The organism is Bacteroides caecigallinarum (assembly GCF_021531075.1).
Taxonomy (GTDB): Bacteria; Bacteroidota; Bacteroidia; order Bacteroidales; family Bacteroidaceae; genus Phocaeicola; species Phocaeicola caecigallinarum_B.
The window spans coordinates 1-56,972 of record NZ_JADYTJ010000007.1 but is presented as its reverse complement, the minus strand read 5'-3'; the positions used below and the strand labels follow the sequence as shown (position 1 = coordinate 56,972).

The window sequence follows — 56,972 nt, the reverse complement described above, 5'->3', positions numbered from 1 at the left end:
TGCATTACTTCGTCAAGATCACGACATGCAGCTGCTGCACCACAATCACGCCATTCTTGAATAATTTCAAGCTGTTCCGGAGTAAGATTATTAAGGTTTGTCATTTTGTACCCCCTTTCTGGATATCAGTATCATCATACTTCTTTACCAGCAATGCCGCTGTTCCGAACCAAAGCGCACAAATAAGAGTCATGAGAGGATTGACAAAATTGAATGTCAGAAGAACAACAAGGGAAAGCATAAGCTGCATATCGAGCAGCATCTTTCTGTTGGTGATAGACTCGCCTTTATCGGCAAATAATTCTGTGAATAACTTGTTTTCACGATTCAGCCACATCTCTAATGTGCTGAAACCTGCCTGTTGTGCAGGTGCGATTGTTTGTTTCTTCATTTTGGAAGTCATTTAAAATGAAACAATAAAATTAATTAATACGGGAAAGGGTACAAAAAAAGGTCCCGCTTTCCCGTTGACTTCCACCTGATACAGGCAGTGGGTGCATTAACACTCCACACGGGGGTCGGAACCTATAAGTTATATAGCATAAGCTAAGGACATAAAAAATGCCCGCAGCAAAACTAATTGGCGAGCCGTCGTCGCCTGTATCAAATGGAAGTCGATACAAATATATGGATTTATTTTGGATTGGCAAAAGAAAAGCCTTATTTTTGTAGAAAATGAGGCAAAAACAATGACAAGCATCGAAAAGGAAATAGAACAGTTGAAAGAGAATACGGCTAAAATCAACCTCGAAATAGTTAGGATGAAAATGTGGAGAACAATTTACCTATTATCCCTTTTATTGGGTCTGATAGCAGGATTCCTGTTATAAAGGCAAGCACGGTCAATATCAAATTAGCAATATTAAGATAATTGGAATACAAAGTTGTCCTGCTGACCTTATCCTTAGTTTCTTCTCTTTTCCTTTCCTGATTCATGAAATCACTAAATCCATTGACAGATATTTTCAAACCTTCGTAAGTAAGCTTTACATCAACACCAGCACTCCAATCGGCAATGAATTTAAAATCATCTCTCATCATCTGGAAGACATACAAGAAGTCTGAATAGTCATAGCCACTATCCATAATATACTCGCTCAAATCATCGTACGATGAATAACCCCTATCTTTAAGATAGTCCAATATAAGGTTACCAATCTCTATCTGTTTAATATTCATATAAAAAAAAGTCATCCCCCCATACCGTGCGCCGACCGGAACCACCCGGAACCCGATTGAATACGGGTTACACGATATGAGGGGATGAAACAAAAGGTTTATATTCGGCTATTCAAAATTATGGATTTGTTTTGGGATAGCAAAAGAAAAGGAAGAAAAAAAATACAACATAGTAAATTTATTATGTAAAAAACTTGCACATAACAAAATTACTATGTATCTTTGTAGTGTTCAATAAAAATAAAGGCAATGGAGAAAAAAGATGAAGTATTATTACTTTCTCAAAAGCTGACAGAAGCAAAGCTTAATCTGAAGATGATGAAATGGGCTTTTGAGAACACCGAAAACATGAGTGAAGAAAAAGCAAACGCTTTCCTCGATGAAAAATTAAGGCTTGACCGCCTGATAGAGGCACTCGAAAAGAGATTGAAAGAACTTGAAGAGTAAAACAGTTCCCCTCCCTGAAGAGTGGAGGGGAATTAAAAAAACATATAATTATGAAGACAATCAACGAAGAACTGAACGAATTAAAAGCCATCATGAAAAGCGATTCTCCCGACAAAGAAGAGAAATACAAGGAAAAATACATGTATATATGCCGGAACTATACGAGCGAACAAGATAAAGAAGCAATATCCGACTATCTGTTGAACGGCCTGAAAGACATCTCAACCGAACTGGATGAAATAGAACATGCCATCACAATTCGTGAAAAGTTGAAGGAAATGAAAGAGATAGTACCTATTTCATATATAGCACGCAATTACTTTGGCAAAAGCGCGTCATGGCTGCAGCAACGTATATACGGCTACAAGGTACGCGGACGTGTATATACGTTAAGCGAACAAGACAAACAGATATTCGACAACGCCATTCGTGATATTTGCAAGAAATTAGGCTCTTTGTCCATTGCATGACAAATGTTTTTATTGACACACCAATCCCCATGGTTGAGCCGCCATGGGGATTTTTTATACAAAAAAGTGCTGCCGACCTTCACAGGCAGGCAACACCGGGTAAAGAAAATCAAAGTCTAATCTTCTTACGGATAAAAAAAACTAATACCCCAATAAAAACCAATATGGCAGAAAAAGTTACAAGACCATAATCCGGTGGCTTTGATTCTCTTTCATTATATGAGAAAGCACTTCTGTTGGCATAGGAAGAGTCATTTATTTGAGTAGATTGCGTTTGTGTGTTGATATTAGAACTGTCTCTGACTTCCTTAGAAGTCTGTGATAGTTCTGTTTCGCGCGTCAATGCCGATGACACATTACCTGAAGAATCACGAACAAGACTATAATCACGAACGATGACGGTAAAGGCATTTTCTTTGTAATGTATCAATGAAGCCAGCGCTGAAGAATTATCTTCAATACGCGTAAAAGTATTGGAAGATGTTTCTTCGTTTATCTTAATTTTACTTTGTTGATTAGTTGTCCTGCAGGACTGAATAGTCAGTCCCAGGACAACAAGGGAGACAAAACCAACGCAGAATGAGAAAAGTATATTTTCAGATTTCATAACTAACAATTTAAAGCAGCTTTAGCCTGTTTAAGAAAATTCAAACGATCATCAAGACCGTTATAACCGCCATTGATGATTTTGGTAATCTTGCGTGCATCATCCTGATCAGCGTAACGGTTAAGATTATTCTTATCCCAGAACCATCCGGCAAGCATTGTGGCCAAGTCAGGTTGCTCAACCCGTTCAGGGTGCTCAAGCAGACCGTATCTGCCACCGGTAAATTCATCAAAAGCTTTATAATTAGCTTTTCCGGTTAGCTGTATCAGCCCCCTACCTTTGTACTTTACACCATCACCAGGAGAAGTATTGCCAAGATCTTTACGACCTTCATAAACTTCACCAGAAGCAATTTCGCGTACATAGCGCAACGAACCGCTTTCATGACCTAACTGAGCCAGAAAATGAGCCTGACGAATAGGAGTATCAATAGCGAACTGTTTCATTGTGTCGTTAAGATGACTAATATACTTGTCAATATTAGCATCAGTAGCAAACGGCATAATGCGTTTAAGGATTTGTTTGTCCATTTGAGTTATTATTTATAGTATTTTTATGTTTTTTGTATTTATAGGTGTAATCAATACCGAATAGACCGCCTGCAAATGTGCATACTTCACCGTATGCAATAAGAACAGAATTATGAATTTCGCCTACCGGCGGAACCCAAAAACCCATAATTAATAATACCATTCCACTCATAGAAAGAATGAATGCTGTCCACAGCTGAATTGTTAGTTTTCTATTAACAGTCATTGTCGTGTTTATTAGTGGGCGGCAGTACCTCACGGCAGTACCGCCCGGGATTTATTACAAGAGAATATCAATACCACAAAAGTAGTATAGTAAGAATAACGAAAAAAGGACATCAACGGCTGGCATTACGCTCTAAAGCTTCAACCCTCTTAATGCCGTCACGAACGGACCGAACATCTACAGTCAGCTTTTTAGCGGCAATAGCTGACAGATTCTCGTTAGATTTACGAAGCAGCTGTATAATAACATTCAGCATAGAATGTACATCACCTGAAGAGTAATTACTCTGACTGCCTGATACAGAAGAATCGGAAGTGTAGCCTCCGGAATAACGACCAGATTTCGTGCGAACCTGTTCCAGGATCTGAGTAGTATTGATCATTCCGATAGTTCCATTCTTCTGAGCAACATCAAACACATCAAGGAACTGTTTAACGTGAGGGTTGGCCACACCTTCATGATTGGTCACGAACTCATTCTTATGTACTGGAATGACACCGGCTACATCTTTGGAATTACCTTTTTTAGTGTAGCCTTCAACGTAATCCTGGGAGTAACCACCGGTATAGAGACCTTTGGCTTCGTCATGCTGCTGTTTCGCGATAGCGATTTGTGCTGTACCGGCAATAACAGCAGCTGCTGCAGCTGCAGCACCAAGTGCCGGACCGACAAATGGAATACCAGCCATAGCCTTATAAGCTTCCATGGCCGCAACAGCTGTAGATGCAGTAACCTGAAGGACTTGCATCGCAAACATCTTGTCGGCATATTTGCGCTTCACTTCCATTACTGCAGCTTCTTTTTCTTCCTCGAGCTTGGTTGTGTCCTTACCTGCTTTCTCTGCAGCTTTAATCTGTTTGTCATACTTACGTTCAATACTCGAGATTTCAGAATTCTGCATTGCAGACATAAGGTCAGATACAGAACTCATTAGGTTCATGTATGTGCCTAAAAACGCTTCCTGTCTCTGTTTACGCTTATCATCAGCTTCTTTCTCAAGTCTTTCCTGTTCATTCAGTCTTTCAGTCTCAATCTCGAGCAGTCTGTCCTGATATTCCATTTCGGAAATAAGACCTGCATTTCGGAATGACTCAAGCATAGCCTGTTGGCCATCGAGAGATTTTTTGTATTTTTCTACTGCATAATTATCTTCTTCAGGCGTTTCTTCCTCTATAATACCAGGTGTATATATAGGATTGTCATCTGATTTAGCAGATCCTTTTTCAGCTATAGATTTCAGATTAAGTCTGTTACTCTCTTCAATCATAGCCTGCAAGATCTCTTTATCTACTTCTGCAGTATTACGTTTACCTTCTTGTAAAAGTTCTCGTTTCTTCGCCAAGTACTTGACTGTAATCTGGTAAAGCTGTTCCTGATACTTCTCTTCCTCAAGCAGACCAACAGCATGTTGAGTCTGCAGATCCTTTATCTGCGATTCATAATCGGTTTTATTTTTATCTATTTTACCATCAAGCTCACTACCTAGATTTGGATCTGTGAAGATATCTTTCTCTTTTTGTTCTGGTATCGAATCAATAATCTTCTGAAGTTCATCTTTACGTTTAACCAGATAATCTAACTGTTTCATCTGTTTTTTATATTCAGCTTCAACGGCACCCATTAGAACACCTCGAGTAGTATCATTAATATCTTTACGGGCATTAACCCTAGCTTTTTCTTTTTCGTAATATTCTTTATATGCAATTTCTTCTTTTGCTAGTTTATCCTCTATTATCTGCAATTCTGATTCTGCATCAGATCTTAAAGTCTGAAGTTGTCTTTTATTAAGTTTTTCTCTATTTTTTGAAAGCGATTTTATCTCTTCAAATTTTTTGGAAGCCGAAACATTCTCATTTAAAGAATCGTTCAATTTATTTTGAGCTGCAGTAGCTTCATCTGTCTTATCTCTGAGAAAACCGAAATAAGTAATAACCGCTGTCAAGCCAGAAATGACAAGTCCCCATGGACTAGCTTTAAAGGTCTTGTTTAAAGCTGCAGTAACTACTGTAGCCGCTTTCGTTATAGCATGATATGCCTTTGTAACGACTGTAGCAGTTTTAGTTATGGCAATATACGTTGTTATTGCAGCAACTAAAGCAATAATAACATTCTTATATTCAAGAAATATGTCAACTAAAAATTTCAAACCTTTAACTGTAAGCGAACCTGTAGAAATCATATATTTCATAACAGGGAGTAATTTACCACCAATTTCTACACGCAACTGGGCAAATTTTTCTCTCATCTTTTCAAGTTCTGCTTGTACAGTATTATTTTGAACAAAATACTCATTTTCGACCGAAGTCGCTTCCATGTACGCTTTGTTAGCCCCCTCCTGCTCTTTACGAACTTTCTCAACATTACCAGCAAGAGCAGCTATAACACCTGCTGCTTCAGCACCGGAAAGTTTCATTTCTTTCAGTACCGGAGCCATCTGGTCCATGCCTCCAAGGCGACCGAGAGCTTCAAGAAATGTAAGAACAGCTTCGTTAGCGTCTTCTTCCATCATCTTTGTGAATGCACCGACCTCTATACCTGCCAACTTCGCATATTGTGCCGGTTCCTGATACAGTTTAAGGATTAATCCCTGAAGGGCTGTAGAAGCCATTTCGGAGCGTAGCATATTCTGATCAAGAGCAGAAGCGTAACCCATGATATCCGTAACAGCCAGTTTTGCCTGTTTACCGACACCACCCATACGAGCTGTGAACTCAACCAGGTATGGCTCAGATGCTGCCGAATTCTGGGCAACAGAATTGACAGCAGAACCAACAGCAAGCATATTCTCCTTAAGAGAACGGTCACCCTCACCGAACATACCAGCAAGTTTACCAATTTGCGTAATGGCATCTTTACCGAGATCTTCTCCCAGAGCAACATTAATCATGTTTGCAGCTTCGACGAATTCAAGCACACCCTCTTTAGTTGAGATACCCAGTTTACCCGCGTCACCTGCCAATTCATTAAGCCTGGTGCGAGGTGTACGGGTATCCATGTTCTTAAACTCTTCGTTAAGTTCATTTACAGCTTCTTTAGATAGACCTGTGTATTTGATAACCTGAGACTGCGCTTCTTCCATCTCTGCATAATCATCAACACATTTTCGCATTGTCAGAGTCAAACCGGTAAGAGACGCAACAGCTGTAGCAGCCATGGTACCGTATCGGTTGAAACCGTCTGCAAGTTTAGCAATCGAAAAACGTGTTTCGTTAGCCTGTCCTGAAAGTTCCTTCATTCTGGCCCTTGTAATTTGCAAATCCGCCTGAAGCTCTTTCCATTCTGCAGTATCAGGGACGGTTTTATCCAATTGCCTTTTTAAGCTTTTGGCAGACTTACGAAGTTCATCGTAAGTCATGGCATTCAGACCAGCTTCTTTACGTAAATCATTGTATGATTTATTCAATTCATCCAAACGAGCTTTAGCCTTCTTATACTCTTCAGTATTTTTTTTATCTGTAGCTTCCAGATCTTTAAGTTCCTTCTCCAGTTTCCTGACTTCAGCACTAGTTTCTGCTAATTTTTGTTTTGCATCAGAATTGTCTATTTTAATAGCCATTCTGAAATCTTTTATACCGATACTCATATTATCACAATATTAATTATCCAACCATCTACCATTATCCAGCCATACACCACCATCACGGAATTTGCCATCAGAGAGTATCCATCTTTGATAAGTCTCTGTATCAGATATCTTAATCGGATAGAATTTACCCGTCCAGGCCCCTGCCCTACCATGTTTATCAATCTTATATTCTATGTACTCGCACACATACCTCTTGTTGTTAATAACGAACACAGAATTAACATCAAACACATTATTGTCATAACTAGTAAATTCAACAGGATTCTTATAGTCAATATCATACGCATTATTGTATAATTTCCCATTCATATAGTCAAGTGCAAGTATGTCATTAATACCATTATACAAAACTTCACCATGAGAATAATGAATATAGCAATCATTCATTACAAGAGGGAAATTATTTAATGTAAGCGGTCCGAGAGCAGCCTTATTTAGACCTGCAAAATATCCAACATAAATATTAGGTTTAGAAGGCTGGGTATCTGTAGCATTTTCAATAAGTTCCAAAACACTGGCTCCCTCAATTTCTTCTTTTATAGTATCACCACCAATAGCAGGGAAAAACAAGGAGAATTTACTTTTATCCTGCATGGGATATTCTATTTCATGTGATAACTCAACAGGTCTTATAGTCATCTCTATAGTCTCTGTACTATCTCGCTTAAGCGGTTTAAACTGGTCAACAAATTCATATATAGGCTTGTCACCATCCATCCCTTTATATATAAGACTACGAGCATAAGCTGTAAAACTGAAAATAGTATCAGTTCTACGGTTCTCCTCATATGAAAAGAACATATCAGCCGGCATTCCAATAACACCATAATGTTGTGCACGACCATGAACGGCATCAGGAATACATCTTAACTTACCGTATGTTGTAGAAGATTCTGAATATCGAAGAGAAGCTTCATCATACCTCTCAACATCTTCGTCATCACATTCAACTTTATATTCATCAAGGACAAGACTTACATAGGCAACAGGAGCATTAAGATAATATTGATTATTAAACACCAGTTTAACATCTTTCGTTTTTTTGTTTATCACAAACCTGGCATTAAAAAGTTGCTCTACTGCGTCAAGAAACTCTTTGACAGTCCATTGAGGAAAAATTTGTGACCAATCATGGGTTTTTTGAACATGAAGTAAACACAATAATTTCCAATCAGTATCTTCTATAGCATTATAAGAAAGATTATATCCCAATGCTGTCATCAAGGCTTTTATATAGGCACACAAATAAGGCATAGGTGCCCAATTATTTTCATCTTCATTAACTGGTGAACAGAAGAAAACCGGAGTATCATTATCACTGTACCTAATAATCAACTCCCAATCATTAATAAAAAGATTATTAGTGCTATCATACACATTCGGAATACAATAGTCTATATCCGGATACTCATAAGTTATATGCAGATAACTAGGACCCCACCCATCTGCAGCTACTACTCCAGGATTAGTAACTGGCATATTATCCAGTTCGGAAATTAATTTATCAGATCCGACTAAATAGTTAAGCTGAGAGTTACCAGACACAAGCTGTATCTGTACAGTTGTGTCTGACCAACCAGTAATAATCTCAGTACCGTCAATATAAACCCTATTGTCTGCTATCAGAACAGCCTTACGGTCAGTCGCTACAGTATCAGCCTTATTAAGTCGGTTAAGAAAACCATACAGTTGAGCAACCACAGGAATATTGAGAGATAATTCAATATCGTATGTATATTCACCATTCTTTGTAAAGAACGGATTCTCATGCTTGACTGATATCTCAAATTCAGCCGGCAATGGAACTGACACACCATCAATATATAATTCAGTCATTGTTCTTGAAAGTTACGCCCATTGACAGGCCATTAACACCACCGAATATCTGATATTCCCATTCTATCTTATAGCTTTCTTCAGGAATAATGCCCATACACTCGGAATAATAATCTCTGATAACATCACGCAGATTAAGCATGATATCCTGCAGCTCTGCATAAGTAGTAATCTCAGTCTCATCATCCAGCTGACCAGGAGTCAGACGTTTTACGACAAAGAAAAACGCTTGCTGATTATCTGTGTAATTATCTTCGGTACCGGAACTCTGAGCGTCAGGAAAGCTGGCACACAGAGTTATACCGAATTTATTCTGTAATTTCTTGACCATGTGTTCTTCTCGCACGGCCATGACAACCGTATCAATCTGACTATCACTAATAGCATTCACCTTATGCTGCAGCTCGATACATAGCTCACGGAACTGTAATATATTTATCATATAACACCACTGTTTTCAGGATCCGCAAGTCTGAAACTGAATTCAACAGCTTTCAGTATATTCTTGCGGTAATCACGTTCATAATTCTGTTGAGTAATCACGATATCGTACCAGGAACCATCAACGAGTATGGAAGCTTCCTGACAGTTAAGGAAGTCATGCCATAGCCTGTAGTCCGACTGCAGGAAAACAACACCGGAATTGACAGTATAAACATCATTACGATTGATAACGAACTTTCGTTCTATGCCGTACATATAAGCAGTCTCACTGTTATCCTCGCCTTTCATTTTCATAAAACCGGTAGCACAAACAATCTCCGTACAATCGAATACATTCTTGAAACGAAAAATAAATTTCTCAGCATATGAAGTAGCATCAATATGAAACTTCATGCTGCCAACTGAATATGTACTGAATAAAGCACCATCGAACATACTTTTAATTGTATCTACGCTTGTATCAAACGTTAAAACCCTATCACAAGTATTCTCAGTGTACAAAGTTTTAGTCTGAAGGCCATCTGAAGTATGACATTGTACAATAACAGATTGTCCAACTTTCAGAAAAAAACTGGTAAAATCAGGAACACCGCGTCGTACAACCTTTTCATTTATACAAGACAGAAGTATTTGATCGTTAACAATTTTATTGTTCTTAACCCTCGAAAACAGCACAAAGCAATCAGAATCTTTCACACCATTAATATAGAAACTGAAAGTTTTCGCTACGGTATCTATATAAGTAAATGCATCTTGACTTGGCCATATACCCCATAATGCTTTCCTACAAAATAATCCTAATTGACGGATGCGAATCTTAAATTCAGCATCAGGAGAATAATCTTCAGACAAAATAGTCTGATTATCAATTTTAACTTCGAAAGATATAGTTGCGTCTGCATCCATTATATAGTCCGGCATATCGGAAGCAAATTCTATTGCTCCGGGTCTCTGTGTAACTATCATAGGCGAAGGAATTTATTATTACGGTCATTTTGAGGAAGCATAGGATATTCTTCAGAAGATCCATCGCGATATACCTTCATACGGTCTAGCCAGATGTAAGCGTCACATTCCAGGATTGAAGAAAGGTTCCTGACATCATCCATAGCAGCAGGTTCAGAAGCAGACATGCCGTTTTCGGCATTGTATCTGCGAACCACACCGACAGGAATCAACTGAAGCGGCAATCTGCGCAAAGCCGTTGACATTGTAAACAAGGCAAGAGCCTTACGAGCTGCAAACATCACATTATCTCGAGCATCAGAAGAAATGAAATCATCCCAACCGCCGCCGTAAGCAGGTTGGATGATGCTTAACTGTATTTCGCGGATGAAATTGACAAGAAGGACATACAAGCGTTCTGATTTGTCAATAGGGAAATACTGGTCAAACATCGCACCTGAAGAAATCAGAAGAGATTTAGAAAGGTTATAAAACTCTGTCTGTTGCCATTCTTCATTTCCGGATTCATTAAGGAAGCGTATCAACCGTTCGACAGACTTGTAATACAGCTCGAGATGAACTGCGTCATCACGGTCAAGCTGCCATTCCCATGGTATCTTGTCAGTACCGTCTGAAGATACTTTGGTTTTACGGCCACTATCCTCATGGCTGACATCGTTACGTCTGAAATAATTCAGACATGCCATTATAGCGACAGGACGCTGAACCAGTTCAACAAGCCTTATTTCATCAGCTGCTGCAGAACCGGAGTGATAATAACCTTCAGCCTTATCATAAACAGCACGGCCAACAACAGAGATTATATCATCAGTAGCATTAGCGATATCCATCTCAATCGCTGAAAAATCATTGCCGGCATAATAGTTACCTGTCAGGCGACGAAGTTCCAACGCCCCCTGACCATTGTCATTGAATATCATTTTTCTTTGTATGTTTAAGCAGGCTGTCAGCCTTTTGTTTATCATCCAATAATTTCAAAAGCACACGCATCAGCTGTGTGTTATCGACATCTTCTATGGTACCGAACACACCGCTTTCGGCTACAGAAAAAAGAATAGAATTCATGCCTAAAGACTGTTCCGGTGTATAATCATTTCCGGACGAACCGAATACCGGAGCAAAACAAATCTCGCAACCGTCAAGAATGAAAGTTCCTGTAAACAAAAACTTGCAGAAGGAAGCGAACCAGGCATATATACCCCAACGGACATATTCAGGGATTTTCTCAATATCCGGTAAAGACGATTGAATAGCATCTTGAGAAAAACGCAACCTTTTGCCGTATTCGTCAGTTTTTCGATATAAAACAGCACACAGAGAATTAAGATACATGATATCCTGCGTAGTGGTATATTCGTTCATCATTATAACAGCATAACGGAACTCACCGAAAGTAAGGTCAGCACCATGCGATGCAGGACCAATCAGCCCGTACCATTCCGGCAAGAGATTAACAGTCGAATCATAATTCAACGAGATAGAGTCATTCTCAACAACCCACTGCCAGTCAAGAGTCTGTGCCAAACGATATATCAGCACCATTGCATCTTTACGATTCAAGCTGCGTATGCCACGTCTCTTGACGACAAAAGCACACCACATACGCTTTACATCGTCAATCGTAACACCCTGTAGTCTGATAAGCTTAGACCTCAATTTTAGCAAATACACCCACTCGTGCGGAGTAACCTCTTCCCAACAATCCGGGAATTCAATCTGTTTACTTTTCATAATCACACCTGGTTAGTTGTACGATCGGAAGCAGTAACATTATCTTCCTTATTTATCACTTTGCGGTAAATACCGATATTGACATCTTTTTTGTCCGGGAAATTAATATGAATAGCATCATTAATCGCCTCGAGGCAAATATCCTCTGCAATCTGAGTATCGGCACCATAGAACAATTTAAGCGCATAAAGCATCTGCGAACCACTATCACCCTTACCGTCGATGATGATATTGGCCAGTGAAGGATTCAGACCGAACCCAGACGTAGTACTCGAGTCTGCAATACGTGATATCTTGTATAGAGCCTCGATGTATTTGTCAATGTTCATTTCGATAGGCTCAATTTTAAACTCGTAAGGCTTGCCTGAAGCCGGATCAATGTAATCGGTAGTCATGAAGAATTTACCGACATTACCCTTACCTGCCATGATATCTGCAATCTGACGGGCCAGCTCATCCTTAAGCTGCTCCAGTGCCGCATTAACCTGGCGGTCTGTAGCTTCAGGATGATCCGCCAGATAATTCTCTTTCTTTTTCTCCCAATACTCTTGAGGAACATGGACAACGTATGCCGCAGCAATCATGTTCTTGTTCAGATATTCGATAATTTCCGGAAGGGAATTAGCGTCTCTCATCCATGGTATTGAGCCAAAGAAACTTGAAACAGCGTACATATTACGCCCAAAGCTGCGTAATGAGTGGTATTTAACAGCCACCTCATTACGAGCCGGACTATATTTGTCAAAAACCGGATATTTAGTATATTTCTGTGAACCGTACCAGTCGAAATCACCGTTAAGTATATGAGTTACGTCACGCAGATAGTGAGAATCATTCTCCGGCCAACAGATCCTACAGTCTTTAGAAGGAAGAACCTCGAGACTGTGAACCCATGGACGGCCAACCCTGACAGAACGTGCATTGGTATATTTCACGAATACACCGTTAAGATGATTGTATTCTGTGAAAGCCTCACGTATAAAGCGCTTATAATCCCAGCTATCAAGCCACTCCTGGATATCAGGTTCAACAGTCCACTGCTGCACACGTTCGTTATTCTCTACGGCCACACGATATAGCATAGGGCCCTGACCGTAAAGCAGACCTGTCTTACGAGCCAGAATACCCGGACCGAGGTTATTCTTCTCCAGTAAGTTCCGGATCTCTGAAGGAAGGTTGTTATCCGCCCCCCAGGGAACAACACGAACACCTGCCACTGTAGTAGGCGAAGAATCCCAGTCTGCAACAGCAGAACTGAAAAGGTGGGATATCGAGTCACTGAACGAATCCATCCTGATGGCATACGTACCCACAGCAGTGTTAACAAAATTGATATTACCTATTTTCTTATTCATATTATCGGTTTATATAAATTCTTGTAGTATTAATAATCAGCTTACCGCAATAATCAGTAACAATTCTCTCAAGATCAGGAATATTCTGTTCTACAATCGGATTGAACCATCCTATAGGGAACCTTCGCCAAACTTTATCAGATTTTTTGGTCAAGACTCTTGTACCATTCTGCATATTATATCCAACACCTACACCCAGATGGACATATAATCCTTCTTCAACAAAAGAGAATCCGATACTTGTAATTTCCTGACCAGCTTTCACAGGTTTACCCCAATGCCTGTAATGCACTTTTAAACTGTTAGACAAAATTCTATCTGTTTCAATGCGAGTTCTGATAGAAGCGACAAGCTGCTGTCTGACCTTATATCCCCAACCCATAAGTTTTGCGTTAAAAGTAGCAACAGCTTCTTTATCCTGTTCTCTCTGATACTGGTCAGTATATGATACATTTTCTATCGTGATGTCCAACGGACCACGATTACCCAGAACATTACTCTTGTCTCGCCATCGGGACCTGTTAGAATTCTGGTTCTGTTCTATTATTCGTTTCATTACGCCCATGACGCAAAAATATGAGATTGAATGAGTAAAGAAAAGGACATAAAAAAAGCCCCGCAGAAGCGAGGCCTAAAAATAGATTTGCAAAAAATTCGACTTTGAAACACAATGCAAAGATAAGATAAATTATTGAATTATACGGTGTTTAGCTATATATTCTTCATCCGATAGTTCACCTTTTTGCAGCTGCTTGAAATCTTCAAGATTAAGGGATATAGAAGTGCCGTCATCCATCACAATTCTTTCCGGTTCAAGACCTGTTTCAGAACGAATTTCTATAGCCATTAATAAGGCAGAAGAAACAGTATCGAAACCACCGAGTTCGTATATAAGTTTCATGACTCACCTCCCTTCTTCTGTTCACCTGGAATGAAAGCACTGAGTTCATGATGTATAGCCAAAAGGTTCTGAAGCATACGGAGAACTTCGTCAGGTTCAGGTTCACGTATTGGTTGAATAAGAAAATGCATTACTTCGTCAAGATCACGACATGCAGCTGCAGCACCACAATCACGCCATTCTTCAATAATTTCAATCTGTTCCGGAGTAAGATTATTAAGGTTTGTCATTTTGTACCCCCTTTCTGGATATCAGTATCATCATACTTCTTTACCAGCAATGCAGCTGACCCGAACCATAGCGCACAAATAAGTGTCATAAGAGGATTGACAAAGTTAAATGTCAGAAGAACCACAAGGGAAAGAATAAGCTGCATATCAAGCAGCATTTTTTTGTTGGTGATAGACTCGCCTTTGTCGGCAAATAATTCTGTGAATAACTTGTTTTCACGATTCAGCCACATCTCTAATGTGCTGAAACCTGCCTGTTGTGCAGGTGCAATTGTTTGTTTCTTCATTTTGGAGATCAATTTAAAATGAAACAATAAAATAAATTAATACGGGAAAGGAAACAGAAAAGGTTCCGCTTTCCCGTTGATCTCCACCTTGTGCAGGCAGTGGGCGCATTAACGCTCCACACGGGGGTCGGAACCTATAAGTTATATAGCATAAGCTATGGACATAAAAAATGCCCGCAGCAAAACTAATTGGCGAGCCGTCGTCGCCTACACAAAATGGAGATCACTGCAAATGTAGAAATTTATTTTCGTTATGCAAAAGAAAAGGAAGAAAAAAAGCCTTGCCATAATAAAATATGACAAGGCTATATTAAAATTATTCATCAATATCCATGAGCATAGAAATTTGGTTTATCAAGGAACTTATTAATCGGTCTAAGTAAATCATCTTTGAGTTCATCCAGTTCAGAAATATCGGTTATCCGAACCTTAAGCAAACTACCATCTTCATTAATCAGACCTATAAACATCTTGTCAGGATTATTAAGATACAGCTTACAAATAGGCCTCCTTATATTGTTATCAAGATTTACAGCGAACAGACCTTTTGAATCTCTGAAATCTATACGGTTAGGGTCAACCACATCACTTAAAATTGAAACTATACGGTTAAAGAAGTCCAGTTCTAATATTGTAGTCTCAACGCCTGCTTTCTCATTTTCAATCTGGTCATTACTCACCAGATGACCAAGCAAGCGCAACACCTGGTATTTACGCCTGTTCAAGAATGCCCTGTCATTAAATTGTCCGGATTCTATACTCTTGTCTATGTATTTTAATTCTGATTCGTAATCCTGCATATAATGGCAACAGTATATCATAAGTTCATAGCAATTACCGTCTTGGGCGTCAGCATCAAAAACCGGCTTCAGCAGCCTTAGTATAGAAGAATATTTTTTCTTAGGAAGTAAATCATCAGCCGCAAGTACAACAATATCATCAATGCCTAATTCTTTTCTGAGTTCTGTTTTCTTTCTGCTCTCAACCTCTATTCTTTTGCGTTCATTGAAAAAATATATAGCATTATTGTATTCTTCATCACCTTCTTCCATCGGCAATAAAGTTATTAAATATTCATATCTGCTATCCATTGTATCATAAACAGAACCCTTGACTAATCCCTCAGACATTCTAGTCTTAACGGTCTGAATATCATATTTAGAGACGTAACCAATATGCAAACCTTTTTTTGACAATACCATTATAGCATTAGGATCATAAGGGTTATCCGGTTCCTCTTTAAGGAATACAGTTTCACATGCATATAATTTTCTTATACACTGTTTAGCTTCCCAAGAACGGTAGAAACCACCAACAATAGATATTACATCTTTTTGTGGCTTATCAGGTTTAGAAGAAAGTATTTTATCTATATCATTAGTTACATTATCCTCATAATCAAAATTACGCTGAGATGTATATTTTTTCGTATCATCCGTTTTATATTTGTCAGCAAGAGCACCAATGATAAGGAAAAAAAGAAAAAGGATTAAAAGCACAATAAAGAAATTACCCATCACAATAATAAATTTAAAAGTTAATATCCGCAAATATACATAAAATTTGCGTTACGCAAAACGCCCTGTCGTTCGATATGGAATGACAGGGCGTTTCGATTAAAACGACAAAGCGTTTTGATATGAACATGTAAATGATTACTTTTGTAAAAAAGCTAACAAAATGAAGAAACTAATAAACTTTATAAAGAATTATAGAGAACAACGTCTTAGAAAACGTTGCGTTAAATATGCGATAAAATCCTGTAAAGGAACAGAAAAAAGTATCGGAACTGAAGCGGTTCTACTTTACAATTTCTTTAAAACAGAAAGTAAAAACATCACTACTTTGATGTAATCCGTTTAGCTGGAAGTACTACCGGTATACTAAATCTAACCCTACTTATAGAACTGTTTCCTTCAGTATACGACTTAGATGCACCACCACCAATAACACAACTCATAACATTTACCTTACCGTCTGTATTTTTACTTTCATCAATAGAAACAGTAAGATCAAACTCAACATTAGTCAATAATCTTTCACCTGAACCGGTCTGAACGCTTTGCATATCCTTAATCCTAACAAAACTAAGAGGGTTGATTGTTGCATCTTTATCTTTATATACCTCATTCAAATCAGAAACAGAGTCTATAATTTGAGAAATCGTACTTTTAATAAATTCTTTAAGTTCCATTGTATAAATGGCGAACTCCTCACCAAGATAGCCCAAAGGTGTAACCATCACCTTAACCCGATTGACTACGGGTTTATCTTGATAAGGAGTTCATATTTTATGGTTATAACAACCATGTTTGGTTAAATGTTTAGGGGCATTACAAAATTAATGTATTGTTATAATATAGCAAAGAAAAAGCGGAACTTTATAAAAGAAGGAAGAATACTATTTATATATAAATTCAAACTCTATTTCTTCAAAATATTTTCCGTCACGTTCGTATGAAGATTTAATATCCTCATACCCTTTTTTAAAGTCTTCGATAGCCTCTTTAGAGGTCGCTCCGGTACCGGTAACCAAATAGTCCATATCATCAGCACCCATATAGATACTGTAGTTACCGTCAGAAGCCATTTCGATAATTGCAGGAACTGTTTTCATACTCATGTTGATTTTATGTTTCCCATTAAAAGAGGAATCCCACAAAGAGACTCCTCTAAATCATGTCAATGTAAAGTGTTGAATTAAACAGTGACCATGATGTCAAGATGAAAATTGTAGTTGTTAATCAAACAAAGTTCACATGACTTAATTCGTTACCAAATGCGTGCAGCGCATCCTGTATTTTTTCTACTGTCTTTTTACTTGGCTTTCTTCTGCCAGTAACATAATGACTTAACTGACCTTGTGCAATACCTGTAATGCGTTCCAATCCTGCCAAAGACAATCTCTTGCTATAATAAGCCAGGAAAGAAGGAACATCATAACAGAAATCGAAAGCCAAACCTTCAGGCACATATTCTCCATCAGCTTTATAAGCATTAAACACGTTCAGAAAATCTTCTTTCGCTTCATTGACGGTATTACCTTCACCGATAACTCCGAAACCTAACGGATTATCACCAGCTATATAAGCACCATAAGTACCGTCATTACCCAATTCAATATTAACCGTAACTACCATAACATATATTTTTATTAAAGGGAGGGGTTAAATTTTAACCCCTGCATCCCTGATTATTGATTTTAATGTACCGGGCTTCACCTCAGCAGAACCATGATTGCTTGTAGTGAATTTTTTTCCGGTCATCGGACTGAACCATTCAGGATGACCAGCCCTTTGTTTTCCGGTTTCATAGCATCCTGCCCTGGAAAGGATGCGATGTAGTTCATTATACTTCATATAACGCTTTGTTTGATTAACAACACAAAGATAATGATATTAATCTTAATATCAAATAAAAACTAAAGTTTTTTTTCTAAGCTCGCAAATATTTTGCGTAAACAATAAATTCCGCTTTATCCCGCCGCCCGATTTTCCTGCAAACAAAGTGACCAGCAGGAAAATCGGGCGGCGGGCGGCTGTATAGCCCCCACCTACCCTAAACATACTGCTACAGCCTCACAGATGCCCTACAACCGTCCTTCGTCCGCATAACTATAGTTATTATAGTCTGTATATATAACGTGGTCTAACATCTTTATATTAAGTATTTTTGAAGCCTGCTGTAATGACATTGTTAGTCTGTCATCGTCTGCGCTTGGTCTCACGTTTCCGCTTGGGTGGTTATGTACCAATATTAAAGAAGTAGCGCAAACTTTCAACGCTTCACGAAGAATTAACCTTACATCTACTTGAGTGCTTGCAAGTCCACCAACTGAAACACGTTGTTTACGGATTACCTTTCCGCTTTGGTTCAAGAATATCACCCAACATTCCTCATGGTCTAAATTCTGTAAATATCTATGCATGACATTATAAATATCTTCGCTACATTTAATTACTTTGTTGTCTGCTTTTCGGCTCTGCATACGTTTATAAAGTTCTATTACTGCCATCGCCATCGCTCTCCGTGCCGGTGTGAGTGTCTGACAAATTTCTTCTATCGTCACATTATCATCCTGCAACATCATTTTTTCTACTTCTTTAGATGTCTTTTCAGAGTTAGTAATTTGATAAACTACTTCTGCGTCACTTAGGTGGCGGCATTCGCCACACATTTCAAATAAATCTTTCATGAGTTTTAAGTTTATGAGTTTATAAGTTGATTAGTTTAATAATAAAGTCTTGCCTAAAAAGAAACCACCGATTACAGATGCCCCAAAGCGTTCAAGCGCACACGAAAACTTTGCGTATGAATAGCCTTGTGTCAGGATATCATCAAAAACCAAGATTTTCTTTCCGTTGAAAAATTCCTTGTCGAAATCTATAGTCTGTACGTTTTCAAGATTTTTACTGCATTTCGTTTCGTGGATGGCAAGACGTTCGCCATGTACGTGTATATGGTCAAATGCGTTAACTGCTCCCGATAGTCTGCAAACTTCATCAGCAAAAACTTTGTATCGAGTGAAATTGCGCTGCTCACTGCTGGCTGGTATGCAAGCAAAAACTATGTTTTTTGCATCAGTACCATAGAATTGTATTAGTTTTTCAGCAACAAGTTTTGCAACAGATAGGCTTCTTTTCCCGTCCTTGAAATCCCAGATTAAGCGTCTAATTTCCCAGTCCTTTTTGCTTGCCTGTTTGTATTTTGTAGGCAAATAATCAAAAAAGTTATACATTAATTTGCTCCACTGCTTTTGGTATTCACTGCTATAAGTTCTCATATCGGTAGGTTTTAGAATTTTATTCTTGAACCTCGAGCTGAGGTAGTGAGCCTTTACTTTCTGCTCTTCCTTCTCTGAGGTTTTTTTTATTCCGTCGCCTGTCGCTGTCGGTTTGTTTCGCCTTTTACACTGCTTCAAAAGGTGTTGCGTAGCGTTACAGACAAGTTTTCACCATAAACGCAGCCTGAATACTACCCTGTAAGGGTGGAGATTTTTATAGTGAACAGAGCCTGAACTTGTAATACGATATGCAACATTTACCTTTGCAGTGAAGAAAAGGCGTAACCGACAATGACTGACGACACCGAATTTTTACCGAAGAGAAGAAAAGAAGAGCAGTCAGCAATATAATAGACATAGTCTATACCTATTCGAAAGGGAACGAAGTGGGGCGGGTGGGCACCTGCGTCGAACGCTATCGGTAATCACAGAAAGTATTTGCAAAAGTCTTTCTACCACTTATCCCGAAAATTGCTCCTTTTAAGTCTATGCAGCCAGGCATAAATGCGAAAAGGGGCAATTTTCGGGTGCCCGATATTCAAATCGGGATGGAAAAAGAAAAATTCGGGCTGAGTTTTTCGCTAAAAACTTAGTCCAGCCAAAATAAAGGCTTGATTTTCATAAATTAAGCCGTCCAGGATTGAAAAACCTCGGTTTTTCACTATGAGTTATGCCCGACGCGCGCCTCCTGATAGTTGCAATTGCAACCGAAAAAGCCTTCGGAAAATGTGATTTAACATAATTTTAACAAATCCAACCACTATGGCACATACCGTACAAAAGCACAAAAAAAAGACCTATAGTTTTTCAACCATAGGTCCATTTCACCACTAATCATTATAATCATGGCAAGTATGAGGATTTAGACTGCCACAGTCTTATATATTCTTTACGCATCAACAAATATTTGAGTGCATCTGTCAAGTTAGTTGACTCCTTAGGTAACCGCTCTCGAGGAAGTTTATCACCAGTCTTGAGCTTTACAATCATCTGCGAGCCACCATCATCAACAGTCTTAGTTTTGGTTATTTCCATTTCACTCTTCAGGTTAGGACAATTGTATTGGTCAATCAACAGAGTGAAGAGTTTACCAGCCAAGTTACCCGAAAGCAAATCTGACATAAAACGATACTCGAGGTTAGAACCGATATTGCCCTGCCCTATTGACATCAGCTGCACATTCCAACCTGTACGCTTACCTTCCCTATCACGTTCAATACAGTTCTTAATCTGTGTAGCCATATCAGCACGCACACCCTTATAACTATTCATGGATCTGTCATAGTAGAACTTCAATACCTTAGAGCGACGTGGGGCAAAGTAGTGAAGGAACTGATCTGCCAGTTCACGTACTGTATCAGGTGGCAATGTGTAGAACTCCTTTAGAACTCTATACTCCCTGCCTATCTTCTGGCCAATAACCAGAGAAAGCATATTACCGCTATCCATACCAGCCTCCAGAGGAAGGTTGTTATTATGGTAACGCAACACGGTACAATCTTCCTGCCAGCCAAACGGTTTAGCCTCTATAACATTATTAAGAAAACCATCATTGAAGAAGTTCTTTATTGAAAGGTTAGGATAAAACAGAAGTGTAGCCTCTATCTTAGGAATAATTGAAAGAATATTACATGAAAGACCTTCAAGTCCTTCAGCCAATTCATCTGAGAACCAGTCAAGGCCAAGGATATCAGCATTGACGTATGATGAACTGATGAAGAAGAAGGAAACACGCTTACGTGTCTTAATCCAACGCTCTTCCCAACGTTTCATATTACGTTTAGCGTTCTCGAGGGCTTTGGCAGACTTATCAAGTTTAGCCTGTAGCGAATGGTCAGTCCTCACAAGTTCTGATAATTCGCGGTACTCCTGCAGGTGAGAGACGTAAGTTTTCTTACAATCGTTATATATCAAACCGGCACGAAGCATCAGCATGATAGCCTGTTTATCATTCTGAGCAGAAAGTTTCAGGATCCAGTCATATTCACCAAGATGATTAGGATTAGGCATATCGGTAGTAAGTGTTCTCGAGCGGTACCAGACAGACTGACCATAACGAACATAGAAACCACGAACAGCCTTCAGCAAGTTAGTGAATTTCTCTTCCGGAAAGTATTTTACTTCGTCGCCAAAAACACCGACATACGAACGACCGGCTCCGATGGAGAGCCTATCCAATGAAATGAAGGTGAAATTAAAGCCAGTATAAAATACCATAGTATTTCTCCAGTCGGTACAGACGTTATACATGCGCTGCCTCCATTCTTCAGGAGGAGCTTCATTGATAACGTAATGTGTACCCAATTCCCACCCTAGGAGCTGCAAACCGTCAATGAGTGAAGGAATGACATTCTTATGCAGGTCTGAATATGTATCAGCCACCCACGCAAAAGGCGCACCCGGGCAATCCTGTGCAGCTTCCTGAACACGTTCGGACAAGACCTGTACAGTCTTGGCAGAAGCACGGCCGGCCACCCAATAGAGTGACCATGGCATCATAATTGCCAACAGTTGAGCAGTCCAGTTCGCAAACCTGGTCTCAACATCATCTGTAATCTTCAGTTTTTTCTTGCGTGTCATCGATAATATCTTCGAAATTAATATCCATAGCCATGGCGTCACGTTTAAGACGATTACGTTCGCGTTCTGTCAGATCCGGAATAGAATCAATCTGGGCTGCAAGTTCCTGACGGTCAATCGAAGGAACGCCGATAAGATTAGAGTCAAGAGTATAGACCTTAATGTCTTTCTCTTTAATCTCCTGTCGTTTGATTTTGTCCGGTTTGTCAAGCTGCTTGACTTTCCATGCCTGAATCATGAGATTACCATATACCTCCATATCCTTAGAATTTTTTGAAGATAACAGCACAGTCTGAGCAGCTTTCATAAGATTATCGAAAATCATATTACGGTGAGCTGCAGGCTCTATCGTATCATCCAGATAGAAGAGGTTGATAGCCTCGTAATACATGTCCCTGGCCCGAGGTCGTGAACAGTTGAAAGGTTCGTGCATAAGAAGTGAAATAGCACGATCCTTGCCATACTTACGGGTAACACCAACAACGGCAAACAAGGCATTGTAATATTCCTGTTCTTCTTCGGTCAACTGATATTTGCAGCCGGATTCTATATAATCCTGAAGCCGCTGGAAATGGGATTTGTCAAACATCTAAATCATCAAAAAAAACTTTGGAAACATTGTTCTTAAACTCTATAGCATTACGAAGTTTATCCAACCTCTGAGCCTGTGTTACGTTTTCACCAATTGCAGCAGCATCAGCCATTGAGATACCTTCGCGAGCTGTCTGGATAAGCTGACCACGGTCATAGTGATACTTCAAAGGAGAATTGAGCAGACTGAAATAAAACATGAAATCATTAACATTGACATCATAATACATTGCAATCTGCTGAGGTGTATATCCTATACCGGCCAATTTCTCATACTCATCTATAGGAATACGGGAAAACCATTTCGGGCGTGAATTATCATCCCATTTGATTACCGATTCTGAATTCATATACTTTCTTGGATTTTAGAAAAACATATTGTTCCTCGAGTGCATTTTCACCATAGTTTCCGGAACCTTCGACAACATAGCATCCTGAATCAGTCTCGAGGCAAGTAATCTTCTTGTGAGTCCAACCGTAAGTAAGCGTAATAATGCCATCATCACACAGTTGCCGGAGACGTGACCATATAAGCGGCATACGAAATTTCAGAGTCTCAGACACATGAAGATGAACTGTACCGATAAAACCTTTATCCATGTATCTGAGCAGGGCATTAATAACTCTTTCGTTAGTAGAATATGTTGCAACATATATATGTCGGACATATCCGGCATGACGCATTATATATACAATGAAAGTGAAAGCTGTAAAACTCTTCCTGGTCTCAATGAAGTATATCTGATTTTCATCAGGAAGTCGGCCACACAGTTCTTTGAGATTATTCAGCTTATAGCACTGTATATTCTCAAAGCGCTGAGAGAACAGGCGAGACTGCCTGACCTCTGCCATAAGATCCTGGAGTGAAAAGAATCTACTCATCGCCTAATAATCTATTTATCTCAGCAAGCTCTGACTGATAAGCCCGTAAACGAGTCAGGCGTTCAAGCTCGAGGTGTGGTTTGTCTCCTTTCTTAATTTCATCCTGCACCCGCCAGATGTTGTTATTCAACCGTTTCTGTCGAAGCATCAACTGCTTAACATTAAGTGAAAGAAGTTCTTTACGCTTGTGAAAAGCAGAAAAGATAGGATGCTTACCAAGAATAGAATGATGCTGCTGGTAATAATTCAATTCATCCCATATCATACGGTTCTCGAGGTAGTTATTAATCAGCTCCCTTGACACCTGTGCACACTGTTTGGTCGAAGTGCAGTCTCTCAGTTTTTTATGTAAATCCACATAAGCATGATATTTAGCAAACTTACGCGATGCCAGTGCTTCCAATTCTGCAGGGCAATCCGGTTCATTAAGAAATGGGAACTCTTCACGGAAAGATAAAGGTTTCTTTTCCGAAAACACAACCGCCTGGGCTGAAGCAACATAAGAGTAATCTTCATCAATACCGAATTTACGACAAAGCCAATCTACCATGAAGCGACGGTTAGCAACTGGATTTGCCTTAATGAGTCTTAAAGTCAAAGAGGGTGCGCACGCCCTTATCATGAGCTGCACACCCTCTTCAGCGTTCGCACCACCTCTTAACCAGGTGAGTACTGTCTGTTTCATTCTATCTTATCAATGAATGGAGTAACGAAATCAATCAAATCAGGATTCTTGATATAGACAAAGCATTTTCCGGATATCAGTTTTTCAACAGTTTTCTTGTCCGGTTTATCACTAACTATAGGCAAAATCCATCTGTCTTTGGTATAATCAAGTTCTATAGGATGCTTGGCATAAGCATTCATGTAGACTGAAATTATATCATATTCACCTGAAGCCAACTGAGTACACTCTTCGAACATATCAACCAACAGAGTCTTATCCAGCATTACAGGACAATGTGTGATATAATTGTAAGAAGGAATGCCCTTACATTCATTCAGGATGAAATCACGTGTCCTGGTAATAATATCAGCCAGTTTACCAGAATACCTATTCGGTATCAAGTGACCGATATGTTTAGGCAAAGCAATATGAGAGATATCAATACTGTCTATGATGAAAGTATTATGTTCCAACAGGATGAACTGATCTGATATAAGATCTGAATCAATAGCCATAGATAACAGCATCATCAATGGCTGATTATCACCCTCAATTGTCAACGGAATAACCGATATATCGTCTTTAAGAACTTCCGGATCATCACCAATAACAACAATATTGATATCCTTCAAGTTCTGCAATGCCAGACGAACAGAACATATGAGTGCATCAAGACTATGTATTGCCTTAAAGAATGGAATTACAACAGTAGTGGAAGTAGTCTTCACCTCTGATGTAACAGCTTCAGCTGCAATATTATTGTCATCATTGACAATCTCGGTGTTAGCGATATCAGGATTATCAGTATGTGTTTCGGCTTCCGAACCTTCAACTATCACAGGCTGCCCATCTTGAGCAACCTGTGTTTCTTCTTCTTTCTTTTTAACCATATACTAAACAAAAAAAATAATTAGACACCACCTTCAGATTCTTCTGCAGCACCGGCTGTAAGACCTAGATAAGTATTGATATCATCATCATCTGTCTGAGGTATAAGACTAAGCGGAATTCTTGCAAGAGGTGAAGATGGCATTTCGGAAGCCAACTCAATAACATTCTTACATGCTTCAGTATCATCTTGACCTTCATCAGAAGAAAACACTAAAGGAGTACATGGTGAACCAGCCAATTTAGCGTCCTCACCATTACAGTTGATCACTATTGCACCCAAATCTTCATTAACTAACTGGTTACGCATAGAAGCCATTTCCTTAGTATCACCAGGAGACTCGAAACCAACATGATGAAGATATCCTTTAGCGTCAGTATCGCCAGTTAAGGTATCCCATGCCTTGATTGTTTTAGAAGTAGCATATACACCTATAGGCGTTTTACCTTCCTTAAACGTAAGAGCGGTAACTGTAATACCGTCAGTGTCCTTAGTGAAATCTTCTACATCTTCCCAACGGAACAAAACCAAATAATGTTTTTTACCTTTAGGACGGCCAGCTGAAGAGCTGACTCGTTTAACAGAAACTAATGTTTCGGCCATATAAACCTCCTTTCTTTATACGCCTAATTCGGCTGGTGATAATTCTGTAACAAGAGCATCAGGTATGTAGGCAAAAATCGCTTCCTTAATCCAGAAACCTACACCTTCGCGCCATTCTCCAAGAACTTTAGCTAAATAGTCGTCTGTAGTCATACGCAAGTTGACATTCTTAGGATCACGTGACATTACATGTTTGAAATTCTCCTTTGGAGTAATAAAGAAAGCACCTGTACCACGCATACCTTCGATAGGAGCGAATGTAAACTTGGTATAGTCAACTTTAACTTTTTCGCCATCCTGATTCTTTGTATTAGGATATTTATCACGGTAAGCTCGTGAATATTTAAGGATCAAGTCAGGATCGGCATGAATGAACATTGTCTTGTTTTTATATAAAGGTGCCACTTCATCAGCTGCTTGTTCTACTTCATTAAGTAGCTGCTCACCCTCACCAAGACTCGCAGTACCATCAAGTAACCAAGTGATATCTGTATCAGAAGCTTTCTTGAGGTCACAAAGCTGAGTCAAGAAACCATCACAAGTCTCATTAACTTCATTTGGAGTATAAGAAGAACCAGAAGCTTCAGGTTCTTTATATCGACCCTTAACAAGAGCAATCTCACGATCTTCATCCAATTTAGGTTTAATCAGCTGCTCTACGATATAACGAACAATAGGCATATCTTTAGGTTCAAGCTTTTCGTCATAAAGATAACCAAGAACATCATTGATAATATCTGATGGATAAACCTCTACGTTTATTTTCATCGGATATTGTTTGATTGTCATAGGAGTGAACTTAGTCTTACCTTTAGGAGTGAAACGCGGAGTGAATGTCTGCAATACTGAAGTAATAGAAGCCTGAGAAGCACGAACTTCGAACTTATCAGTGATAATAGTTGACATGTAATTAGTGCAAGTAATCGGGCCAACCAATTTCTGGAAGATTGTTAACTTGTCACTGGATACATATTTGCCGAACTCCTGTTTAAGTTCGGTAGTATCTACAGTAGTATCACCTGTCCATGAATCGCCAGTAGCTGCATAATAATTCTTATTGTGCAGCAATGACATATCAGGCTTGAATGTCTTCTTATCCATTTCACCATCAGTTTTAACCACGGATTCACCACCCTGACCGGGCAATTTAGCCAATTTTTCATTCTCATCTTTGAGAGCCTTGATTTGATCCTGAAGTTCTGTAATAGTCTGAGCATCTTTCTGAGACTGAGCAGCGAATTCATTAGCAACAGTCTTAACAGCTGTCTCAGCTGTCGTGCCATCACTCTCGAGTTGAGCTAAGTCTTTAACGAATGCGTCAGTAAAGACCTGGCCCCATTTCTCTGTAAGTTTCTGCTTATCTGCTGCAGAAATAACAGAACGGCCGTCAGAATCCTTGGCGAAGGCAGATACGCCCAGGAACGACATTACTGCCGATACAACTAATAGTAAGTTTCTGTTTGGCATTTTATTTTATGTTTTTGGTTTGTAAATAAGCTGAGACTGTAGCATCTCTGCTGAGTTCTCTAGCCCTGTTAATTGCATACTGTTTATCACCTATACTGTCAATGAGACCATTTTTCAACGCATCTTCAGCATAGAACATACGACCAGATAAGATACCCGAAACAGATTCATCCAGCTTACCAGAGCGACGTTCACGCACTGAAGCCTGGAAACGTCTGGCAAGCGGATCCAATTCTTCTTCTTTAATCAAATCGTATTTACCCGCTTTAGCAGCTTCGAAAGGTGCGTTTTTATAATCGGAGAGATTAGAATAGACAGTATGAACCTTTATATCAAGATTCTCATAATACTTTGTATAATCAGTGAATGACATCATCACACCAATAGAGCCGAATTCGGCTGAGATATTATTAGACGCGATAATCTCATCACAATACACGGCCGTATAGTAATTAGCAGAAGCACACAAATCACAATGGGCAATTGTAGTTTTACCTTGTTTTCTTGCATACTCTAGCGCACTGGTAAGTGGAGCAATGGCATCAACACAACCACCGCCCGAATCCATATCAAGAACAATACCGGCAATATTAGGATTATTAGCCGCCTCATATATAAGGTCAGCTATCTCAGAAGTACCGTATGCACAATAAGAACCATACTTCAGCATGGTACCATGTACAGGGACCACTGCAACAGATTCAGGCGGTACATCGCCACTAAATGAATTGGAATTCTTCATGCTCTTATCAACCAGTTGGCCGGTAAGAGGTTTTCTGTCAGACAATACATCTTCGGATGACTTCTCGAAAGAACCAGTAACAATTTGTTCCAGGATCTCGTGAGAAGTCTCAACGCTACGAAGATCTATAGCCCATAGACCGCGCAATATTGCGCTATAAAGGTGAGAAACATGCATAATTAGAATATAGATTTGTCGTTGGTACAAAAGTATCAATGATATATCTATATTAAAAGGACTATAAATATTTGCTGGGTTCAGGTTGTTGACCGGAATATGTTAAGTGAAATTTAGCCGGACTGCCTTCATTATTAAGCTGAAGGATAACCGGGAAATCTGGAGAACCGACAACCTTAACCGAGCCATCTGAATATATAAGTTTAATCAATACATATATATTACACCATGTCATTAATTGAATGTAGTTGTCATGACCAGTGTCCGAAAAAGAAAAATCTATAGAAACATCATAAGATGAAGAATCAGATGTCGGTTTTTCCGAAAATTCAACTGATGAGAAATTCAGTTTCTCCCAAACACCGCTAACAGATATATTACTATTACCAGGAATAGATACGACATCACATTCAGCACAAGCTATAATATCAGCCCTGCATATACTTGAACGTTTACTTTCTCTGTTTGACATAATTGCTTAAATTTTAAGTGATTATGTAAGATAATCTACATTTTTACTTAAAGATTAATTCGTGAAATAAAGTTAACTGCACAGTGAAGCGATATCCTCACCTATTACAGTTTTCATCTTTCTACGAAATCTGTAATCGTATTTTTTGATGGTATCATAATTAAGTGCATTATTCTTAATGTTATAATGCTCGAGGAATGCATTAATGATTGCATCCTGCTTGAGACCTTTGGAATATCCGACAAAAAAGAATTCGCGCAACCGCAGACGGAACTGAGCTTCCACATATAATCTAAGCTGTTTCTGTTTCCATTCCGGTATATAAATGAAATTCTCAGTAAAAATAGCATGAGTCCACTCCTGTACAGGAAGCGTCAATGTAAGGGGGGAATCTTTAATCTCCTGCTTGCGGGGACGGTCTGATACTGTAATTAGTGCCTGGATAAATCTGCCTATGTCGTTAGAACCGTCAAGCATCAGCTCACCAGTTTTTTTATCTTGTTTGAATTCATGAAATAAAAAATCGCTAAGATGCGGTGCCAAATCTATAGTAACTAAAGGTCTATTCATATCTATATCAATTAATTATGCCCTACAAAAATAATAAATAATAGATTATTGCGATATATATAACGCATAAAATTGTCGAGATTAAACATACCCCCTAAGAAAAAACAGGTCTGAAAATAGTACTTAAGTACAAAATTAAATAGTCACCACATATAACACATTGAAAATCAATAAAATAAAAGCGCACAATTTTCGTACAAATCGCGTACAAAATTGAGTGCGCCCGTACTTTTGTACGAAAAACGGCACTTCGTGCAAATAGTGCGGAATAGTGCAAAAACAGTGCGGATATAAAATACAGATATACAGACAATTAACTGCATAAAAATACAAAACGCACGAAAGTACAATTATTTTTCTAATTTTTATAAGGTTAATTTTACAACCTTAAAAAATATAAAAAAAAGAATATTATTATACGGCTCTCACCGCTTCCCGTCCTAATGCACACCATTTGTATTAATATCTCAGAAAGAGGTGAGAGGGGAAACGAAAAACCGCACGGTAGAAAAAACTACCGTGCGGCCGCAAAATAAGTGTATGTTATCAGAACAAATGTTCCGGATAATATATGTCTGAAATGACTTCATACTCACGTGGCATTTTCTTAACTCCGACAATAATAGCAATACCACGTGCAGCCATTTCATATAAGCGCTGCGTAGTCGATGGGCTGTCGCGGAAAGCGAAGTTATCTACAAGCACAAAGTATGCTTCAGAAAGCTCAATATCGTACACAGAATGACGTAAAATCTTCTTAGCGTCTGAACGTATTGTAACCAAGCCGATACGCATAGCTAATTCGCAAACCATCTTTTCACGAATGTCAGTTTCAGGACTGACACATACAAAAATCTTATTATTTTTCTTTGACATAACACGCTAATAATTTGGAAGTTACAGATAAAATTTGTAACTTTACAAAGCAATAAATTAGGAATGGTGTATCATCTCTTAGAGTAGAAATGATTCCAATGAAGTTTAGTATCTGGCATACCAGGGCGACGATATATCTGTCTATAATCCTCAGAGAATTCAATATGTGATTTAGTGAATCCATCATTCTGATGGTTCAGAATATATCGACATACAACTTTAATAAAAACCTCTACTGAAGTAGGTTTACACACATCAATAACATTAATTCTTTCACCAGGTACAAGACCATCCAGCATGTTGTACACATCACACTGGAATTGCAGGAATTTGACAGGGTCTTTTGATGAGAATCTGTCAAGTTCCTGATCGTCATTCAAGCGATATTTAGATAAATCATTAATCATAATTAAAATGACAACCTGGTATCCGTGTTAGTAGGGATTTTCAACGATTGATATTCCGGACATGAATAATATTCTTGTGTGCCTATAGTGAAATATTCAATACCACCAGCCTTATCGTCAATAATAGGTGCACCAGTACGTTTATTGAACTGGCAAGGTTTACCAGTGACCGGATCATATTTTTGCGGATTGAACAGATATCCGCGGAACTGACAGTATTTTACAAGTCGTTTACGGAACTCTGTAGGAGAGTTAGAGAATTTACGCATATTAGGATCATAGTTACAATATTCATCATACAGAGTTTTACGTACCAGGCGACGATTAAGATGATCTTCTGCCGAAAAGTATTCATCAGCCCAAGAGATAAATACTTCAGTAATTTCCTGACGTAATCTACGCTCAACAAGTCTTTCTTGAGGGGCCTGAACAACACCATAATTCAGATATAACTGCACACAATTAGCGATTAGATTCCAGCACAGATTCCATTGTTCAAAATCCCATTCCGTAAAGAAATTGCATCCAAAATCATCGATAGGTTTGTGTCCGTCATTGTAATAGTCAGAGAATCCAAGCAGCCATTGACGGTCAGTAAATGATGCACCCTCTCCTCGGATGGCATGATTAGTGGCAATATAAATCTTAGGTGATGTCTCATATGGGAAAGTGATACGCCCTTTACCTTTGTAGTTGACATTCCAGTCGCCTGTCAGGTTTGGGAACAGGCGTTCAAAATTAAAATTGATAAGAACGTCATCGATGAATACAAGTTTGGTGTTCTCAACAACATCATCCCATACGAACTGATCATCCAGTAAGTCTTTCTTTTTACCATTAACATAGACAGTGGGAATCACATTCTTCATAAGAACACCGATAAGAGACTTACCGGAACGACCGTTAGACTCTCCTACTTCAGACTGTTTACCATCCATACCTATTACGGCACGGTTGACCGAGACATCTTTATACTCCATGCACATAAAACCAATAGCACACAACTTAGACAGCAAGTGCTTACGGTTCTCGAGTATCTCTTCAGACTCAATTTCTTCCGGACGCTTACGCCAGGTAAAATCACTGGCGTTCATCAGGAACTTCAAGAAATGGCATTTCTGGCCGTCCTTAGACAATTCGAAATCCAAAGTATCACCTTCTCCGGAGAAAGTAATAAGAGGTTTGCCCAGGTATTCAGCCGGGAAATCTCTCCTTTGTTCGGCCCACACATGATGCGTTATAGATTCATAACCTAATTCTTTAACCTCATTTTCTGTGACACGCCAACAATTCTTTGAGAAATAGAAAATCTGTTCAGTGCTATTTGACTGAAGAAAATTAGGATATATAAAATGTAATAACGAAAGCTTATCCGGACCAACATATTGAGTCACACCCTTTGAAAGCATTTCGTTGATAGCCTCATTGCAATTATTCTCCGCAAATTCGAATAAATAGTCACGGGCTTCTGATGCCTCGATGACACGGACAAAAGGCTGCTCGAGCTTGATGAACTGCCAGGATCCATCCAACCTCCTGAATCGGCCAAAGCCACGGTTCTGCAGGAATCGACGTGAAGGAACATATCTAAATTCATATTCAGTATATGTATCACCTGAACGTCTTGATTTTTCGACAGCCTCCCAAAACTGTTCATCAGACTCAATAGCCTGGGCACTCTCTAAATTACCTTCAGCATTAATGCGCCATCGATGGGAACCAAAGCGGAATTCCGGTAACCTGGAAAGAACTTCTTTGTGCATTTCAGCAAAATGCTTAACTGAACCAAGCCCCCATAACGATGACAGTTTGTGGTCGGTATATGCAGAAATTCTGTATAACTGCAGATACTGGCCACACAGACTTTTTTCATTAATGAGTGTGTTGAAGTCTTTCATCAGTTCATCTTCTTTGCCATACAATGAGCCAACGAGAAGGTCATCTATACCTTTCTCGTTAGCTTCGTTTTTTACGACATGGCCAATATATATCTCGACGAACAAATCTCTATTACGTAATGAGCCCATGTAATCACGGAAGTTCTTGGCTGCATAGAAGAAGTTACGTGGACGTTTATCAACAGAATCATTAATACGAATATTGGAACTAAGGTCATTCCAATCCGAATCCATGATGAAGAATACTTCCTGGACATGACATTTATCAATAACACGAATAAGATCTTCAGGAAGTCGGCCACCACAAGCAATATTCTGAATACCGGAAATGGCAAGTGAAGGCATACCATGTTTACATGCCTTCTCAGCTTTCTTCTCACCTTCCTGAATGAATAATCTAGGTACATGCTCGCCCTTGTTATAAAACTGGCGGATTTTCTCCGGAATATAGATTGGAGTTCCACCACCATAAGGAGAACGATACTTGAATGGTTTACCTTCCTTATCAAGATGGTCATCCGGGTGCTGCCAGCGCACACGGAAGTATTCACGCATTTTGCCGGTCGGCTTACCTTTTGCATCTTTGACTTCGTATCTAACCGGTAATCCATCAAGATCAAAATACTTGATAATAACATCATCCCCCTTGAGGTCAATCTCGCCTTTTTGATTGACGGTACCTTTGCTGAAGGTCCTAACAGATAAGACAGTTTTATTCTCGCTTGTATCATAGACCTTGGCTGTAACATCATCAAAAGTCAATCCGGAACCATGCAACATGAGTGCTGCATACGATGAAGCATCCTCACCACGTAACTCTTTAGATTGATTTTTGGGAACCTGAATATTACGAACAGGCACAACCTCTTTATCAGGTATAACGACATTAAACTTATCTGCTAGATACTTCACAGCATCGATGAAGGTCATGTTCTCCACCTTCATCAGGTAAGTAATCGCATCATTACCACCTACGTTACATTTATTGAAGCAACCGAACAGATTCTTTTTAGAATTGTAATTGAATGTGCTCTTGTGGCAACAAGGGCATTCGCCCCGGTAATCATAACCTTTCCGTTCTTCCATTGAACGGAAATCCCTTATGACCTCAAGAACGCGGCCATCGGCTGCGCTCTTGATTCTATCTATATCTTCTTTGCTGAAATATTGGCTCATACTGTGTCGAATTTTTGCAAAATTATATGTGTGTTTCCGGAAATTAAAGGACTACATCAACGGAACTTAATTCGTAAACTGGCTATAGTTTTAGCCAGTACAGGATCCTTTAATTTTATATTTTTCTTGGATATAAAAACATGCAATGCAAATATGAATATATCACTCATTTCATAGCCTTTGAATGCCCGCAAAATTTTACGGGCATGGTATTTTTGCATTCTGCGTTTCTTAATCAGATGAAGCTGATTGAGTTTTATTGAGTCGGTTTTCTTTGTCATAATCAATTTTTATTCTATCGTAAGTATGATCAAGGTTTTCACTATCATCATTATCAAAATAATAAGGACAACATCCTTTTATTATTACAATGGCATCTGTCCTATGCTTTGTACCTTTAGATACAAAATCTAAAGCTGCAGCTAATACAGATAGTTTGTCAGCCCTATCACAATAAGCATCACCACATAATTCTGATATTATAGTTCTGTCCTTTTTCTTAGTCATTATTCATCAGATGTTAGTTGTTTACCACAGAACGGACAATAAGAATATGTCATTTCCATACTGAATTCTTTTGTTGTAAATGAACCGTCTTTTTTCTTCTTTCGATATAAAATTTCGATAGAAGGCAATAGGCACCATTTACCATTGACAGGAGCTATAATACCTCTAATTTTAGCATTAGGATCACCTGTAGCCTCTCTAACTTTTACTTTTGCTTGTTCAAAACAATCACATGCCATAATTAAACCTCCACATAAAAATCTTGATTCAATAAGCTTTTCATAGCTCTATCTCGAGATGCTATACTTTTATAATAGCCATCTGTATCAACACTGGCCATTTTCTTCCAAGCGTTGGGACTGTTCCTATCCTTATATTTTATATGAGGTTTAGGTTCATTTTGTCTCCGGATAATAGTAAAACCAGCTTCACATACTTTTCTTTGATCATTCGCATTCATTGTACATCAATCATTATTTAATACCCATTTTTTCTTTTCGATACTTTTCTGCATACTCTTCAGTCCTCTTAGATAGTGGAACCAATATCCATGTCGTTGAAGTTATTTTAAGAGGGTATAATTTTTTCTCTTTTTTGAGTTGTTCTGCTGCTTCAGCAACAACATTATCATTTTTTATTATTGATTTCATTGTGTCTGAGAATGTTTCTGGGGAATACTCACATTGGTAATAGTCTCTATAAATACGTTCTATTAACCTACCAAAACATATAAGATTTGATGTAAAATCATCATCAAAATCATCATTTACACTAACATATATAATAAGCCAATCTTTATCCGTTCGACATAGCTCTACAGCTTCGATTTTCAATACATGTACAGGATACTCTCTATCAACTTTATATAGTAAATAATGGAGAATTTTTAAAGTAATGTGACAACGAATAGTTTTCATTTTACCATGTTTTTATAGTATGACACTAATTCTGCAGTATTAGAAACCTGCAACTTAGCACGCATATTATTGCGATGCCGGATCACAGTAAAAATAGAAATACTTAATTCATCAGATATTTGTTGATTAGTCATACCCTTAGAAATCAATTCCAGGATCTGAGTTTCTCGATCTGATAAATTTGTATTAAGAACAGGAGAACAGATAACACCACAATACCGGCAATCTACAGAATTTCGCAGCGGACATTTAACCTGCTCGAGATTAAACACACCAACATAATCCACATCTAATTTAGAAGAATCGTATTCACCGAAATTACACCGGCAAAATCGATGAACCATCAGGTATTCATAATTAACCCTATTCATACTATTAGATGAATATAATTTTGAAAGAGCCTTGAATGCTTCAGGATATCTGTCATCAATAAGCTGCAGCATACTCTGAATAATATCACGGTTTGATTCTTTAAGAACATATACTGCACCATTAACAGGTTTAACCATAACATCACCATCAGGCGTGTTATAGAATTCTATACAAGCTAAGTCCATCATTTCTTTTTGGGAAATAATTGTTCTATAGGCTCTCCAAGAATATCAGCAATTATTTTTTGCTTGATCGGTGGCGGAACTATAACACCTGATATCCAACGATAAACTGTAGATTCAGATGTTTGTGTTTTTTCCATAAGCAGCTTAACAAGCTGTCTCTTTTCATTCGGCTGATTCATGCGCTCACTAAATACCATTTTTATACGATTTATTGATTAATGTTTCGATTTTATCTCAGTTTTTCTTATTTTCGTAACGTTAGAAAACTTTCGTTACGCAAATATGCGGTATATATATCGTATAACCAAATATGAATACGATTTATTTATCGCATTTAACTAATAATAACAATATGGCTGAGAAAAAGACTAATTCTGCAATTAAAGAGAGATGTCTATTAGTATGCAACTACTTAGGCATCTCAGCAAGCAAATTATCACAAGATAGTGGTATGAATCGTGAATACATAAGACTCATGAAGGATTTTGCTAATGCAGATTTTTTGCGGTATATACATCGCACATATCCGGATATTGATATAGTCTGGTTAATAACAGGAGAAGGTGAAATGATTAAAAGACAAAGTAATCTTATCAATACAGATGACTATATAACTATACCCAAGGAAGCATGGGATATTATAAAAAAACAAGAAGCTGATTTAAGGGCACAAATTGAAAGAATAGAAAAGAGAGATGCGCAAATTGACGAATTAATCACAATGATAAAAAAAGATCATGCCCGAATAACAGACAATGTAACATGTGCCGCTGCAAATGGTATAGAATAGGAAATGTTGAATATAAGTCTACAATATATTAGTATATAAACTAAATATCTAAAAAGTATAAACAAAACTTATAATAAAACAATGATGTTATCAGATGATAATCAACAGGTTACATAATCATGTCTAAGGACAGATATAGGACTGTAAACAGATAAAATTTAATCATTATCAATCGTAATATATTGATAATCAGATGTGACCTTCTTAATGAAAATGTCATTAGAGTTCGAGCCTCTCTTCCCGTGCAGAAGTAAAAAGCTGTAACTCAATGAGTTGCAGTTTTTATTTTTTGTATATATTCAATGTAAATACCAGTCCATACAATTATAGATATATTGTCCGTCAAAAAACGTCTTGACGTTTTATTTAAAACGCTTTGTCGTTTTACCCAAAATGTCCTGTCGTTTTTTTTCATTGTATTTTAATTGTTCCCTATCAATATTTACCGATTTTAAGTGCAACTACCATTGATGGATTAAATACAAAAAAATCACTATTCCGTTTTAAAAGAATTCATAAACATGGAATAGTGATTTTCTATTTATTTTTTAAGCATCAAAGCCTTGAAAGGTCCCGGATAAGGAGTTTCAAACTGCATAACCTCACCTGTGACAGGATGATAAAAACAAAGCTTGAACGCATGCAGTGCAAGTCTTCCCAAAGGATCAACCTCACAACCGTATCTTGCATCCCCTACTACGGGATGACCTAATTTCTGCATATGCACGCGTATCTGATTCTTACGCCCGGTTTCAAGATTGAGTTCAACAAGCGAATAACCGTTGGCACGCTTTATAGTCTTGTAATGTGTAACTGAAAATTTTCCACCGTCGTCATAGTCACTCGAACTTACGTAAAGTTTACGGTCAGTCAACCAAGACTCTACAGTTCCCTGATCTTTCTCCATATCACCCATAACTATGGATACATATCTGCGGTCGAAAACTATTTCATGCCAGTTGTCACGCAAAGTATGCTGAGTTTTCTCATCCTTGGCATACATCATCACACCTGATGTTTCACGGTCAAGACGATGTACCACAAACACACGGTTTCTAGGATGCTGGCGCTTTACGTATTCATTCAGGATATGCTGTGCCGTACGTTCTTTCTGACGGTCTGTCGCCACTGACAGGAGTCCCTCCTTTTTTTCCACTACTATAATATATGCATCTTCATATAATATGTTTAGTAACGGATTATGGAACTCATGTTTGTTCTTCTCCTTACTGATCTGAACTTTCATTCCAGGCTTCAGAGGAAAATTATACTGTGTCTGGATGTTATTGTCCACCATTACTACACGATTTGTAAGCAAAGCCTTAACTCGAGTACGACTTATTCCTGACATTTTCTTCATCAGAAATTCCATCAGTTCTGCTGGTTCGGACACATTATATACAGTACATTTATTTGCAGCTCTTGCCACCGGTCGTCTTCCCGGTCTGTTCATTCTTTCTTCCACTTTCTTTTCGGATTTTAGTTTGTCTTATGCTTCTCTCTTTTCAAGAAGAACAACATTTTCCACATGATGCGTGTGTGGGAACATATCAACTGGCTGAACCGCCATTACCTTATACATAGGATCAAGCAATTGCAGGTCGCGTGCCTGAGTGGCAGGATTACAGCTTACATAGACTATTCTTTCAGGTGCCGCAAACATTATAACATCTATTACATCGTTATGCATTCCGGCACGTGGAGGGTCTGTGATAATCACGTCAGGACGTCCATGTTCGTTGATGAAATCCTGTGTCAGAATGTCCTTCATGTCGCCGGCATAGAACAGCGTATTGTCTATACCGTTTATTGCAGAGTTTACTTTTGCATCCTCAATAGCTTCAGGCACATATTCTATTCCAATCACCTTTTTTGCCTTGCGCGACACAAAGTTTGCAATGGTACCTGTTCCGGTGTAAAGGTCGTATACCAGTTCGTTACCTGTCAGTCCGGCAAACTCCCTTGCCACTTTATACAGATTATACGCCTGTTCAGAATTTGTCTGGTAGAATGATTTCGGACCAACTTTGAATCTTAATCCTTCCATTTCTTCGAATATGTGGTCATTCCCCTTGAACACCTCTACGTCAAGGTCGCCTATAGTATCATTACATTTATTGTTTACTACATACATAAGCGACGTAATTTCCGGGAACGAGTCTGCCACGTACTGAAGAATCTGCATCATCTTTGCACGGTCATCATCTGTCACAACCTTACATTGCAACAACACCATAAGCTCGCCGGTAGAAGAAGTACGTACCATCATGTTTCTGAGCAATCCTTCCTGCGAACGCAAATCAAAGAAAGAATAATTATGCTCGTATGCATAATCGCGGATGGCATTTCTTATCCTATTTGATATATCGTCCTGTAGCCAGCATTTTTCGATGGCCAGAACCTTGTCGAAGGCTCCCGGAATATGGAAACCCACTGCGTTCATCTGGTCATATTTCACATCCTGCTTCACTTCGTCTTCAGTGAGCCAACGTTTGTTTGAAAATGTAAATTCGAGCTTGTTTCTATAGAATTTGGTTTTCTCGGAACCAAGAATAGGCATAAACTCCGGAAGTTCAATCTTTCCGATACGTGTAAGATTGTCAAATACCTGTTTCTGCTTGTAGCGTATCTGGTCTTCGTACGAAAGGCACTGCCATTTGCATCCTCCACATACTCCGTAATGCTGACAGAACGGCTCTGCCCTCATAGGAGATTTTTCGTGAAACTTTACAGCCACTGCCTCTGCATAATGGTTCTTTTTACGTTTCACCTGCAGATCAACCACATCTCCCGGCACTACATACGGGACAAACACTACTAAATCGTTCACTTTAGCCAAGGCCTTGCCTTCAGCGGCTACATCTGTTATAGTTACCTTTTCCAGTAAAGGTAGTTCTTTTTTCTTTCTTGCCACGTTATTTTTCAATAAAACCAATTTGGGGCAAATTTAGTCATTTTTTCTGACAAAACACCATGATTTTAAAAATAGTTGATTTTGCTATATAGACATTGCAAAAACATGTTGTAGAATATAATATATATGTTTGTTTATACACAAATCATATATAGTTTTTTCCTCGTTAAAGCCCCACCGACAGTATTTTACATTCTTTCCGGTCTGCCTCCCCTGATAGACTCTCATACTTAAACTCCCTAATAACTTTAAAAACCTTTCATTAAAAATGGAAACAAAAAGAGTCTATACTTTCGGAAACGGTAAGGCCGAAGGAAAAGCAGACATGAGAAACTTACTGGGAGGAAAAGGTGCGAACCTGGCAGAAATGAATCTTATTGGAGTTCCGGTACCTCCTGGTTTCACAATAACAACAGACGTTTGTAATGAATATTATGCTGAGGGTAAAGACAAGGTAGTAGCCCTACTAAAAGAAGATGTGGAAAAAGCCATCAAAGGCGTGGAAGAACTGATGAAATCAAAATTCGGCGATGTGGAAAACCCACTTCTCGTCTCAGTACGTTCAGGTGCCCGTGCTTCAATGCCTGGTATGATGGATACAATTCTTAATCTAGGTCTTAATGATGAAGTCGTAGCCGGATTGGCACGCAAAACAGGAAACGAACGTTTTGCATGGGATTCATACCGTCGTTTCGTACAGATGTATGGAGATGTAGTTCTAGGTATGAAACCAACAAACAAGGAAGATATTGATCCGTTTGAAGCCATTATAGAAGATGTAAAGAAAGCTAAAGGTGTACGTCTGGACAACGAACTGGAAGTAGAAGACCTGAAGGAACTGGTTGTAAGATTCAAGGCAGCGGTAAAAGCTCAGACAGGTAAGGATTTCCCATCATGCGCATACGAACAGCTTTGGGGAGCTATCTGTGCTGTATTCGATTCATGGATGAACGAACGCGCCATCCTCTATCGTAAAATGGAAGGAATACCAGCAGAATGGGGTACTGCAGTAAACGTTCAGGCAATGGTGTTCGGTAATATGGGCGACACTTCAGCAACAGGTGTTGCATTCTCTCGCGATGCCGCTACAGGCGAAGACCTCTTCAACGGTGAATATCTGATCAATGCACAGGGAGAAGACGTAGTGGCAGGTATCCGCACTCCACAGCAAATCACAAAAATAGGTTCACAGCGCTGGGCTGCTCTTCAGGGTATTTCAGAAGAAGAACGAGTTTCAAAATATCCGTCTATGGAAGAGGCTATGCCTGAAATATATAAAGAACTTGATGCCATCCAGACAAAACTTGAAAACCACTATCACGACATGCAGGATATGGAATTCACTGTTCAGGAAGGCAAACTTTGGTTCTTACAGACACGTAACGGAAAACGTACAGGTGCTGCTATGGTACGCATAGCAATGGAAATGCTTGAACAGGGCATAATTGATGAAAAGACTGCTATAAAGAGATGTGAGCCTAACAAGCTTGACGAATTACTACACCCTGTATTCGACAAGGAAGCACTACGTACGGCAAAAACACTTACCCGCGGACTTCCTGCGTCTCCAGGAGCTGCTTGCGGACAGGTGGTGTTCTTTGCCGACGACGCTGCACAGTGGAGAGCAGATGGACACAGAGTGGTTCTTGTACGTATAGAAACATCACCTGAAGACCTTGCAGGTATGACTGCTGCCGAAGGTATCCTTACTGCACGCGGAGGTATGACTTCACACGCTGCTGTGGTGGCACGAGGTATGGGTAAATGCTGTGTATCAGGTGCAGGAGCCATCAATGTGGACTACAAGGCACGCACAATAGAAATAGACGGTACTATAATAAAAGAAGGCGACTATATCTCATTAAACGGTAGCACAGGCGATGTATATTTGGGAGAAGTTCCTACAAAAGCTGCCGAAGTTTCAGGCGACTTTGCAAAACTTATGGATTTGTGCGAAAAATACACCAAACTTAAAGTACGTACAAATGCAGATACTCCTCATGACGCGGAAGTGGCTCGCAGTTTCGGTGCAGTAGGTATCGGACTTTGCCGTACAGAGCATATGTTCTTCGACAATCAGAAGATTATCGCAATGCGTGAAATGATTCTTGCAAACGATGTAGAAGGTCGCAAAAAAGCACTTGCAAAACTCCTTCCATACCAGAAAGCCGACTTCAAGGGAATATTCAAGGCTATGGACGGATGCCCTGTAAATGTCCGCCTGCTTGATCCACCTTTGCATGAATTCGTGCCACACGATTTGAAAGGACAGGAAGAAATGGCTCAGGCTATGGGTGTGACAGTGGAATATATCCGCCAGAGAGTAGACAGTCTTTGCGAACATAACCCTATGTTGGGACACCGTGGTTGCCGCTTGGGTAACACATATCCGGAAATCACAGAAATGCAGACTCAGGCCATTCTTGGTGCAGCAATTGAACTGAAGAAAGAAGGCTACGATCCTCATCCTGAAATCATGGTTCCGCTGACTGGTATTCTTTACGAATTTGAAGCTCAGGAAAAGGTTATCCGCAAGGCTGCAGCCGAACTGTTTGAAAAAGAAGGAGTTGAAATTCCATTCAAGGTTGGTACAATGATTGAAATTCCTCGTGCTGCCCTGACAGCTGACAAGATTGCGTCTAAGGCTGAATATTTCTCATTCGGTACAAATGACCTTACACAGATGACATTCGGTTACTCCCGCGATGATATCGCTTCGTTCCTGCCTGTATATCTTGAAAAGAAGATTCTTAAAGTAGACCCATTCCAGGTACTTGACCAGAACGGTGTAGGTCAGTTGGTAGAAATGGCAGTTGAAAAAGGTCGCTCGGTACGTCCTGATTTGAAATGCGGTATCTGTGGCGAACACGGTGGTGAACCTTCATCAGTAAAATTCTGCCACAAGGTTGGATTGAACTATGTATCTTGCTCTCCATTCCGTGTGCCTATAGCAAGATTGGCTGCGGCGCAGGCTGCAATAGAGGAATAATCCCCAAAATAATTGAATCCTAATAACAGGCTGTAACTCACTGCTTTTGCGGTAGTTACAGCCTGTCTTGCGCTTGGGCAGTTCGTACACTTGTCCGCATACATATTTATGATGTACATGATTTATAGCAACGAAACAAGTACAAATACATATAAAAGCCATAGGCTATCATCAAGATAAGTGTACAGTTTTTAAAATATCAAATTCAGAATTTATTGAGCATAATATTATACACTAAAAAAGCTAGTTATATCATCTTGACAGATTAAATAAAGCTAATTAATCGAGTAGGAGGTAAACATTAACCATAGGTGTTTATCTCCTATTTTCATGTTCACCGACCTCTCACACCACCGTACGTGCCTTCCGGCATACGGCGGTTCCTATTTTGGGTACCATTCGAGATACGAACCCATTAAGGTATAATACCCTGCTTTTCTCAAGCTATCGTTATTTATCGCCACTTTCAATATAGGACTGTCAGCGATACGCCAATAACCTTTACGAGTGTTACCCCATTCACATGCCTTGTATTTTTCTATACCGCATTTAATGAGGTTTGCCACCTTGGTCTTGGGGTTCTTCCAAGATTTCCATATACACATGCGTATTCTACATCTTAACCACTCATCCGTATCAAGAAGAAAGCGTTTCATATCGGCTATGTAATAGTATCCAATCCACCCACGTATGTAATCTTTCAGCTTCTGTTTCCTCTTGACGTATCCCCAACCATTGCTACGATTCGTCAGCTCTTTGAGTCTAGATCTCATCTTAGCTTTGGATTTCGGGTGTACTGTAAGGCGACATTTGCCTTTCGTTACATAAAAGGAATAACCGAGATACTTCATTACTTCCGTTAATAGATTTACGTCCTCTAAATTGGATTTTGGATGAACCTCCGGCACCTGTAGAGTTTGGAGTAATCTGAAGTCCGGCACTCTTATCTTGCAAAGAGTTAATCATATTGACATTCTTAATGTCGTTTACATCTTTTCCGCCAACGGTTTGTGCTGAATAAGTAAGAGTTTCTGACTGACGCTGGATACCAATAGCTGTTACTACTACTTCTTCCAGTAGCTTGGCATCATTACGCATAGTAATAATGCCCAAATGTTTAATGAAACTTACTAAACATTTCATATTTGAATAATAATAAAAACTGTACCTGCATTATCATAAAAACAACGAGGTACAGTTACACGAATAAACTAAAAAATTAATTATCTTAAATATTATTGATATCTCCCATTTTTCTTACATCTATATAACAAAAATATATACTTTATTGTTCGATAAATTTATTAATATCCATAAAAACATGCAGAATAACCATCAAGGAGACATTCAAGACGGTTATTTCCCATAAAAATATTATTCATATAAGAATAATCATTCGTACCATACTTTAAACGCAAACTGGTATAGTTTGCATCATACCAATCCCAAACAAATGTATAAGAAGATTCTTTACGGAAACCATGTCTGTCTACTGTTAATACATAATCCTCCCCTACATTATTATCATAGAATCGTATTTCCTGACGATGGAAATCACCTTTGTTGTCAGTCCATTCCTCAACCCATGTCCTACTGCATAAATAATATGTGGACTCACGATAATTATTAGTTCCGTTCCCCAATTCAATACCTATACCAACATATTCGCATGATGAGAATAAAATTGGGAATAAAGATATTATTATCCCAAATGCAATAACCTTACATAAATTTCTCATGGTTCCCTCCTGTTATTCTTTTCTTCCTCGGTACAAAAATAATGACATATATTCACTCTTTATAAAGTAAATTCCTATATTTTATGGGGAATTTCCCTAAACATGATAGGGATACAAGAAAGGCATTATGATGTAAGTTCATTAAAAAAACATCATAATGCCTTTATAAAAAATACCAATTATACTTAAGCCATTGTACCGCCCACAATATCAAGAAGTTCATTGGTAATTGCCTGCTGACGGCTCTTATTGTATACCAAAGTCAATTCCTGAATAAGGTCGTTAGCATTATCAGTTGCTATCTGCATAGCCATTGTGCGGGCAGCATGTTCAGAAGCTGCTGCGTCAAGCAATACCGTATAGATTTTCATTCTGAGGACTTTAGGAACAAGCGAACTCATTATCACTTCAGGCGAAGGCTCAATAATATAATCGGACGCATGTTCCTTCAATTCAGCGTTATCATCTCCTGTTACCTGACTATTCACGTCAACTGGCAGATAAGTTTCATGAGTAAGAATCTGCGAAGATGTTGATTTGAAGTGATTATACAATAAATCAACTTTCTGTATCTCACCCTTCAGAAACTTGGCCATCAAATCCGATGCCAAATCAGAAGCATCCTGATAGTTCGGTTTTCCACTCATGTGCTGGTAATCGCCTGCAACCTCCATTCCCATCTTCTTTACGGCTTCAGATATTTTTTTGCCCACTGGATAAATAAGTATATTATCCTTACCTACCTTGGCCGAATAATCATCTATCAAAGCGGTAAGATGTCGTATGACATTTGCATTATATCCGCCACAAAGACTGCTGTTCGAAGCAAAAGCCACTATAGCCACCTTCTTTACCTGCCTATTTATAGAAAAAGGGGTCTGAACAGAAACGCCGGAAGCCAGGAAGTTTCTTAAAATTCCATGCAACTTTTGCTCGTATGGAAGCATATTCTCTATAGCCTCCTGAGCCTTATGCAACTTTGCCGACGCCACCATCTTCATGGCCGAAGTTATCTTCAGCGTACCGTTTATAGAGTTTATTCTACTTTTTACTTCTTTCAGCGATGCCATAATACTTATTCTTTATATTGAACTGCTGTTTCTGCTGCTACCTTCTCGATAATAGCCGTCACAGAATCATTTATCTGTCCGCTTGTAAGAACATCAATAACATCCTCCTTATGGTTTACACGAAGTGTAGAAAGGAATGTATCCTGGAAATTACGTATCTTTCCAATTGGAACTTCACGCATCAATCCGTGAGTACCACAATAAAGAATTGCTATCTGTTCACCCACAGGCATTGGAGAGTACTGTGGCTGTATGAGCAACTGGTTATTCTTACGTCCGCGGTCGATAGCCATAGCTGTAACAGGGTCCATATCACTACTAAACTTGGAGAATGCTTCCAATTCGCGATACTGCGCCTGATCTATCTTAAGCGTACCAGCCACTTTCTTCATACTCTTTATCTGGGCACTACCACCCACACGCGACACAGAAATACCTACGTTGATAGCAGGACGGAAACCTTGGTTAAAGAGGTCTGTCTCAAGGAATATCTGACCGTCGGTAATTGAAATCACATTAGTAGGGATATATGCAGACACGTCACCAGCCTGGGTTTCAATGATAGGGAGTGCAGTCAAGGAACCGCCAGCCTTTACTTTACCCTTAAGGCTTTCCGGCAAATCATTCATCTGCTCTGCCACTTCCTGCTGACTGATTATCTTCGCAGCACGTTCTAGCAGACGTGAGTGCAAATAGAAAATATCACCCGGATATGCTTCACGTCCTGAAGGACGACGAAGAATAAGTGATACTTCGCGGTATGCAACAGCCTGTTTTGACAAGTCATCGTACACTACGAGCGCATGACGACCGGTATCGCGGAAATATTCACCGATAGCTGCACCGGCAAACGGAGCAAAATACTGCATAGCAGCAGGATCGGAAGCTGTAGCGGCTACTACTACTGTATAATCCATTGCACCACGTTCGCGAAGTGCATTAACTATACTAGCCACAGTAGAACCTTTCTGACCTATTGCTACATAAATACAGTAAACCGGATTTCCTGCTTCATAATTAGAACGCTGATTGATAATTGTATCAATAGCAATTGCAGTTTTACCAGTCTGACGGTCACCGATAATCAACTCACGCTGCCCACGTCCTATAGGAATCATGGCATCAATAGCCTTCAAACCTGTCTGCAACGGTTCTGTTACAGGCTGACGGAATATTACTCCCGGAGCCTTACGTTCGAGCGGCATTTCGAATGTCTCACCTAAAATGTCGCCGCGTCCATCCAATGGAACGCCAAGAGGGTCGATTACACGTCCCAACATACCCTCACCTACATTGATGGAAGCGATATGCTTGGTACGTTTTACTATCATTCCCTCCTTAATCTGGTCAGTAGGACCGAGTAGGACTGCACCCACATTGTCCTCTTCCAGATTCATTACAGTACCCATAACTCCATTCTCAAACTTCAGCAACTCGTTGGCTTCAGCATTACGCAAGCCATAGATACGAGCTACACCATCACTCACCTGCAACACGGTACCCACTTCATCAAACTTCAGTGATGTGTCGATACCCTCAAGCTGCTGGAGCAATACTTCAGAGACTTCGCTGGGTTTTATAGTATTATCTGCCATTATTAGTCAATTCAAATAATTAAACTATTCTTCTGTTTTTCTCAATAAACTGACGCTTTACTTTTTTAAGCTGGTAATCGACGCTGGCATCAAGGCGATATCCATCTATTTCCATAATGTAACCGCCTATGATAGAAGGATCAACTTTAGAAGTTATTTCTATCTTGGAATTAGTTTTCTTACTAGCTATTTTTTCAAGTTTCTTTACCAATTCCGGAGCTTCGATTGCCGTTGTCAGTTTACCCATCAATATGTGCTTCCTTTCCCTATACAGGTCAATATACGACCATGTCATGAATTGCAAGAATTTCTCTCTCTTACCATTAAGCACCAGCAAGAGGAAACGTTTCATTTCTTCAGTGACATCTTTACCTCCTGCTGCCTCAACAAGCAAATTCAATTTTTCCTGTTTCGTAACAACCGGATTATCAATAGTCCTTCTCAAATCAGGAACATTAGCAAAATGTCTGGCCAGCGTTTTTACCTCTTCATATATCTTGTCTTCATTGCCTCTGTCCATTGCAAAGTCCAACAAAGCCTTGGCATAACGCCTTGAAACAACTCCTGTATTCATATTAGGTTATTTAGAAGATTCAACCATTTCGTCCACCAACCGACTGATAAGTTCAGTCTGTTCCTTCTCATCGGCCAATTTTGTACGCATTACTTTTTCAGCAATACCTACAGAGAGTAAAGCCACCTGACGCCGGATATCGCGGATTGCACTTTCTTTTTCGGTTTCAATCTGCTTTTTCATTTCCTCCATCAAACGGTCACCTTCCAGTCGAGCCTTTTCCTGGGCTTCTCTAATGATACGGTCACGCGTTTCTGTAGCCGATTTCAGGATTCGGGCTTGCTCCTCATGGGCCTGAGCCAAGATTTTCTCGCCTTCAATCTTCACGTTTGCCAATTGTTCGTTAGCTTCACGTGCAGCTTTAAGCGAGTTGTCAATATACGCTTTCCGATCGTCAACCATTTTGATGATAACAGGGAATCCGAATTTTGCCAACAAAAAGAAGACAATACCGAATACTACTACCATCCAAAACAGTAACCCCGGATCCGGAGTCAATAATCCCATACGCTGATTATTATAGGAACAATGTCAAAAGACAAACGATAATTGCGATAATAGCTACACCTTCAACAAGTGCTGCAATGATAATCATATTAGTACGAATATCACCTGATGCTTCTGGCTGACGAGCAATTGCTTCCATAGCTGAACCACCGATTTTACCAATACCAATACCTGCACCGATTACTGCAATAGCTGCACCAAGAGCAGCACCCAATTTACCTAAACCTGCACCTGCGGCAGCCTGTAATAAAATTGAAAGTAACATAATTATAAGTTTTTAAGTTTGTTATTTTTTAATTTATAAAGTAATAATTCTACTACGGCAATTTTGCCGTACATTTTCATCACTATTTTTTGTTAGTTTAATTTTCTTCTTTTTCCTTTACCTTGGAAAGACCGATAAATACGGCTGAAAGCATAGTAAACACATAAGCCTGAATGAAAGCTACCAAAAGTTCAAGAGCAGTCATGAATATACCAAAGGCCACTGACACAAAAGTCATTGTACCATTCAATAACGGACCAATCTTCACTGTTATGAAAATTATGGACAGCAAACTGAGAATAGCTGCGTGGCCTGCCATTATATTGGCAAAAAGACGAATCATAAGAGCGAAAGGCTTAGTGAACAGGCCAAAGAATTCTATCACCGGCATCATAGGTATAGGAGCCTTAAGCCATACCGGAACATCAGGCCAAAATATATCTTTCCAATATTCTTTGGTTGCAAAAGCATTCGTAAAAAAGAAAGTCAGCAAAGCCAGCACAAGTGTAATAGCTATATTACCTGTTACATTGGCACCTCCAGGAAATATTGGAATAAGTCCCATCAGGTTATTAACCAATATAAAGAAAAATGCAGTCAGCAGATACGGTGCATAACGTTCATAACCAGGACCTATACCTTCCTTGATTACATCATTATAAATCATTAACACCATCGATTCTACCATACCTACACCACCTCTTGGCGCACCGTTCTCTACAGGATGTTTTTTATACCATCTAGCACATCCAAGAACTATCCACACCAGAATAGTGCTGTTTATTATAAGTCCAACAACATTCTTTGTTATGGACATGTCCCATGGACGAACTTCCTCGCCTGAAGAATTACGCTCTACTATCTTTCCGTCGTATGTTCCACCTTCGGCAATATAAAGTCCTTCATACTCACCATCTTCAAGTTTCTCAGATGAGAATACATGCCATCCGGTACTGCTTTTCACTATTACCGGCAATGGTATTGTGATATGAGTATCCCCTATGCTGAGAATATGCCAAGAGTAGGCATCGTTGATATGTCCGAACACCAGTTCATTGACATCCACTTCACCACCTTCATTAGAAGTCTCGGCAGATGCGAAACACGATGTAAAAACCATCAGTAACACCAAAGTCCATATATAACGTACTTTTTTCATTGTTTCTGTTTTAGTTTTTTCTTCTTTATAAGTCTCAGTTCGATATTAGTAAAATATACAGTTTCGAATATCAGAAAAGAAATATAGAATACCAGAAAGGTTGCAAAAAAAGCCACAATTTCATGCTGTACCGCATAACAGTATATAGAAATTATCAGCACACTAACAAGAAACTTTGTTCCTTTGCAAACCAGAAACAGTGGAACCATTTTATCTTCTCCCAACCGATAAGCCAGAGAAAACATGTTGATGTAGAACAGACCGAAGAGGTAAAAAAACACAGGAATGGCAGGAAACCACGGAAAATACCTGTCTGGTATAAACAAATGGTAAATCAAACCTATCACAACAGACAATATCAAAGTCAATATTGTCATTTTTTTTATAAATATCCTCTTTGCCTTTAGCAAAAACATGTTTTTCAGATTTTTCGGTTTATAATTCTACGCACACTGAGACCAAATTATCTTTAACCTCAACGAATCCTCCTGTAATTTTCAATCTTTGCGTATCTCTCTGCACCCTGTAATGTGCCTCTCCACACTGATATATCACTTCACCTTCCTTTAAGGATGATATTATAGGAGCATGATTTACAAGCACCTGGAATTTACCGAGTTCTCCCGGCAGTTCCACCCAGTTTACAGGGCCGTCGAAGAGAGTACGCTCCGGTGATATTATCACCAGATGCAATTCCTTCCTGTCCATAGGCGTTATGCTTTAGCAGCCTCAAGCAGTTTCTTTCCTTTCTCTATGGCATCTTCAATGGTTCCTACGTTAAGGAATGCCTGTTCAGGCAAGTAGTCAACCTCACCGTCCAGAATCATCTTGAATCCCTTGATTGTATCTTCTATAGAAACCATAGCACCCGGAACACCTGTAAACTGTTCAGCAACGGCAAACGGCTGTGAAAGGAATCTCTGTACCCTACGAGCACGGTTCACTGTCAGACGGTCTTCGTCCGAAAGTTCGTCCATACCGAGAATGGAGATAATATCCTGCAATTCCTTGTTACGCTGAAGAATCTGCTTAACTCTCTGCGCAGTTTCGTAATGTTCTTTTCCTACGATAAGCGGGTCAAGAATACGTGATGTGGAATCCAGCGGGTCAACGGCAGGATAAATACCAAGTTCGGCAATCTTACGGCTCAACACTGTAGTAGCGTCAAGGTGAGTAAATGTAGTAGCCGGAGCAGGGTCTGTCAAGTCATCGGCAGGCACGTATACAGCCTGAACAGATGTGATGGAACCATCCTTCGTAGAAGTGATACGCTCCTGCATCTTACCCATTTCAGTAGCCAGAGTAGGCTGATAACCTACAGCCGAAGGCATACGTCCAAGAAGTGCGGACACCTCAGAACCTGCCTGAGTGAAACGGAATATATTATCTATAAAGAACAGAATATCCTTAGGACTGTTCTCGTCAGTCTTACGGTCGCGGAAAGATTCTGCAAGAGTCAAACCTGACAGTGCAACAGACTGACGTGCACCGGGAGGCTCATTCATCTGTCCGAACACCATTGCAACCTGCGATTTCTCCACTTCCTTATAATCTACTTTCGACAAATCCCAGTTGCCTTCTTCCATGCTCTTCTGGAATTCTTCTCCGTAGCGGATTACGCCGGATTCAATCATTTCCCTAAGCAAGTCGTTACCTTCGCGGGTACGCTCTCCCACACCGGCAAAGACAGAGAAACCATTGTGCTTCTTTGCAATATTGTTAATCAACTCCTTGATGAGCACTGTCTTACCGACACCTGCACCACCAAACAATCCGATTTTACCACCTTTCAGATACGGCTCCAAAAGGTCAATAACCTTAATACCTGTAAACAATACTTCCTGAGTTGTTGCCAAATCCTCAAAACGTGGAGGTTCGCGGTGTATAGGGAAACCGTCCTTCTTGTCCAGTTCGGACATTCCGTCGATAGTCTCTCCAACTACGTTCATCACACGTCCCCTGATCTGTGCTCCCACCGGCATGGTTATAGGCTGACCGGTAGGTACAACTTCCATTCCGCGTTTCAGTCCGTCCGTACTGTCCATAGCTACTGTACGCACAGTATCCTCACCAATGTGTTGCTGCACTTCGATAATCAATGTACGACCATCCTTACGGACAACAGTCATTGCATCGTGTATCTTCGGCAAAGCTACATCAGCATCCAATCCTTCAAGGTCGAAATGGACATCCACTACAGGACCGATAACTTGCGAAATATGTCCAACGATTTTTGACATAAACTAATCTGTTAAATAATTATCTTAATTGTATATCGCAAATTTAATGTTTTATCCTATAACAATGTTCCCAAAAGTAACATTTTTTATCCCTCAAACAATGTTATAGGACACAATAAGAGAGATATTTCCCAATACTGTTTACATATTATCACAGAGAATAAAGACTTTTTAAACTAGAATATGTATTTAAAGTATAGATTTAATCTTTCTCCTAATGGCAATAATATTATATGCAGACACTAATACAAACAAAATCACACCACAAATGCAAGATTGCAGCACATTCCTATCACCTAAATCTGTTATTATGTCAGAGAGTGCATCTATATATACACTCCTTACCAATAGCAGAATAATGACGGACAGTATTAATACTGAAAAATTCATCACAACAGTAAGAACCTGATAAGGTACTGCCACCCGCGATACACTGTAACCCATAAGAATGAGATTCTCGAGTTTATCCATATTTTTCTGCAAAAGCAGATATATACTTAATAATAATATATAGAAAGACAGTATACTTATAACCAATCCTACAGTCATAACCACTCCAACGGCAAGTTTCAGAAACCACGTAATCTTCCCCGAATCAAGCTTGTTGTCCTCCGTCTCATATCCATTGTCGCTGAAATATCCGGCTATTCTTTCATCGGCAGGATTATTCACTTCTATTATCAGTCGTGATGGCTCCCAAGACTTGTTACCTCCATACGTAGCATTAGCAATCCTCATGAAGGCTTCGGGCACAAGTATAGTGTTCAGTCTGTTAGAAAATCCTACTATACGCCCTTTTTTCATTTCCCTCATGCCATTGCCAGACAAATAGAGATTGAGCGACACAAGTCCGACCATACCTTCCGACAGTTGAGGCAGATTTCTGCTTCTGGCAAATCCAAAGTTATAAAGATTAAGATAATTGCGCGGTATTATTATAGGTATTTCGTCCTGACCTTCAGTGTATTTCCATGCATCAGCCTTCACATCCACAAAATTATCAGGAACGGATTCAAGAAACATTGCAGTAGACATATCCATTCCTCCGAAAGATATACCAGCTGACACCTTAAACTGTGCAGGCTGGAAAGCACCGACTTGTACGGTAAAAGGCTGCAACTTAAGGTCGTCCACCTCATAAGAAGAGAAAGTACCGCTCTTACCGGCAATACTGCCCAGTGTACTAACCTTCTTTGTCACTACTATATAGTCTTTCTTTATGAAACTATCCTCTTGCGTAAATACTGGCGATACATCGTTATAAAACTGTATTCCTAACATTACAATTACCATTCCGCACAGGTTGGCAATAAAGAAACCTACCAGTTGCGCAACACTTATATGCTGTTTTAATAATTTCCAAAGCATATTCTCTCCTCAGTTCTTTTTTTAAAGTTTTATTTCAGCATTATAGTTCATCTCCAGACGACGGCCTATGGAAGTTACTATAACCCCCACCCCCCTTTCACGGATTTCATCGTAAAGTATTTTTGCCATAATTTTTCCGTTGGCATCGTCCAGATGGCTTACCGGTTCGTCCATAAACAGGAAATCGGACGGCTGACACAGCATCCTTATGAAAGCCACTCTCTGCTGTTGTCCGAATGACATTCGTCCCACTGGTTCTGCCCATTTATCTTCTATTCCCAACATGGAAAACCATTTTCTTATCTGAGCTTCATCTCTGAAATGTGTCAGATTGTTTTTCAGGATAACATTTTCTCCGGCTGTCAGTTCCGGGAAGAGGCGAAGTTCCTGAAACATCATTCCAAGATTCTTCTGCCTTATCTCAGTCCACGTACTCCCTGAAAAATTTTTAATATCAGCATCATCAAAACTGATCAAACCTTCATAATCCTTTCTGTAGCCATATATAAAACTGCAAAGCGATGATTTGCCGGTTCCGGAAGCAGCTTCTATCAGATAAGACTTTCCTTTCTCAAAACACAGTTTTCCGAGCCACAGATCGGAAATAATATTATCTCTTCCGGAAAACACAGCAGGCAATACATTGTCTAATTCTATTCTTTCCACCTTATATATATTTAATTATCCAATAATGCCGACAGCGGATTACGTCCTCTGTCCTTCATAATGATTTCGATATGCACATTCTCGCCATCAGCACTTTCGGCAGTAAGATAATCCAGTCCACCGAAAAATGCCAAAACAGAAGCCATCGACCCCTTCAGTTTACTCAAATCAAACAGACGATCAAGTGAAGTTAAATCAGAGACCATAAAAAATCGCTGTCCCTCAACTCTTTTACCCCAGTCACGATTTCTGAGCGAAAGTCCGAGCACGCGTCTGTCTATCAATGATTCCTTGTTCGTAACATAAAACTTACCATCTCTTACTCCCAGCCATAAAGCCATATATCCGGGAGTCAATCCTACCAGACTTCCATCCACAGTCTTGAATTCATAACCATTGTCGCCATGATTGCGCAGTAACACTTGTCCTCCGGAAAGCGCTGCCATTGACTTCAGCGATTCAAAGGACTTCAAAAAAGAGTCGGTAGTTACATCTGCATATGCTATAAAATCCTTTCCTTCGGGTCCGGACATTGATAAGGCCACATCGCCAGTTATCGCATTGAATATAGAACCGAAATCCAATGGTATCATAGATTTTTCAAAATATCTCCGTACGGAAGGATTTTCGCATATGAAATCATAAAACTCTCCCCCCTTGATATTAGCAGTAACCCAAAACGGTGTATTCGATGGGAACATATCAAGAAAACTACCTTTCACCGTTGATGTCACTTTCTGTTTCTTGTCAAGAATTCCCCTCATCACATCGTCATCCACCATCATTTCCACATCCATCACAGTTTTTCCTGTCATGAAGTCCACAGTAGAAATAGCTTTTACATCCTTAAGACGTAATTCGGCAGAAACACCCATAGTGAGAGGATATACAGCCTCATGCGGAAGAACTTCAAGTGAACTCCATAAAACAATGTCGCCTTTTTTTTGCTCCATCTGCCTGAAATCGTCTGATGCGGAAAAGCCCTCACCATCTTTCTGTCTCAGCCACATTGAAGCCTGCCTTACAAGCGATTTTGGATCAGAGCCTTTATTATCGGCCACCAGAACCATTGCACCGTCATTATAAGCCAATAGCCAGTTGCCTATAACAGTCCATTCACAGCCGTCAGCCTCTTTTGGCTGGGTACAAATCTGCTGTTTCTTTAGGACATCCAGAAGTTCCTCCAATTTATCTCTATCTGTAACTTTAACGAGCAGTCCACCCATTTTTGCCTGTTCGCCCATAAAAAGATAAATTTTTTCTTTAAGTCCTAATCCACTTTCATCGGCATCATCAAATATCCTATTTACCAGAGCTTCTGAACCTGCAAGACCACTATTCACCATATTTTTGAATCTTGCAAGAAATCCCTCATCAATATTGTCACCACTCAGCCCACTCTTCTCTGCCATCGAATTTACATCAATGGCAACCAGTGCAGCCGATTTTGCAGGTATGGCATTCCTATAATCCGGCGCACTGCCACATGCTGCCATAAACAGAGCCAATACCGGAACACAAAAATATTTCAGTTTCATTTTCTGTTGTTTGATGTTAGTTGTTCGTTTTATGAAGTTTTATTCGGCATTCAGCAGGTTCATGGTATGTACAGCCACAAGTGCTGCGGTCTCAGTACGAAGTCGTGACTTGCCGAGACTTACAGGCTTGAAACCTTTCTTTATAGCCATTTCCACTTCTTCCTTACTGAAATCTCCCTCCGGACCTATCAGAACCAAAGCATCATTACCCGGTACTATAGCATCCTTCAACAAAGTCTTTTCGCCTTCATTGCAATGTGCAATAAACTTATCTCCCTTGAAATCCATCTTCATGAATTTGTCAAAGTCTGTCATCTCATGAATTACCGGTTTTCGGGCTTTCAAAGACTGCTTCACTGCCGAAACTACAATTTTTTCAATTCTCTCTGTCTTTATTACCTTACGTTCAGAATAACGGCAATTCAGGAAAGTAATCTCATCCAGACCTATTTCTGTAGCCTTCTCGGCAAACCATTCTATACGGTCCATCATCTTCGTAGGAGCCATAGCTATATGCAAATGGCCTTTCCAAAGAGGTTCCTGAAATGTTTTTTCAATTATCCTAACCTGACACCTTTTACCGGAAGCAGCACTTATGGCAGCCTTGTAAAAATACCCTTTGCCGTCGGTCAGCAAAATCTCATCACCAATATTTAATCGTAATACTCTTACGCAGTGCCCTGCTTCCTCTGCAGGCAATTCAGAATCAGTAAGTATGTCCGGTGTATAAAATACGTGCATAAACAATATACTTGAAATTAAAAACGAACAAATGTAACCATTTTTTCTGAAAATCAGTACCAGTAAAACGTTTTACCTGAAAAGACAGGACATTTTATCTAAAACGACAAGGCATTTTACATAAAACGACAGGTCGTTTTAATGACAGACAATTTACAAAAGATATTTTACTATCCGTTTAACAAAGATAAACAAAGAGAAAACAATCTATTCTACCATGAAAAAAGATTTTTTTGTAAGTTTGCTGCAATTAACTTGATAAATAACTCAAACATGAAAAATCTACTATTAGTAATCTTGGCGTTATTGCCTTTTTTCGCCATAGCAAAAGACAACAAAAAGAAGGACAATTCAAATCCTAAGTATCTGGAAGGAGCTATCACTCTGAAAGATGGTAAAGTTTCCTTTGAAGAGGAGATAAAGGTCCCAACAATGAGCAAAGAGGAATTATACAATACCATGCTCCAGTGGGCAGAAAAACGTTTCGTTCCTAATGAAAAGCTTAAAAGCAGTGTAGTATATAAGGATGAAGAAAAAGGAGAGATTGTAGCCACGGCCGAAGAATATCTGGTATTCTCGTCAACAGCTCTTTCACTGGACAGGACAAGAATATACTATCATTTCTATATAACTGCAGAAAACGGCAAATGTAATTTAGAGATGAGTAGAATAAGATACTGGTATGATGAAAACAGAGACGGTGGTGAACGTTATACTGCTGAGGAATGGATAACTGACGATATGGCATTGAACAGAAAAAAAACCAAGCTTGCCCCTATCTGTGGAAAATTCAGACGTGAAACAATAGACCTGAAAGATGAGCTTTTTAATTCTGTTAGGGAAAACTTAGGACAAAAGATGATAAATTCTTCCAATGAAAGCACTATTACAAACAACACTGCAAAAAAGACAGGAAAAGTAGCTGTATCTGAATTACCTGCCGATTTAAGCAAAATTGCTGAGAATGGAAAATTAACAATAAAGACAGGCGACAAAGAAAATGAATTGAATCTTGCATCGTGGGGAGGATTCGGCAAGCTGTTCAATAAAGATGTTGCATACATCCTAATTGACAAGAAGGAGTCTGAAATAGCAAAAAACATGGAAAATTCTTCTTCATACACAGTTTCATTCTATAAAGACAAATCAGCAAAAGCAGCAGTCATAATTGAGTGTAAGAAAACCATGACACAGGAACTCACTGCTGAAGAGTTGAAATCGCTTAATCAAGACATAGACACCTCAAAAGAATATATAATGT

General features: G+C 39.3%; 65 protein-coding genes and 2 pseudogenes (1 of these 67 running past the window's edge). 5 read left to right on the top strand and 62 right to left on the bottom strand.

Annotation, left to right across the window (positions count from 1 at the left end; all coding sequences use genetic code 11):
• The 3 genes from I6E11_RS03515 to I6E11_RS03505 all read right to left on the bottom strand — a co-directional run.
• On the bottom strand, window positions 1-104 hold the 5' end (the start) of the coding sequence (locus I6E11_RS03515) for a hypothetical protein (RefSeq protein ID WP_235336434.1). It extends 118 nt beyond the left edge of the window; only the first 104 of its 222 coding nucleotides appear in the window; it begins with the start codon at window positions 102-104; its stop codon lies beyond the left edge, outside the window.
• Entirely contained in the window at window positions 101-391 is a 291-nt protein-coding gene (locus tag I6E11_RS03510; RefSeq protein WP_235336433.1) for a hypothetical protein, read from the bottom strand. The genes I6E11_RS03515 and I6E11_RS03510 overlap by 4 nt, the downstream gene beginning before the upstream one ends.
• A gap of 365 nt (window positions 392-756) precedes the next feature.
• The gene (locus I6E11_RS03505) at window positions 757-1,179 is read right to left on the bottom strand and encodes a hypothetical protein (protein WP_235336432.1); all 423 of its coding nucleotides are present in this window, start codon (window positions 1,177-1,179) and stop codon (window positions 757-759) included.
• A gap of 249 nt (window positions 1,180-1,428) precedes the next feature.
• On the opposite strand from I6E11_RS03505, the gene I6E11_RS03500 reads away from it, so the two are divergent.
• Both I6E11_RS03500 and I6E11_RS03495 read left to right on the top strand, forming a co-directional pair.
• Window positions 1,429-1,626: a hypothetical protein gene (locus I6E11_RS03500; protein WP_235336431.1), complete on the top strand. Its 198-nt coding sequence runs from the start codon at window positions 1,429-1,431 to the stop codon at window positions 1,624-1,626.
• Window positions 1,627-1,676: 50 nt separating this feature from the next.
• Window positions 1,677-2,096 (top strand): DUF5053 domain-containing protein, encoded by a 420-nt coding sequence (locus I6E11_RS03495; protein WP_235336429.1) that lies wholly within the window; start codon window positions 1,677-1,679, stop codon window positions 2,094-2,096.
• 109 nt (window positions 2,097-2,205) lie between these two features.
• Here the strand turns inward: I6E11_RS03495 and I6E11_RS03490 are convergent, their stop codons facing one another.
• The 41 genes from I6E11_RS03490 to I6E11_RS03290 all read right to left on the bottom strand — a co-directional run bounded on the left by I6E11_RS03490 (window position 2,206) and on the right by I6E11_RS03290 (window position 35,753).
• Window positions 2,206-2,703, bottom strand: a complete 498-nt coding sequence (locus I6E11_RS03490; RefSeq protein WP_235336428.1) for a hypothetical protein — start codon at window positions 2,701-2,703, stop codon at window positions 2,206-2,208.
• 2 nt (window positions 2,704-2,705) lie between these two features.
• Complete coding sequence (locus I6E11_RS03485; RefSeq protein ID WP_235336427.1) at window positions 2,706-3,233, bottom strand: glycoside hydrolase family 19 protein; 528 nt, start codon at window positions 3,231-3,233, stop codon at window positions 2,706-2,708.
• A complete protein-coding gene (locus I6E11_RS03480; RefSeq protein ID WP_394800095.1) occupies window positions 3,214-3,405 on the bottom strand; it encodes a hypothetical protein in 192 nt (63 codons plus the stop codon). The genes I6E11_RS03485 and I6E11_RS03480 overlap by 20 nt, the downstream gene beginning before the upstream one ends.
• A gap of 166 nt (window positions 3,406-3,571) precedes the next feature.
• Window positions 3,572-7,042, bottom strand: coding sequence for a phage tail tape measure protein (locus tag I6E11_RS03475; RefSeq protein WP_235336424.1), 3,471 nt, complete (start codon window positions 7,040-7,042; stop codon window positions 3,572-3,574).
• Between the two features lie 12 nt (window positions 7,043-7,054).
• The gene (locus I6E11_RS03470; protein WP_235336423.1) at window positions 7,055-8,881 is read right to left on the bottom strand and encodes a hypothetical protein; all 1,827 of its coding nucleotides are present in this window, start codon (window positions 8,879-8,881) and stop codon (window positions 7,055-7,057) included.
• Entirely contained in the window at window positions 8,874-9,323 is a 450-nt protein-coding gene (locus I6E11_RS03465; RefSeq protein WP_235336422.1) for a hypothetical protein, read from the bottom strand. Before I6E11_RS03465 ends, I6E11_RS03470 begins: the two co-directional genes overlap by 8 nt.
• Window positions 9,320-10,291, bottom strand: a complete 972-nt coding sequence (locus I6E11_RS03460) for a hypothetical protein (RefSeq protein WP_235336421.1) — start codon at window positions 10,289-10,291, stop codon at window positions 9,320-9,322. The genes I6E11_RS03465 and I6E11_RS03460 overlap by 4 nt, the downstream gene beginning before the upstream one ends.
• Window positions 10,288-11,211 (bottom strand): DUF6712 family protein, encoded by a 924-nt coding sequence (locus I6E11_RS03455; RefSeq protein ID WP_235336420.1) that lies wholly within the window; start codon window positions 11,209-11,211, stop codon window positions 10,288-10,290. The genes I6E11_RS03460 and I6E11_RS03455 overlap by 4 nt, the downstream gene beginning before the upstream one ends.
• Complete coding sequence (locus I6E11_RS03450; RefSeq protein WP_235336419.1) at window positions 11,198-12,022, bottom strand: hypothetical protein; 825 nt, start codon at window positions 12,020-12,022, stop codon at window positions 11,198-11,200. Before I6E11_RS03450 ends, I6E11_RS03455 begins: the two co-directional genes overlap by 14 nt.
• 2 nt (window positions 12,023-12,024) lie before the next feature.
• Window positions 12,025-13,377 (bottom strand): hypothetical protein, encoded by a 1,353-nt coding sequence (locus tag I6E11_RS03445; protein WP_235336418.1) that lies wholly within the window; start codon window positions 13,375-13,377, stop codon window positions 12,025-12,027.
• Window position 13,378: 1 nt separating this feature from the next.
• Window positions 13,379-13,933, bottom strand: coding sequence for a hypothetical protein (locus tag I6E11_RS03440; RefSeq protein ID WP_235336417.1), 555 nt, complete (start codon window positions 13,931-13,933; stop codon window positions 13,379-13,381).
• Between the two features lie 132 nt (window positions 13,934-14,065).
• Window positions 14,066-14,278, bottom strand: a complete 213-nt coding sequence (locus tag I6E11_RS03435; protein ID WP_235336416.1) for a hypothetical protein — start codon at window positions 14,276-14,278, stop codon at window positions 14,066-14,068.
• Window positions 14,275-14,508 carry a hypothetical protein gene (locus I6E11_RS03430; RefSeq protein ID WP_235336415.1) on the bottom strand — a complete coding sequence of 78 codons (234 nt, stop codon included), beginning with the start codon at window positions 14,506-14,508 and terminating at the stop codon, window positions 14,275-14,277. Before I6E11_RS03430 ends, I6E11_RS03435 begins: the two co-directional genes overlap by 4 nt.
• Entirely contained in the window at window positions 14,505-14,795 is a 291-nt protein-coding gene (locus tag I6E11_RS03425) for a hypothetical protein (protein ID WP_235336414.1), read from the bottom strand. Before I6E11_RS03425 ends, I6E11_RS03430 begins: the two co-directional genes overlap by 4 nt.
• A 323-nt stretch (window positions 14,796-15,118) precedes the next feature.
• Window positions 15,119-16,312, bottom strand: coding sequence for an HIRAN domain-containing protein (locus tag I6E11_RS03420; protein WP_235336413.1), 1,194 nt, complete (start codon window positions 16,310-16,312; stop codon window positions 15,119-15,121).
• A gap of 323 nt (window positions 16,313-16,635) precedes the next feature.
• On the bottom strand, window positions 16,636-17,037 hold the full coding sequence (locus I6E11_RS03415; protein WP_235336411.1) for a hypothetical protein: 402 nt from the start codon (window positions 17,035-17,037) through the stop codon (window positions 16,636-16,638).
• 159 nt (window positions 17,038-17,196) lie between these two features.
• Window positions 17,197-17,412 carry a hypothetical protein gene (locus tag I6E11_RS03410; RefSeq protein WP_235336410.1) on the bottom strand — a complete coding sequence of 72 codons (216 nt, stop codon included), beginning with the start codon at window positions 17,410-17,412 and terminating at the stop codon, window positions 17,197-17,199.
• Between the two features lie 127 nt (window positions 17,413-17,539).
• Window positions 17,540-17,935 (bottom strand): helix-turn-helix domain-containing protein, encoded by a 396-nt coding sequence (locus I6E11_RS03405; RefSeq protein WP_235336409.1) that lies wholly within the window; start codon window positions 17,933-17,935, stop codon window positions 17,540-17,542.
• 27 nt (window positions 17,936-17,962) lie between these two features.
• Complete coding sequence (locus I6E11_RS03400; RefSeq protein WP_235336408.1) at window positions 17,963-18,154, bottom strand: type II toxin-antitoxin system HicA family toxin; 192 nt, start codon at window positions 18,152-18,154, stop codon at window positions 17,963-17,965.
• A gap of 230 nt (window positions 18,155-18,384) precedes the next feature.
• The gene (locus I6E11_RS03395) at window positions 18,385-18,972 is read right to left on the bottom strand and encodes a JAB domain-containing protein (protein ID WP_235336407.1); all 588 of its coding nucleotides are present in this window, start codon (window positions 18,970-18,972) and stop codon (window positions 18,385-18,387) included.
• Between the two features lie 48 nt (window positions 18,973-19,020).
• Window positions 19,021-19,533 carry a phosphoribosyltransferase gene (locus I6E11_RS03390; RefSeq protein WP_394800094.1) on the bottom strand — a complete coding sequence of 171 codons (513 nt, stop codon included), beginning with the start codon at window positions 19,531-19,533 and terminating at the stop codon, window positions 19,021-19,023.
• Window positions 19,534-20,421: 888 nt separating this feature from the next.
• The gene (locus tag I6E11_RS03385) at window positions 20,422-22,158 is read right to left on the bottom strand and encodes a hypothetical protein (protein WP_235336406.1); all 1,737 of its coding nucleotides are present in this window, start codon (window positions 22,156-22,158) and stop codon (window positions 20,422-20,424) included.
• Entirely contained in the window at window positions 22,124-22,747 is a 624-nt protein-coding gene (locus tag I6E11_RS03380) for a hypothetical protein (protein ID WP_235336405.1), read from the bottom strand. The genes I6E11_RS03385 and I6E11_RS03380 overlap by 35 nt, the downstream gene beginning before the upstream one ends.
• Window positions 22,740-23,099, bottom strand: a complete 360-nt coding sequence (locus I6E11_RS03375; protein ID WP_235336404.1) for a hypothetical protein — start codon at window positions 23,097-23,099, stop codon at window positions 22,740-22,742. Before I6E11_RS03375 ends, I6E11_RS03380 begins: the two co-directional genes overlap by 8 nt.
• Window positions 23,068-23,631: a hypothetical protein gene (locus tag I6E11_RS03370; protein ID WP_235336403.1), complete on the bottom strand. Its 564-nt coding sequence runs from the start codon at window positions 23,629-23,631 to the stop codon at window positions 23,068-23,070. Before I6E11_RS03370 ends, I6E11_RS03375 begins: the two co-directional genes overlap by 32 nt.
• A complete protein-coding gene (locus I6E11_RS03365; protein WP_235336402.1) occupies window positions 23,624-24,253 on the bottom strand; it encodes a hypothetical protein in 630 nt (209 codons plus the stop codon). Before I6E11_RS03365 ends, I6E11_RS03370 begins: the two co-directional genes overlap by 8 nt.
• A gap of 59 nt (window positions 24,254-24,312) precedes the next feature.
• A complete protein-coding gene (locus tag I6E11_RS03360; protein ID WP_235336401.1) occupies window positions 24,313-25,188 on the bottom strand; it encodes a hypothetical protein in 876 nt (291 codons plus the stop codon).
• Window positions 25,189-25,208: 20 nt separating this feature from the next.
• Window positions 25,209-25,790 (bottom strand): hypothetical protein, encoded by a 582-nt coding sequence (locus tag I6E11_RS03355; protein ID WP_235336399.1) that lies wholly within the window; start codon window positions 25,788-25,790, stop codon window positions 25,209-25,211.
• A gap of 15 nt (window positions 25,791-25,805) precedes the next feature.
• Window positions 25,806-27,257 (bottom strand): hypothetical protein, encoded by a 1,452-nt coding sequence (locus tag I6E11_RS03350; protein ID WP_235336398.1) that lies wholly within the window; start codon window positions 27,255-27,257, stop codon window positions 25,806-25,808.
• 1 nt (window position 27,258) lies between these two features.
• Entirely contained in the window at window positions 27,259-28,176 is a 918-nt protein-coding gene (locus I6E11_RS03345; protein WP_235336397.1) for a S49 family peptidase, read from the bottom strand.
• Window positions 28,177-28,237: 61 nt separating this feature from the next.
• Window positions 28,238-28,648 (bottom strand): hypothetical protein, encoded by a 411-nt coding sequence (locus tag I6E11_RS03340; RefSeq protein WP_235336396.1) that lies wholly within the window; start codon window positions 28,646-28,648, stop codon window positions 28,238-28,240.
• Between the two features lie 72 nt (window positions 28,649-28,720).
• Entirely contained in the window at window positions 28,721-29,218 is a 498-nt protein-coding gene (locus I6E11_RS03335) for a transcriptional regulator (RefSeq protein WP_235336395.1), read from the bottom strand.
• A 546-nt stretch (window positions 29,219-29,764) separates the two neighbouring features.
• Window positions 29,765-30,094 (bottom strand): hypothetical protein, encoded by a 330-nt coding sequence (locus I6E11_RS03330; protein WP_235336394.1) that lies wholly within the window; start codon window positions 30,092-30,094, stop codon window positions 29,765-29,767.
• A gap of 71 nt (window positions 30,095-30,165) precedes the next feature.
• Window positions 30,166-30,501, bottom strand: a complete 336-nt coding sequence (locus tag I6E11_RS03325) for a hypothetical protein (RefSeq protein WP_235336393.1) — start codon at window positions 30,499-30,501, stop codon at window positions 30,166-30,168.
• A 2-nt stretch (window positions 30,502-30,503) separates the two neighbouring features.
• Window positions 30,504-33,575, bottom strand: coding sequence for a CHC2 zinc finger domain-containing protein (locus I6E11_RS03320; protein WP_235336392.1), 3,072 nt, complete (start codon window positions 33,573-33,575; stop codon window positions 30,504-30,506).
• Between the two features lie 231 nt (window positions 33,576-33,806).
• On the bottom strand, window positions 33,807-34,082 hold the full coding sequence (locus I6E11_RS03315; RefSeq protein WP_235336391.1) for a hypothetical protein: 276 nt from the start codon (window positions 34,080-34,082) through the stop codon (window positions 33,807-33,809).
• The gene (locus I6E11_RS03310) at window positions 34,082-34,321 is read right to left on the bottom strand and encodes a hypothetical protein (RefSeq protein WP_235336390.1); all 240 of its coding nucleotides are present in this window, start codon (window positions 34,319-34,321) and stop codon (window positions 34,082-34,084) included. Before I6E11_RS03310 ends, I6E11_RS03315 begins: the two co-directional genes overlap by 1 nt.
• A gap of 2 nt (window positions 34,322-34,323) precedes the next feature.
• Window positions 34,324-34,542, bottom strand: a complete 219-nt coding sequence (locus I6E11_RS03305; protein WP_235336389.1) for a hypothetical protein — start codon at window positions 34,540-34,542, stop codon at window positions 34,324-34,326.
• A 13-nt stretch (window positions 34,543-34,555) separates the two neighbouring features.
• Window positions 34,556-34,999, bottom strand: coding sequence for a hypothetical protein (locus I6E11_RS03300; protein WP_235336388.1), 444 nt, complete (start codon window positions 34,997-34,999; stop codon window positions 34,556-34,558).
• A complete protein-coding gene (locus tag I6E11_RS03295) occupies window positions 34,996-35,559 on the bottom strand; it encodes a response regulator transcription factor (RefSeq protein ID WP_235336387.1) in 564 nt (187 codons plus the stop codon). The genes I6E11_RS03300 and I6E11_RS03295 overlap by 4 nt, the downstream gene beginning before the upstream one ends.
• Complete coding sequence (locus tag I6E11_RS03290; protein ID WP_235336386.1) at window positions 35,556-35,753, bottom strand: helix-turn-helix domain-containing protein; 198 nt, start codon at window positions 35,751-35,753, stop codon at window positions 35,556-35,558. The genes I6E11_RS03295 and I6E11_RS03290 overlap by 4 nt, the downstream gene beginning before the upstream one ends.
• Window positions 35,754-35,908: 155 nt before the next feature.
• Here I6E11_RS03290 and I6E11_RS03285 point away from each other — a divergent pair, with 155 nt between their 5' ends.
• On the top strand, window positions 35,909-36,346 hold the full coding sequence (locus tag I6E11_RS03285) for a hypothetical protein (protein WP_235336385.1): 438 nt from the start codon (window positions 35,909-35,911) through the stop codon (window positions 36,344-36,346).
• A gap of 541 nt (window positions 36,347-36,887) precedes the next feature.
• On the opposite strand, the gene I6E11_RS03280 is transcribed toward I6E11_RS03285, so the two are convergent.
• A complete protein-coding gene (locus tag I6E11_RS03280; protein WP_235336465.1) occupies window positions 36,888-37,799 on the bottom strand; it encodes an RluA family pseudouridine synthase in 912 nt (303 codons plus the stop codon).
• Window positions 37,800-37,835: 36 nt separating this feature from the next.
• On the bottom strand, window positions 37,836-39,260 hold the full coding sequence (gene rlmD / locus I6E11_RS03275) for a 23S rRNA (uracil(1939)-C(5))-methyltransferase RlmD (protein ID WP_235336384.1): 1,425 nt from the start codon (window positions 39,258-39,260) through the stop codon (window positions 37,836-37,838).
• A 268-nt stretch (window positions 39,261-39,528) separates the two neighbouring features.
• On the opposite strand from rlmD, the gene ppdK reads away from it, so the two are divergent.
• Window positions 39,529-42,249, top strand: a complete 2,721-nt coding sequence (gene ppdK, locus I6E11_RS03270) for a pyruvate, phosphate dikinase (RefSeq protein WP_235336383.1) — start codon at window positions 39,529-39,531, stop codon at window positions 42,247-42,249.
• Window positions 42,250-42,632: 383 nt separating this feature from the next.
• Here the strand turns inward: ppdK and I6E11_RS03265 are convergent.
• From I6E11_RS03265 to I6E11_RS03190, 16 genes and pseudogenes are all read right to left on the bottom strand, one after another.
• A pseudogene (locus tag I6E11_RS03265) lies at window positions 42,633-43,100 on the bottom strand (group II intron maturase-specific domain-containing protein); the annotation flags it as partial.
• A pseudogene (locus tag I6E11_RS03260) lies at window positions 43,096-43,329 on the bottom strand (hypothetical protein); the annotation flags it as partial. The pseudogenes I6E11_RS03265 and I6E11_RS03260, both read right to left, overlap by 5 nt.
• Before the next feature lie 224 nt (window positions 43,330-43,553).
• Window positions 43,554-43,988, bottom strand: coding sequence for a hypothetical protein (locus tag I6E11_RS03255; protein WP_235336382.1), 435 nt, complete (start codon window positions 43,986-43,988; stop codon window positions 43,554-43,556).
• Window positions 43,989-44,173: 185 nt separating this feature from the next.
• Complete coding sequence (locus I6E11_RS03250) at window positions 44,174-45,058, bottom strand: F0F1 ATP synthase subunit gamma (RefSeq protein ID WP_235336381.1); 885 nt, start codon at window positions 45,056-45,058, stop codon at window positions 44,174-44,176.
• 5 nt (window positions 45,059-45,063) lie between these two features.
• Window positions 45,064-46,653, bottom strand: coding sequence for a F0F1 ATP synthase subunit alpha (gene atpA, locus I6E11_RS03245; protein ID WP_235336379.1), 1,590 nt, complete (start codon window positions 46,651-46,653; stop codon window positions 45,064-45,066).
• Window positions 46,654-46,672: 19 nt separating this feature from the next.
• On the bottom strand, window positions 46,673-47,227 hold the full coding sequence (locus I6E11_RS03240) for a F0F1 ATP synthase subunit delta (protein ID WP_235336378.1): 555 nt from the start codon (window positions 47,225-47,227) through the stop codon (window positions 46,673-46,675).
• A gap of 6 nt (window positions 47,228-47,233) precedes the next feature.
• Complete coding sequence (atpF, locus tag I6E11_RS03235; RefSeq protein WP_154044669.1) at window positions 47,234-47,734, bottom strand: F0F1 ATP synthase subunit B; 501 nt, start codon at window positions 47,732-47,734, stop codon at window positions 47,234-47,236.
• A 10-nt stretch (window positions 47,735-47,744) separates the two neighbouring features.
• Complete coding sequence (gene atpE / locus I6E11_RS03230; RefSeq protein ID WP_154044670.1) at window positions 47,745-47,999, bottom strand: ATP synthase F0 subunit C; 255 nt, start codon at window positions 47,997-47,999, stop codon at window positions 47,745-47,747.
• A gap of 97 nt (window positions 48,000-48,096) precedes the next feature.
• Entirely contained in the window at window positions 48,097-49,158 is a 1,062-nt protein-coding gene (gene atpB, locus I6E11_RS03225; RefSeq protein WP_235336377.1) for a F0F1 ATP synthase subunit A, read from the bottom strand.
• Window positions 49,155-49,535, bottom strand: coding sequence for a hypothetical protein (locus tag I6E11_RS03220; protein ID WP_235336376.1), 381 nt, complete (start codon window positions 49,533-49,535; stop codon window positions 49,155-49,157). The genes atpB and I6E11_RS03220 overlap by 4 nt, the downstream gene beginning before the upstream one ends.
• A 58-nt stretch (window positions 49,536-49,593) precedes the next feature.
• Window positions 49,594-49,866 (bottom strand): F0F1 ATP synthase subunit delta/epsilon, encoded by a 273-nt coding sequence (locus I6E11_RS03215; protein WP_235336375.1) that lies wholly within the window; start codon window positions 49,864-49,866, stop codon window positions 49,594-49,596.
• A gap of 5 nt (window positions 49,867-49,871) precedes the next feature.
• Window positions 49,872-51,398, bottom strand: a complete 1,527-nt coding sequence (atpD, locus tag I6E11_RS03210; RefSeq protein ID WP_235336374.1) for a F0F1 ATP synthase subunit beta — start codon at window positions 51,396-51,398, stop codon at window positions 49,872-49,874.
• A gap of 189 nt (window positions 51,399-51,587) precedes the next feature.
• Window positions 51,588-52,766 (bottom strand): transporter, encoded by a 1,179-nt coding sequence (locus tag I6E11_RS03205; RefSeq protein WP_235336373.1) that lies wholly within the window; start codon window positions 52,764-52,766, stop codon window positions 51,588-51,590.
• A gap of 21 nt (window positions 52,767-52,787) precedes the next feature.
• The gene (locus I6E11_RS03200; protein ID WP_235336372.1) at window positions 52,788-53,432 is read right to left on the bottom strand and encodes an ATP-binding cassette domain-containing protein; all 645 of its coding nucleotides are present in this window, start codon (window positions 53,430-53,432) and stop codon (window positions 52,788-52,790) included.
• 11 nt (window positions 53,433-53,443) lie between these two features.
• The gene (locus I6E11_RS03195) at window positions 53,444-54,970 is read right to left on the bottom strand and encodes a DUF4836 family protein (RefSeq protein ID WP_235336371.1); all 1,527 of its coding nucleotides are present in this window, start codon (window positions 54,968-54,970) and stop codon (window positions 53,444-53,446) included.
• A 39-nt stretch (window positions 54,971-55,009) separates the two neighbouring features.
• Window positions 55,010-55,711 (bottom strand): 16S rRNA (uracil(1498)-N(3))-methyltransferase, encoded by a 702-nt coding sequence (locus tag I6E11_RS03190; protein ID WP_235336370.1) that lies wholly within the window; start codon window positions 55,709-55,711, stop codon window positions 55,010-55,012.
• A 273-nt stretch (window positions 55,712-55,984) separates the two neighbouring features.
• On the opposite strand from I6E11_RS03190, the gene I6E11_RS03185 reads away from it, so the two are divergent.
• A partial coding sequence (locus I6E11_RS03185; RefSeq protein WP_235336368.1) for a DUF4468 domain-containing protein occupies window positions 55,985-56,972 on the top strand: 988 nt, incomplete at its 3' end.

Excerpts from the sequence above, each read along its gene's own strand:
- I6E11_RS03220 (WP_235336376.1), bottom strand. The coding sequence starts at position 49,535 with ATGACAATATTGACTTTGATATTGTCTGTTGTGATAGGTTTGATTTAC.
- I6E11_RS03375 (WP_235336404.1), bottom strand. The coding sequence starts at position 23,099 with ATGAATTCAGAATCGGTAATCAAATGGGATGATAATTCACGCCCGAAA.
- I6E11_RS03415 (WP_235336411.1), bottom strand. The coding sequence starts at position 17,037 with ATGGTTACACCTTTGGGCTATCTTGGTGAGGAGTTCGCCATTTATACA.
- I6E11_RS03475 (WP_235336424.1), bottom strand. The coding sequence starts at position 7,042 with ATGAGTATCGGTATAAAAGATTTCAGAATGGCTATTAAAATAGACAAT.
- atpD (WP_235336374.1), bottom strand. The coding sequence starts at position 51,398 with ATGTCAAAAATCGTTGGACATATTTCGCAAGTTATCGGTCCTGTAGTG.
- I6E11_RS03370 (WP_235336403.1), bottom strand. The coding sequence starts at position 23,631 with ATGAGTAGATTCTTTTCACTCCAGGATCTTATGGCAGAGGTCAGGCAG.
- atpF (WP_154044669.1), bottom strand. The coding sequence starts at position 47,734 with ATGGGATTATTGACTCCGGATCCGGGGTTACTGTTTTGGATGGTAGTA.
- I6E11_RS03400 (WP_235336408.1), bottom strand. The coding sequence starts at position 18,154 with ATGAAGTATAATGAACTACATCGCATCCTTTCCAGGGCAGGATGCTAT.
- I6E11_RS03250 (WP_235336381.1), bottom strand. The coding sequence starts at position 45,058 with ATGGCATCGCTGAAAGAAGTAAAAAGTAGAATAAACTCTATAAACGGT.
- I6E11_RS03460 (WP_235336421.1), bottom strand. The coding sequence starts at position 10,291 with ATGATAGTTACACAGAGACCCGGAGCAATAGAATTTGCTTCCGATATG.
- I6E11_RS03330 (WP_235336394.1), bottom strand. The coding sequence starts at position 30,094 with ATGTCAAAGAAAAATAATAAGATTTTTGTATGTGTCAGTCCTGAAACT.
- I6E11_RS03380 (WP_235336405.1), bottom strand. The coding sequence starts at position 22,747 with ATGTTTGACAAATCCCATTTCCAGCGGCTTCAGGATTATATAGAATCC.
- I6E11_RS03455 (WP_235336420.1), bottom strand. The coding sequence starts at position 11,211 with ATGATATTCAATGACAATGGTCAGGGGGCGTTGGAACTTCGTCGCCTG.
- I6E11_RS03465 (WP_235336422.1), bottom strand. The coding sequence starts at position 9,323 with ATGATAAATATATTACAGTTCCGTGAGCTATGTATCGAGCTGCAGCAT.
- I6E11_RS03240 (WP_235336378.1), bottom strand. The coding sequence starts at position 47,227 with ATGAATACAGGAGTTGTTTCAAGGCGTTATGCCAAGGCTTTGTTGGAC.
- I6E11_RS03350 (WP_235336398.1), bottom strand. The coding sequence starts at position 27,257 with ATGCCAAACAGAAACTTACTATTAGTTGTATCGGCAGTAATGTCGTTC.
- I6E11_RS03325 (WP_235336393.1), bottom strand. The coding sequence starts at position 30,501 with ATGATTAATGATTTATCTAAATATCGCTTGAATGACGATCAGGAACTT.
- I6E11_RS03430 (WP_235336415.1), bottom strand. The coding sequence starts at position 14,508 with ATGACAAACCTTAATAATCTTACTCCGGAACAGATTGAAATTATTGAA.
- I6E11_RS03505 (WP_235336432.1), bottom strand. The coding sequence starts at position 1,179 with ATGAATATTAAACAGATAGAGATTGGTAACCTTATATTGGACTATCTT.
- I6E11_RS03405 (WP_235336409.1), bottom strand. The coding sequence starts at position 17,935 with ATGGTAGTTACGGTTAATATTGAATTGGGTAATGACGGTACTTATGGT.
- I6E11_RS03425 (WP_235336414.1), bottom strand. The coding sequence starts at position 14,795 with ATGAAGAAACAAACAATTGCACCTGCACAACAGGCAGGTTTCAGCACA.
- I6E11_RS03255 (WP_235336382.1), bottom strand. The coding sequence starts at position 43,988 with ATGAGAAATTTATGTAAGGTTATTGCATTTGGGATAATAATATCTTTA.
- atpE (WP_154044670.1), bottom strand. The coding sequence starts at position 47,999 with ATGTTACTTTCAATTTTATTACAGGCTGCCGCAGGTGCAGGTTTAGGT.
- I6E11_RS03480 (WP_394800095.1), bottom strand. The coding sequence starts at position 3,405 with ATGAGTGGAATGGTATTATTAATTATGGGTTTTTGGGTTCCGCCGGTA.
- I6E11_RS03285 (WP_235336385.1), top strand. The coding sequence starts at position 35,909 with ATGGCTGAGAAAAAGACTAATTCTGCAATTAAAGAGAGATGTCTATTA.
- atpA (WP_235336379.1), bottom strand. The coding sequence starts at position 46,653 with ATGGCAGATAATACTATAAAACCCAGCGAAGTCTCTGAAGTATTGCTC.
- ppdK (WP_235336383.1), top strand. The coding sequence starts at position 39,529 with ATGGAAACAAAAAGAGTCTATACTTTCGGAAACGGTAAGGCCGAAGGA.
- I6E11_RS03215 (WP_235336375.1), bottom strand. The coding sequence starts at position 49,866 with ATGGACAGGAAGGAATTGCATCTGGTGATAATATCACCGGAGCGTACT.
- I6E11_RS03355 (WP_235336399.1), bottom strand. The coding sequence starts at position 25,790 with ATGGCCGAAACATTAGTTTCTGTTAAACGAGTCAGCTCTTCAGCTGGC.
- I6E11_RS03445 (WP_235336418.1), bottom strand. The coding sequence starts at position 13,377 with ATGAATAAGAAAATAGGTAATATCAATTTTGTTAACACTGCTGTGGGT.
- I6E11_RS03205 (WP_235336373.1), bottom strand. The coding sequence starts at position 52,766 with ATGCTTTGGAAATTATTAAAACAGCATATAAGTGTTGCGCAACTGGTA.
- I6E11_RS03435 (WP_235336416.1), bottom strand. The coding sequence starts at position 14,278 with ATGAAACTTATATACGAACTCGGTGGTTTCGATACTGTTTCTTCTGCC.
- I6E11_RS03420 (WP_235336413.1), bottom strand. The coding sequence starts at position 16,312 with ATGGGTAATTTCTTTATTGTGCTTTTAATCCTTTTTCTTTTTTTCCTT.
- I6E11_RS03305 (WP_235336389.1), bottom strand. The coding sequence starts at position 34,542 with ATGAATGCGAATGATCAAAGAAAAGTATGTGAAGCTGGTTTTACTATT.
- I6E11_RS03495 (WP_235336429.1), top strand. The coding sequence starts at position 1,677 with ATGAAGACAATCAACGAAGAACTGAACGAATTAAAAGCCATCATGAAA.
- I6E11_RS03295 (WP_235336387.1), bottom strand. The coding sequence starts at position 35,559 with ATGATGGACTTAGCTTGTATAGAATTCTATAACACGCCTGATGGTGAT.
- I6E11_RS03410 (WP_235336410.1), bottom strand. The coding sequence starts at position 17,412 with ATGAAAACAGTTCCTGCAATTATCGAAATGGCTTCTGACGGTAACTAC.
- I6E11_RS03440 (WP_235336417.1), bottom strand. The coding sequence starts at position 13,933 with ATGAAACGAATAATAGAACAGAACCAGAATTCTAACAGGTCCCGATGG.
- I6E11_RS03385 (WP_235336406.1), bottom strand. The coding sequence starts at position 22,158 with ATGACACGCAAGAAAAAACTGAAGATTACAGATGATGTTGAGACCAGG.
- I6E11_RS03490 (WP_235336428.1), bottom strand. The coding sequence starts at position 2,703 with ATGAAATCTGAAAATATACTTTTCTCATTCTGCGTTGGTTTTGTCTCC.
- I6E11_RS03360 (WP_235336401.1), bottom strand. The coding sequence starts at position 25,188 with ATGGTTAAAAAGAAAGAAGAAGAAACACAGGTTGCTCAAGATGGGCAG.
- I6E11_RS03390 (WP_394800094.1), bottom strand. The coding sequence starts at position 19,533 with ATGTATAACTTTTTTGATTATTTGCCTACAAAATACAAACAGGCAAGC.
- I6E11_RS03345 (WP_235336397.1), bottom strand. The coding sequence starts at position 28,176 with ATGCATGTTTCTCACCTTTATAGCGCAATATTGCGCGGTCTATGGGCT.
- I6E11_RS03485 (WP_235336427.1), bottom strand. The coding sequence starts at position 3,233 with ATGGACAAACAAATCCTTAAACGCATTATGCCGTTTGCTACTGATGCT.
- I6E11_RS03280 (WP_235336465.1), bottom strand. The coding sequence starts at position 37,799 with ATGAACAGACCGGGAAGACGACCGGTGGCAAGAGCTGCAAATAAATGT.
- I6E11_RS03470 (WP_235336423.1), bottom strand. The coding sequence starts at position 8,881 with ATGACTGAATTATATATTGATGGTGTGTCAGTTCCATTGCCGGCTGAA.
- I6E11_RS03365 (WP_235336402.1), bottom strand. The coding sequence starts at position 24,253 with ATGATAAGGGCGTGCGCACCCTCTTTGACTTTAAGACTCATTAAGGCA.
- I6E11_RS03190 (WP_235336370.1), bottom strand. The coding sequence starts at position 55,711 with ATGCACGTATTTTATACACCGGACATACTTACTGATTCTGAATTGCCT.
- I6E11_RS03195 (WP_235336371.1), bottom strand. The coding sequence starts at position 54,970 with ATGAAACTGAAATATTTTTGTGTTCCGGTATTGGCTCTGTTTATGGCA.
- I6E11_RS03335 (WP_235336395.1), bottom strand. The coding sequence starts at position 29,218 with ATGAATAGACCTTTAGTTACTATAGATTTGGCACCGCATCTTAGCGAT.
- I6E11_RS03320 (WP_235336392.1), bottom strand. The coding sequence starts at position 33,575 with ATGAGCCAATATTTCAGCAAAGAAGATATAGATAGAATCAAGAGCGCA.
- I6E11_RS03310 (WP_235336390.1), bottom strand. The coding sequence starts at position 34,321 with ATGGCATGTGATTGTTTTGAACAAGCAAAAGTAAAAGTTAGAGAGGCT.
- I6E11_RS03300 (WP_235336388.1), bottom strand. The coding sequence starts at position 34,999 with ATGAAAACTATTCGTTGTCACATTACTTTAAAAATTCTCCATTATTTA.
- I6E11_RS03500 (WP_235336431.1), top strand. The coding sequence starts at position 1,429 with ATGGAGAAAAAAGATGAAGTATTATTACTTTCTCAAAAGCTGACAGAA.
- I6E11_RS03290 (WP_235336386.1), bottom strand. The coding sequence starts at position 35,753 with ATGGTATTTAGTGAGCGCATGAATCAGCCGAATGAAAAGAGACAGCTT.
- I6E11_RS03395 (WP_235336407.1), bottom strand. The coding sequence starts at position 18,972 with ATGTGTGGCGAATGCCGCCACCTAAGTGACGCAGAAGTAGTTTATCAA.
- I6E11_RS03510 (WP_235336433.1), bottom strand. The coding sequence starts at position 391 with ATGAAGAAACAAACAATCGCACCTGCACAACAGGCAGGTTTCAGCACA.
- I6E11_RS03340 (WP_235336396.1), bottom strand. The coding sequence starts at position 28,648 with ATGTCAAACAGAGAAAGTAAACGTTCAAGTATATGCAGGGCTGATATT.
- I6E11_RS03450 (WP_235336419.1), bottom strand. The coding sequence starts at position 12,022 with ATGAAAAGTAAACAGATTGAATTCCCGGATTGTTGGGAAGAGGTTACT.
- I6E11_RS03315 (WP_235336391.1), bottom strand. The coding sequence starts at position 34,082 with ATGACTAAGAAAAAGGACAGAACTATAATATCAGAATTATGTGGTGAT.
- atpB (WP_235336377.1), bottom strand. The coding sequence starts at position 49,158 with ATGAAAAAAGTACGTTATATATGGACTTTGGTGTTACTGATGGTTTTT.